The sequence below is a fragment of the Burkholderia semiarida genome (genome assembly GCF_029268935.1).
GTDB classification, from domain to species: domain Bacteria; phylum Pseudomonadota; class Gammaproteobacteria; order Burkholderiales; family Burkholderiaceae; genus Burkholderia; species Burkholderia semiarida.
Genome location: NZ_JAHLCL010000007.1, coordinates 2080676 through 2137641 on the forward strand (window position 1 = coordinate 2080676; position 56966 = coordinate 2137641).

The window sequence follows — 56966 nt, forward strand, 5'->3', positions numbered from 1 at the left end:
CTCTCGTGCCTCGACGTCAGCTTGTATCGCGGCTGCTTGACGCGGTTCCCAAGCCTGAAGCTGAGTTTGCGCCTGGTGCAGTCGTTCTTGAGCGTTTTTGAGATTCGTCTCGCGCAGGCCGAGAGCCTCCTCGTCTCGCCCCATAGTCTGGAGCTGATCACGCAGGGCATTCACCTGCACGGTGGCCTGCCTCAACACAGCATCTTGCGCCGCCTTCTTTTCGGAGAGCCCCTTGGCCTCATCCAATCGCGCTTGGGCCAACGCCAACTGCTCTCGCAAGGCTACCCAAGGGCGCGAAGCATCGTCGCTGTCGTGATCCCGGCGCAAGCCCGCGAGCCGGTCGACGCTGGCACGATAGGTTTCGACGTCCTTGCGCAAAACTTCCAGCTCAGCCTCGAGCGCTGATCGACGGTTGAGAGCCTCCGAAAAGATGCCGCGTGCAGCCCCGGTGGACGGGGTAAGGAGCTCGTTGCGCTCAGCCTCAACAGTCTTAATGACGGCGTCCCCACTCGTGGCAGCCAATTCACCGAGCGTATCTCCGAGGGCGTTTCGCAGGTAGTCACCAGCGAAGCGCACCGCGTCGGAGATTTCATGCGACATTCCCTGCTTGATCCACAGGAGCCCTGGGACCCCCATGTGCTCCGGTGAACTTGCGCCTTTGCCAGCAAAGCGAAATCCGAGGAGGCCGCCCAGGTGATCTTCTGCGGCGACTCCGTCCATTGACTTGCTATCGATGACGAGCTCGCAGCGCTTCTTTCCCAAGAACGCCTTTATGAGACGGGCAGGTTTGCCGTTGAATTCGAACTCGATTTCGACTGTTGGTGTCGCTGAACTATCGCTCCAAGGTCGCAGTGAATCCACTGCACTGGACCGGTGCCGCTCGAAAAATGCCGCACGAATGGCCTCGGCGACGGTGGACTTGCCAGACTCGTTAGGTGCAACGAACAAGTTCAAACCGTCGGCTAGGCCGCTAAGTTCCAGCGGTGCACGGAATCGCTTGAAGTTCTCGATTCGCAAACGCTTGAGCTTCATGCGCCAGCTCCCGCGCGAGGCCCTTGGGCGTCAAGGACTCGGGCCAGAGCAAGAATCGCGTCTCGCGCAAGCTCGGGATCACTGCCATTTTGCTGGGCCAGCAACTCCTGCAGCACCTCGCCGACAAACCCGTCGGCGCGCAGGGTCTGTATGTCTTCTTCTGTTGGCTCGAGCCTCAACGCTGCATCATCCCAGACCATGGCACGCGTCCTTGCTCGCGCCGCGTCCAGCGCGGCAGTGAGCTTGCGATGCCCGGCCAAATTGCAGGTACCAGATACACGCACCTGCAATACATCGTCGCTGTCCGCAGTGTTCAAAGCGTTCACAAGCCCGTCAACGTCCGAGTCAACCGCCATGTGCACTTCTAGCTGGCGCCAACTGAACCGCCCTGTCCGCACCGGCTCGACAACGGGTGTGATGCCTTCCGCCGCGATGGAAACGTAAAGCGCTTGACCCGAGTCGTTCGCCTTGAACCGATCAGTCTCTGGTGTGCCCGCATACCAGGTCCTGTCGTCGACACGCTTCGTCCCGTGCCAATCGCCTAGGGCGAGGTACGCCAGCCCAGAGTCTTGTGCCCTGCCAGCGGCAATCGGATTCGCCGAGTCTATGTCGCTAGGGAGAATTCCCTGCACGCACCCGTGCGCAAGGCCGATCCGCGGCAATCCATCGCCAGCGGGTGCCGTGCTGAACCAGTCGGTGAGGTCGTTGTGGGTGTGGCGTTGAGTGAGCGGTGCTGGCAGCAGGGTGAATTTTCCCGCCACGACGACAGGCTTCAGGTCCAAGCAAAGGAGGGCGTTACTTGGAATGGCATCTATGCGACGGGCACGGGTCCAGACGGACTCGGTCAACGCAGCATCGTGGTTACCCGGGATAAGTACCCACGTACCTGCAAAGTTGCGCATTGCATTAAACAGCCGTCGGATAGTCTTGTCGGATACTGTCTGCGCGTCGAACACGTCGCCAGCGACCAAGACGGCGTCGACGCCGCGCTCGGTAGCGATAGCCGCCAACCGTTCCACCGCCACGAAGCGCGCCTCGAACAATGCTGCAGCATCGTCAGGCTCGAACTGCGAAAAAACCCGACCGATCTGCCAGTCGGCCGTATGCAGAATCGAAATCAAGATGCCCCTCCCTCGGTTCTTCCGTTCTTCCGTTCTTCCGTTTTTCGGGATATGTGCTCCGCGACGATAAGCCAGCAGTCACGCTAAATGCGATTCAGTGTAACAAAATGTAAGCCATTGCACGGAGGTTATCAGAAGCCACATGGCACGGAAAGCGAAGGCGGACCGCGTACGGCTTTCACTCATTTAGCTTTCTGAACGTCAGCAACGCGCCAGCACGATCGGGGCGATCAAAATCGGCAGTGCGGACCGGAGCGTCGCGTCGCTCGTCTTGCCTGCAGCGTGCTCCCCCCCGTTGCCTCAGCGATTCCCATTTACGTTCGCGCCTCGCCTCCAATGTCGATCATCGCGGCCCCTGGCGTTAATCATCTACGCCATTGCCGCTGCCTCCACCGGTAGAGGTAGTCCTGGGAAACGGTTTTCTTCCCCCACAAAACCGCAGAATGGCGTGCGCGAACAAGCGACCTCGGTCAACCGATATCTACGACGAAGCCACCCGGACTTGCAATGCGGACAAAGATGCCGCACTACGCCGCTCAATCGTTCGAAACTCACGACGCCCCGCACTGGGTACCGCTCCAATTCATGTACAAACAAGCTCGGACGCGTGCCGATGCACAACAAGGTCACTTGACGCTTGGCGCGTGTAAGCCCCACATAGAACAGTCGACGCTCCTCTTCGTGCTGGTTCTTCTGCGCCGGCAGCAGGAGTTCGATCAAGGGTTCGGGGACTCCATCACGGGGATAGCCGCCCCGGCCCGCGTCAAGCCCTACCATGACGACGAAATCCGCACCAAGCCCCTTCGATCCGTGGAGAGAATGGTGCGAAAGTAGCAAACCACGTGGCTCGAATCGCGTCACCAGGTCGTCCAGCACGGCTTGTGTCAGTCCTTCGGGAAGATGCCTTTCCTGTCGATTGCGCGTCAGAATAAAGACCGTGGCCGTCTTACCACTGGCTGCGTTGGCCTCTGCCATACGCTCCAACTCCCGCTCTAACACATCCACGCGCGCAACAGCCGAGTCCGCGTGCTCAACGACTCGCACCACCGACTCCTTCGCGGGATTATGCGCCTCCACGGGCTTGTCAATAAGCGTCCCGGAAGTGCCGCGCATGACAAACCAGCGCGCTACGTCCGCGATGCCTTGTGCACAGCGGAACGTCTTCTTCAGCATGGAAGGTGCCGTCCATCTGGGCCGTATTGGCGAAGTCGCTGCGTTCGCAAGCGCCCTCGCGAGACCATCGTAGGTACAGCGGAAGATTCCGACGTCCGAACCAGCGAAGCGGTTAATCGATTGCCAGTCGTCACCGACACAGAACAGCACCGAGTCTTTGGCGTGCTGATCAAGCAATCCCTGTACGAACTGCGCTCGCAGGCGCGAGATATCTTGAAATTCGTCCACAAGAATCAGCTTGTACGAGGTCAAAGGCTTAGCGGCAGCGCGTAGGGCTGTCGCCGCCTCGCTAATCATACCGGCGTAGTCGATGAGCGGTCTTCCACTTTGACGCTCCGCCTCCTCCATCCGAACATTTAGCTCGCGAAGTAACTGGCGCATCCAGCGCAGAAAAGACGCCGCGCGTGCTTGATTAGCGACATCGAGCTGACCCGCGCGAACCTCGATGTCTTCAAAACTCAGGCCGGAATCCCGGAACTTCGACACAAACTCGGAAATAAGATCGGTAATCGAATCCTCCTGCACCAATTCGCGCAACGCCCGCGCGCGGCGATTCTGGTCCTCGGCAGGAATCGCGATGCCCCTCGCGGTCAATTCCCGCTCGAGATTGGCAAAAAGACTGCCGTCGGCAAATTGCGCGCTACGCGTCTCGAAAAAGCGAGAAACAGTCCCCTTCTCTCCCCGAAGAATACGCCCGAGCACCTCCCGCTTGTGCCTTGCCCGCTCCTCGTAGGGCAAACCCAGGAATGCGGGAGCACGTCCTTTCGCGTCCAGCCCAAAGTGCTCGTGAAATATTCGCTTGCGCGGATCATGGGGGTTGGTATACGAAAAGTCCGGCCGATAGAAACGAACTCGTTCACGCTCCGGTAAGTCACGGTTAATTTCATCGGTGACCCAAGGCGGTGCTGCTTGCTCGTACTGGAAGTCGACACCGCGCAAATGCAACCAATTGACAATTCGTGCCTCTTCGCTAGAGCGAACGTAGATATTAGGCGCAAAGGTCGGCACAGTGGCCTCGAACGGCTTTGCGTTTCGCCGTGCGTTGCGTGCGATCCGTTTGCACATCGCTTCATAACGGGATTCGCGTTCGGCCAGCGTAGTTTCATCGAACGGCTCAAGCTCGGGGACAGGGAAGCGAAAGGTAGTTGCCCAGCTCAAGAGGGCATCGGCAAACCCAGAGCTATCGTTGTCGTGTACAAGATCGAGCAGTACCGATCGCAACAGCCGCTTTCCCGCAGAGCTCGCAAAGTCAATCACTCGCGGCCGACTCGACTTACCGCGCTCGCGCTGCTGCCGCATCCATAGCTTCAGGCCGAGCGAATGGAAAGTACGTGCCTCGACACGAATCGGGCGATTTAGCTCGCGACCAACATTTTCCTCGATCCGTTCACGAAGCTCCTTGGCTGCTGCTTTGTTATACGCGAGCACCAAAATCTCGTCATCTGCAAAGTGGCCCGCCTTGAGCGCATACCCCACTTTGCTGACCATGACGGATGTCTTCCCCGACCCGGCTGCCGCGACGGTGACGTTAGCATCGTCGAAGCGCAATGAAGCGTCCACCTGCTCCCCCGTCAAAGGGGTAGCTTCGATGCGCGAAAAGTACGCGGCCTGCGCTTTTGACTCACGTAAAACGAATTGCTCGTTGTGGTCTGCGCGCACTACGTGCGGCTTCGTGAAGAACTGTTTGATCAGTTCGAAGCGCCGCCTCAATGCCTCATTGACAGGCGCTGAAGCAAGGAAGGGATGGGTGCTCCACGTGTTGAATCGATCACGGAATGCCTGCGAATCCAAGTCGGTATAAAGCGCAATAAGTTGCTCTACCTCGCTGTAGCGCACATAGCGCGATGCCGCAAAGAGCGCATTCCGCTTAAGCTCAAACTCGGCAAACGCATCATCGATCCGAATCTGCTCGTTAGTCAGGGCCGCTTCGATTGCATCGACAACGGTCTTACGCAATTCCAGTACGCGTAATCTCGGGGCAATATAAACACTCGGAAATAACTGGAGCTTGGAGTACTGCACGGTCAGGTCTAACCTCGCAAGCCCCAGCCAGCGAAGCCAGAACGGCCCACTACCTATCTCGGCGGAAACGACCTTCTGCGAGGAAATTGATTCAGATTGCACGCCAGCGATGTGGTACGGGTGCGAGAGCTGCACGTCTAGTTCTGTTGGGCGGCGACCACACAATAGCGCGTGCCACCAATTTTCCGTAAAGCGTTGGGAACTGATAGGATTTTCTTTTTTCAACTTCGATTCCTGTCGTAAAGCTTACTGATTTAATCGAATTCTTATTTGTGAAAGCGCGCGATTAATCGGGCCCCTTCCCCCTGCGGAGCAAATCGCCAGTCGCCTGCGCAATCGGCCCATTTGGCTGTTATCGCTCACATATCAGCCCTCAATGCCGGCCTAGCCAGCGCAAAACAATGCCTGAATACAACAAAGACGCAACTGTCAAATCTGACAGGCACCGACCTCGGCGTCAGCTCCGTTCCACGTCCGCGCGCCCCTCCTGCATCGCACTGATCCCAAATTTTTTCGGACCTATATCACCTCCGCGAGCACGGCCAGTTATGGCCGCTCCGTCGGTGCAATGCCGTACCGACGAACCTGCCTCAGGAGTCCGGTGATGCTCTCCCCTCTCGATTTTCTCATCGCCTTCGCACTCGCATTCCTCGGCGGTGCGCTGGTGGCCGCGTGCCACTGCCGGTACGTCGGCAAGATCCGGCGCGACGCTTATGCCCATGCATGCGAGGCCCCCATCCATGCGTGAGCTCCCCCCGGTCTTTTCCTATGACGACGAGGGTGACAATGAGGACCCGGCGTGGCATCAGTCGCGACAGCGTCAAGATCACATCCTGCGACCGCAAGCTGGCGCCGACTTCGATCGCCAGGCACTCGCGGGTGAATTCATCGATCACGCAAAGCATCTTCAACGCCCGCCCGTCCACCAACTGGTCGTGCACAAAGTCGTAGCTCCATACCGAATTGGGTTGCGTCGCACCGGGCAGACGAATGTCGCTGCCACAACGGCGACGGCGAGGCCGCCGCCGCGGAATGTTGAGCTGCAAGGCCCGCCACATTCGCCGCACGCGCGATTCGCTCAGCGCCAGCCACGCCGACATACGTCGGTAGCCGAAGCGCGGCACTTCCTGAGCCGCAGCAATCAGTCGCTCGCCCAGGCTCCGATCCTTCTCCGGTTGCTTGAGCGTATAGGTTGCCACCCGGCGACTCAGCCCCAGATAGCAACATGCCTTGCGTTGAGATAGCCCCCGCCGAGTCAGGACTTCCAGCGCGTCGCGCCGGCCCGTTGGGGTACTCATTTTTTTCGGCCGAATTCCTTCAGGCCGTCGATGACCAGCAATTGCTCTGCGATCAAACGCTTGAGCCGCTCGTTCTCCGATTCCAGATCCTTGAGCCGACGGGCATCGGCCACATCCATGCCGCCGAACTTGTTGCGCCAACGATAGAACGTCTGTTCCGAGATGTTGTGGCGCTTGCACAGATCCTTCACCGGCTCGTCCCGGCTCTCGGCCTCGCGCAAGATTCGAATGACCTGCTCGTCGGTAAATCGCTTCTTCATCGAGTTCTCCTTGCCTCTAGGATAAAAGAGAACTCACTTGCCGAATGGCTAGAAGAAACGTCTCAGGTCACTCTGTTTTCGAACATCGCGCAGTCAAGTCAGCCGGGGACCGTTGTCCAGCGGCCATCTGCATCAGGTGCCAAAATTAGCAAAGCCCGCTTCTTTCGAAAATGGAAGGCTCTGGCAATATTTCTGCGTGGTCGATCTCGCGAAACTCCTTATCAATACAGCAGCGCTTGAATTTCTTCCCGCTTCGACAGTAACAGGGTTCATTTCTCCCGGGCAGCGTATATTCAGAATTTGGCACCAGTTTCTTACCCCAAGCTATGCCCCCGAAATTTGACACCGAAAGATGCTTTTGATTGAACGCATCGCGAAGATATTGAACACCGCTAAACCCAGGTGCGTTGTCTTGAATTGAGACCACACAACGTTTGTCAACCGGATTTTCGACGAGAGCCACATGATCAATTTCAAGTATATTTTTTGCAATGCCATACGCCATCTGCCCTCGATATAGCTCACCCTTTCGATGATTGCATTCAAATGAGTCAATATCACTGCAACATATACTGCACTCAAATCGCTCAACAACGAAACCGCAACTGGCAAAAATTTTGTAGGGGTAGAGTGACTCTAGCGCAAACAACTGCTCGACCAAAGAGGTCAAGGTAAAACCAGAAAGCCTACGAATTACGCGAAGCGAGTCGCTAGCGTCTTGCAATGCCTGCCATGATTCCGAATAGCGTCCCTCTGAAATTTTCCGCCAAATCCGGCCATATGAACGAAAGAACGTTACATACGTCTCCAGAATGAATAGGTCATTCAAAACCTCATCCGGACTACTCGCGTGAATTTCGCGCACTGCCTTCAGTTGATCAAGTAGACCATCAAGGGCGGCCGACGAGTCCACGCCGACCTCCAAATCGATTTTGGCGAGATGAGCTTTAATTACGTCGCGCATTCCAGCCAGTATGGCTAGACCCTCGTTACTATTGAGTAGTTTCATCGAAGAAATTATCCAAATCGAAACGTTTGATAGCTTTGCTTAACGAATCTTCATCACCTGAGAATTCGAATCTCTTTGTAGTACCATCCCGCTTATTCTGATACATGACAGACAAGTGAACCTTCGGCCGATCCTGTGGTAATTTTCCTTTGAGCTTGTCATATAGGTAATTAGAGACCAGATTCAGCAATACTGGCATCGCGACGTCGCTCGATAGGTATATCAACGGAAGCCAAACATCGACACTATGAAGAGTAATCCTTGGCGATGAGGTCGGCAGCGAAATCGGGAGCTCAGGACGCTGTTGCTTGAGCCATTTTGCGAAATCGGCGCCGTCGGCCTTCAGGCCGAGCGAAGTGTTGCCATAGGGTTCCGGGACGAGGCCGATACCACCGTGGCCCGAACTGAAGTACTCCAGATACGTTGCGTCATCTGTGACGGTATGAACGGAGAGCTCGTCATTAGATTGAATTTGATTTTTTAGCAAGTCTCGCCCCAAAAATTAAATTGTGGTGAATTGATAGGCACCCAAATTTTCGGGTGCCGGCGGCCCCGCGTCAATCATCTATCACGGTGGCCGGATACGGCGCGATCAGCCTTCGTCGGTCAAGACATTCCCGCGATTGGGCGGCGCACGCAAGGGTCCAAATATGCCCGTGCTACGAGCGCACGAGTCTGTCCAGCTTGGTTACTAATTCCTCTGAGCGCAGGTGTGTATAGCGCTTCAACATCTGCATCGACTTGTGTCCGCTGATAGCGGCGACCTCTTGGTCGCTGAAGCCCGCTTCTACGAGCCTGCTAACCGCTTCGTGGCGCAAGTCGTGAAAATGGAGATCGGCAAAGCCGAGCTCGCGAACGATACCGGCCCAAAGCTTCTGGAACACATACGGCTTGCGCCGACCATCCCGACCGGGCTCGCCAAAAAAGATAAGATCCGTGTCGATAGGGCGTATTGGATTGTCCAGCGCTGCGCGCAGAATTTCGGCCGCGGCACGAGTTAATGGAACAGTCCGCGCCGTACCATTCTTGGTGTCGCGCAAAGTGACGATTCTCCGATCAACATCGATCTGCGAGCGTCGCAGCCCGGTAATTTCCGATGAGCGCATGCCCGTCTCGACCGCTAGCCGCACGACCCAACCGAGCATTGGGTTGCTATGAGCGCCAACAGCATCGAACAGTCGCTGCTGTTCCTCCGGCGACAAACGACGATTCCGCCCAGCTCCGGGGCTCGGCTTTCGGATGTTGGCGACAGGATTGAACGTGAGCCCGATTCCCCACTCCTGAATCGCGACTCGAAACAGATGACCGAGCATCGCGAGTTCGATGCGCACGGTATTGTTAGATTTGCCTGCCACTAAGCGCTCGTCACGGTACTTCGCGACGAGGTCGGCGCTAACAGCCGCCATTGAGTACTTGCCGAAGAAGGCTTCGAGGTGGCTCCGTGTGAATTTCTCACTGCGCTGCGTGGTCGCCTTTTTGGTGACGGACACCTCTTCCATGTACCGCTTCAACGCGGCCGACACCGTGAGCTTTTCGGAGGGCGCGCGAGACAGATAGACACCCCGAACCATCTCATCTTCGGTCCGACGAGCCCAATCCTCGGCATCGCGTTTGGTGCGGAAAGTCTTGGCCGTAGTCGGCCAGCCGATCTTGCGAATGACCGCCTTCCACGTGCCGGAACGCGTCTTGACGATGGTTGCCATGTACCTGTTCTGAGAGCTGACTGTACCGAAAATGTACTTTTCAACGCCCAGAAAGCACAAGGGGTTACGTGAAAATCACGTAACCCCTTGATTCTATTGGTGCCGGCTGCAGGACTCGAACCCGCCACCTGATGATTACAAATCAACTGCTCTACCAGATGAGCTAAGCCGGCGTAGCGCGAGATTCTACCTCATTTCACGATCTTGAGGCGAGGTCTGCTGCCGCCTTTCGAGCCGTCGCCGTCGGTTTTCGGCGGTTCGTCGGCGCCTTCGGACGGTTCCTCGTTCGCGCCGCTGTCGGCGACGGGCGCCAACGGCGATACGGACTCGTCACGCGGCGCATCATCGGCCGACGCGGCGTCATCGTCGAACGCGCCCGAATCCTCGCCTTCGCCCGCGACCGCATCGACCTGGAACGCCATGCCCTGCCCGTTCTCGCGCGCATAGATCGCGAGCACGTTGGCCACCGGAATCTCGATCTTGTGCGCCTTCCCGGAGAACCGGGCCGTGAACTCGATCCACTCGTTGCCCATCTGCAACTGGCTCGTCGCCTCGAAGCTGATGTTGAGCACGATCTCGCCGTCACGCACGAACTGACGCGGCACGCGCGTCGAGTTGTCGACCCTCACCGCGATATGCGGCGTGTAACCGTTATCGGTGCACCACTCGTACAACGCGCGCAGCAGATACGGCTTCGTTGAAATCTCTTGCATCACAATCCTCGAACCCGGAGCGGGCGCGCGGCACGCCGCGCCACCGCTCCGTCATGCCTTCATTGCAACATTAGCGACGCATGACCTTTTCGGACGGCGTCAGTGCTTCGATGTAGGCCGGACGGCTGAAGATCCGTTCGGCATACTTCATCAGCGGCGCGGCGTTCTTCGACAGCTCGATGCCGTAGTGATCCAGGCGCCACAGCAGCGGCGCGATCGCGACGTCGAGCATCGAGAACTCTTCGCCGAGCATGTACTTGTTCTTCACGAAGATCGGCGCGAGCTGCGTCAGGCGATCGCGGATCGCGAGGCGTGCCTTCTCGTGGTTCTTCTCCGCCGCCTTGCCCTTCTCGTTCTCGAGCGTGCTGACGTGGACGAACAGTTCCTTCTCGAAGTTGAGCAGGAACAGGCGCGCGCGGGCGCGCTGCACCGGGTCGGCCGGCATCAGTTGCGGATGCGGGAAGCGCTCGTCGATGTACTCGTTGATGATGTTCGATTCGTACAGGATCAGGTCGCGCTCGACGAGGATCGGCACCTGACCGTACGGGTTCATCACCGAAATGTCTTCCGGCTTGTTGAACAGGTCGACGTCGCGGATTTCGAAGTCCATGCCCTTCTCGAACAGCACCAGCCGGCAACGCTGGGAGAACGGGCAAGTTGTGCCGGAATACAGAACCATCATATTTGCGTTTCCTCAAAAAAGCCGAGGGCCGGCACGCGGCGCAACCCCTTTCACGGGTTCCGCCTTGCGCCGGCCCCACGCCGGTCAGGCGTGTTTACTTGATATCTTTCCAGTACGCGGCATTCAGCCGCCAGGCCAGGAAAGTCAGGACACCGAGAAAGATCAGCACCCACACGCCAAGGCGCTTGCGGGTCTGCTGGGCCGGCTCGGACATCCATGTCATATAGGCCACCAGGTCGGCCACCGCAGCGTCATAGTCAGGCGACGAAAGCGTGCCCGGCGTGACCTGCTGGAAGCCGACGAGCACGTGGGCCTTCTCGCCCGTCTCCTCGTCCGTCTTGTCTTCGAATTTGGCTACGCGCTGCCCCTGCAACTGCCACAACACATGGGGCATGCCAACGTTCTCGAACACCGCGTTGTTCCAGCCGGTCGGCCGCGTATCGTCGCGGTAGAAGCTGCGCAGATACGTGTACAGCCAATCGCGGCCGCGTGCACGCTCCTCGACCGACAGGTCGGGCGGCGTGGTGCCGAGCCAGTTCTTCGCGTCGTCGGGCCGCATCGCGACGGACATCGTGTTCCCGACCTTGTCGGTCGTGAACAGGAGATTCTTTTCGATCTCCTTCTGGGATATGCCCAGATCCGTCAGACGGTTGTAGCGCATCAGGTTCGCGCTGTGGCAGTTCAGGCAATAGTTTACAAACAATTGCGCGCCGTGCTGAAGCGAAACGAGATTTTCCGTGTTATCGGGCGCCCGGTCGAGCGGAAAATTACCCTCCGCCCGCACGGCCGGCGCCGCCACCAGCGCACACGCGGTCGCCCCGATCAGCGCGAGTGTCGAAAGCAGTTTCTTCATGTCGTTCTCTCCTCGCTCACGTTAATGGGGCTTGAAGCGCACCCGTTCCGGCGGCTGCTTGAACGTGCCAAGCGGCGTCCAGACGGGCATGCCGAGGAAGAACGCGAAATAGATCAACGCACAGGCCTGCGCGATCAGCGTCGCCGCCGGCGATGGCGGCCGCGTGCCGAGGAACGCGAGGGTCAGGAACGCCGCGACGAAGATCCCGAGGAACACCTTGTGGAACAGCGGCCGGTAGCGGATCGACTTCACCGGGCTGCGGTCGAGCCACGGCAGGAAGAACAGCGTGATCACCGCCGCGCCCATCACGACGACGCCCCAGAACTTCGACTCCGTCAGGTACATGAACACGACGATCGCGGCGGCCAGCACCGGCAGCCCCACCTTCCACTTGCCGCGCGCGCGGATCAGCGCGAGCACGCCGAGCAGCGCGATCACGATCATCAGCACGATCTTGAACGGGTCGGTGGTCGCGCGCAGCATCGCGTAGAACGCGGTGAAGTACCAGACCGGCGCGATCTCCGGCGGCGTCTGCAGCGGGTTCGCCGGGACGAAGTTGTTCGCCTCGAGGAAGTAGCCGCCCATCTCCGGCGAGAAGAACACGATCAGCGCGAACACCATCAGGAACACGCACACGCCGAGGAAATCGTGCACCGAGTAGTACGGGTGGAACGGGATGCCGTCGAGCGGGATGCCGTTCTCGTCCTTCTTCGCCTTGATCTCGATGCCGTCCGGGTTGTTCGATCCGACTTCGTGCAGCGCCACGAGGTGCGCGATCACGAGGCCGACCAGCACGAGCGGAATCGCGATCACGTGGAATGCGAAGAAGCGGTTCAGCGTGACGTCGGACACGACGTAGTCGCCGCGAATCCACAGCGACAGGTCCGGGCCGACGAACGGAATCGCCGAGAACAGGTTCACGATCACCTGCGCGCCCCAGAACGACATCTGGCCCCACGGCAGCAGGTAGCCGAAGAATGCCTCGGCCATCAGGCACAGGAAGATCGCGCAGCCGAAGATCCAGACGAGCTCGCGCGGCTTGCGGTACGAGCCGTACAGCAGCCCGCGGAACATGTGCAGGTACACGACCACGAAGAACATCGATGCACCGGTGGAGTGCATGTAGCGGATCAGCCAGCCCCACGGCACCTCGCGCATGATGTACTCGACCGACGCGAACGCGAGCATCGAGTCGGGCTTGTAGTTCATCGTCAGGAAGATGCCCGTGACGATCTGGTTGACGAGCACCAGCAGCGCGAGGGAGCCGAAGAAGTACCAGAAGTTGAAGTTCTTCGGCGCGTAGTACTCGGATACGTGCTTCTTCCAGGTGGACGTGAACGGGAAGCGCTGGTCGATCCAGCCGGTGAAACCTGTCGTGGAGACTTCGTTGTTGTCGGCGGCCATCACGCTTCTCCTTTCTCGTCCTTGCCGATCACGAGGGTCGTCGCCGACGTGAACATGTAGGGCGGGATGTCGAGATTCTGAGGCGCCGGCTTGTTCTTGAACACGCGGCCGGCGAGGTCGTAGGTCGAACCATGGCACGGGCACAGGAAACCGCCCGGCCAGTCGTCCGGCAGGTTCGGCTGCGGACCCGGCGTGAAGCGTTGGCTAGGCGTGCAGCCGAGGTGCGTACACACGGCCATCACGACGAGAATGTTCTTGCGATCGGCCCGCGACCGATATTCGTTCGCGCAATACGCGGGCAACGGCATCGAATACGGGGATTTCGTGGCCGGATCGGCCACTTCCTTGTCGGCCTTGACGACGTCGGCCAGCATCGAATCGGTGCGATTCAGGATCCAGACGGGTTTGCCGCGCCACGGCACGGTGACCATTTCGCCCGGCTTCAGACCGCTGATGTCGACCTCGACCGGCGCACCGGCCGCTTTTGCTTTCGCGGACGGCGCAAGCGACGCCGCGAAAGGTATGACGGTGGCGACGCCTCCTACGCCACCTGCTACGGATGTCGCAATCAGCCAGGTACGGCGGCCGCTGTCGACGCGTTTCTCTTCCTTGTCTCGCATCACACGCCCCACTTCTGAGTTGGATTTTCCGTCACGACTTTCCATTCCGCCGCTAGTTTGCTCGAATGGAGTCGTCATTTACAAGGCCCGGAGATGAAAATCCCTTCGAAGTGTTTGATAGTTAAGGGTTATCCCCCACTATCGGAGCAATTAAATCATTTCGCTTTTAAGTGGATGCTACATTGTGGAATTTCGATGCACCGCCGCAAATCCGGCGCTCAGACCGGATTATGAATATCGATAAAAAGGTGTTCGAGATCGAATTCCTCGGACAAGTGGCGCCCCAGCGCCTGGATTCCGTAGCGTTCGGTCGCATGGTGCCCCGCCGCAACGAACGCGACACCGCTTTCCGCCGCCGCGTGCGTGGTCGACTCGGACACCTCGCCGGTCAGGAACACGTCCGCACCGGCGTCGATCGCCGCATCGAAATAGCTCTGCGCGGCGCCCGTGCACCACGCGATGCGGCGCAACTGCGTGTCCGGATCGCCGAGCACGAGCGGCGTGCGGCCGAGCGTGTGCTCGACCTTCGCGACGAAGTGCTCGAGCGTGACGGGCATCGGCAGCGTCGCCATCCAGCCGAGATCGCCTTCGCCGAAACGCTGCTCGCCGATCAGCCCGAGCTTCTCGCCGAGCTGCGCGTTGTTGCCGAATTCGGGGTGCGCGTCGAGCGGCAGGTGAAACGCGAACAGGTTCAGGTCGTTCGCGAGCAGCAGTTTCAGGCGCTGATACTTGCGGCCGGTGATCTGCGGCGCCTCGTTGCGCCAGAAATAGCCGTGATGGACGAGCACGGCATCCGCGCCCCATTCGAGCGCGGCTTCGAGGAGCGCGACCGACGCCGTCACGCCGGTGGCGATCTTCTCGATCTTGCGGCGCCCCTCGACCTGCAGGCCGTTCGGGCAATAGTCCTTGAAGCGCGCGGTTTCAAGGGTATTGTTCAAGTACAATTCGAGTTCGATCCGATCCATATAAACCTCTAATCCATTCAGATGCTTAGACGCTTCTGGCTGTTCTTCGCGCAGGCGGTGACCGTACTGCTCGCGCTGATGTTCATCGTCGTGACGCTCAAGCCGCAATGGCTGCAACGGCAAGGACAGCTCGGCAAGCAGCTCGCCACGCCGATCGTCGCGCTGCGCGAAGTCGCGCCGGGCATCGGCGGCGCACCGGCAACCACGTCGTATGCCGAAGCCGCGCAGAAGGCGATGCCGGCCGTCGTCAACGTGTTCTCCAGCAAGGACGGCTCGCTGCCGCCCGACCCGCGCGCGAAGGATCCGCTGTTCCGTTACTTCTTCGGCGACCGCAACGCCCGCAAGCAGCAGGACGAGCCGGCCGCCAACCTCGGCTCGGGCGTCATCGTGAGCCCTGAAGGTTACATTCTAACGAACCAGCACGTCGTGGACGGCGCCGACCAGATCGAAGTCGCGCTCGCCGACGGCCGCACGGCCACCGCGAAGGTGATCGGCAGCGATCCCGAAACCGATCTCGCGGTGCTGAAGATCAACATGACGAACCTGCCGACGATCACGCTCGGGCGCTCCGACCAGTCGCGCGTCGGCGACGTCGTGCTCGCGATCGGCAACCCGTTCGGGGTCGGCCAGACGGTCACGATGGGCATCATCAGCGCGCTCGGCCGCAACCACCTCGGCATCAACACGTTCGAGAACTTCATCCAGACCGACGCGCCGATCAACCCCGGCAACTCCGGCGGCGCGCTGGTCGACGTGAACGGCAACCTGCTCGGCATCAACACGGCGATCTACTCACGCTCCGGCGGCTCGCTCGGCATCGGTTTCGCGATTCCGGTCTCGACCGCGCGCACGGTGCTCGAAAGCATCATCACGACGGGCTCGGTCACGCGCGGCTGGATCGGCGTCGAGCCGCAGGACGTCACGCCGGAAATCGCCGAGTCGTTCGGGCTCCAGCAGAAATCGGGCGCGATCGTCGCGGGCGTGCTGCAGGGCGGCCCGGCCGACAAGGCCGGCATCCGGCCGGGCGACATCCTGGTGAGCGTCAACGGCGAGGACATCACCGACACGACGAAGCTGCTGAACGTCGTCGCGCAGATCAAGCCGGGCACGCCCACCAAGGTGCACGTCGTGCGCAAGGGCAAGCAGTTCGACGTGAACGTCGTGATCGGCAAGCGCCCGCCGCCGCCGAAACAGGCACTCGACGAGCAGGACAGCGACAGCGAATGACGGTCGGCGGGCGGCACGCCGCCTGCCGGTCATGACGCGATGCGGAATTGAAAAAGGGCAGCCGGGCCTGAACTGCACCCCAAAAGTTGGACACCCGTCCAACCTTTGGGGTGTTTTTCATGACGAAGTACAACGAGCAGTTCAAGCAACGCATCGTTGGCTCAAGTTGAAAGGGCTGAGTCCCGTGCAATACAGGACTCAGCCCTTGGGCGCCTAGCCTTTAACTGTCCAACTTTGCGGGGTCAGTTCAGCCGGCTGCCCTTTTACCTTGCTTCAAACGATGCCTGGTGCCGGGAAGATGGCTATGCCACGCACCGGCCGGCGGCCAACCGCGGTACCGGGCCCACGCCGACCTGGCCGCAGCGCCACGCGGCGGCGCGCCGTCAACTCGCGGCTTCGCCGTTGCCTGCCTCGCCCTCTTCCACCGGCTTCTTCGGTACGAAGAACCGCGCGGCCAGCAGCCCGATCTCGAACAGCACGATCAGCGGCAGCGCGAGCATCAGTTGCGAGAACACGTCCGGCGGCGTGACGACCGCCGCGACCACGAATGCGCCGACGATCACGTACGGCCGCATCTCCTTCAGCTTCTTCAGGGACAGCACGCCCATCCGGACGAGCAGCACGACGACGATCGGCACCTCGAACGTGACCCCGAAAGCGATGAACATCCCCAGCACGAAGCTCAGGTAGTTGTCGATGTCGGTCGTCATCTCGGCCCCGAGCGGCGCGTTGTAGTGCGCCATCACGCGGAAGATCGTCGGAAACACGAGGAAGTACGCGAACGCCATCCCGCACAGGAACAGGAAGTAGCTGCTGCCGACGAGCGGCGCGACGAGCTTCTTCTCGTGCTGGTACAGCCCCGGCGCGACGAACGCCCAGATCTGGTACAGCACGATCGGCAGCGCGATCACGAGCGCGACGAGCATCGTGACCTTCATCGGCACGAAGAACGAGCCGGTGACGTCGGTGACGATCATCTTGCCGTCTTTCGGCAGGTTGTCCATCAGCGGCCGCGCGAGCAGCTTGAAGATGTCCGGCGCCCAGTAGACGAGCCCGACGAACACGACGATCACGGCCAGCCCCGCGCGAATGATGCGATCGCGAAGCTCGACGAGATGGGAAATGAAGGTTTCTTCCGGGGCGTCGCCCGGGTTCTGCTGGGGGTCGCTCACACCGGCCCTCGGTAGGATTGACGAGCGAGCATGCGCTCGACTCAGAAGAAGCGCGTCGGCCGGCGCAGGCTGGCCGGCTGGTGGCGCGCGACACGCGCGGCGCCTGACTGCACGTGCGTGCGGCGGGTGGTCGCGCGCTTGTACCAGACAGGTGTCGCCGCCTGCTTGATGCGCCAGTTGCGACGCTTCGGCGCAAGCGCGGTCGAACTGCCTCGCCACGACGGCGCCGCGGGCGTGTCGGAACCCGCGGAACCGACGGAACCGGCGTCGCCGGACGCCCCGTCAAGACCGCCGACCGCGGAATGCCACGTGTCGTTCAGTTCCTTCTCGTGCTCGCGCAGGTTGTCGTGAATCGTCGTCTCGACATTGCGCGCGGCCGATTCGAAATCGGTCTTCATCGTCCGCAGCGCGTCGAGTTCGATTTCGCGCGAGACCTCGGCCTTCACGTCGTTGATGTACCGCTGCGCGCGGCCGAACAGCGCGCCTGCCGTACGCGCGACGCGCGGCAGGCGCTCGGGGCCGAGCACCACGAGCGCGACGACGCCGATCAGCGCCATCTTCGAAAGACCGAGATCCAGCATCGAGAATGCCTGTCAGCGTGCCGGCGTTACGCCTTGTTCGAATCGGAACGCGTCGTTTCCTTCGCGTTGACGTCGACCGCGCCCGAACGCGGCAGCTGCTGCGCATCCGCCGGCGTTTCGCCTTCCTTCATGCCGTCCTTGAAACCCTTGACGGCGCTGCCGAGGTCGTTGCCGATGTTGCGCAGCTTCTTCGTCCCGAAAACCAGCGCGACGATCAGCAGCACGATCAGCCAGTGCCAAATGCTCAATCCACCCATGATGAAACCTCTCCTCAACCACGCCGCCATGCGGCGCAAATCGCCGGCGACGCGCCGGCTTCGACTATCGGATGCGGGGAAACGCCCCGCGTCGTCAACCCATTCGCTGCCACGGGCGCGGGCCGGCCAGGATATGCGCGTGCAGGTGGTAGACCTCCTGCCCGCCGCCCGGGCCCGTGTTGATCACCGTGCGAAAACCCGTTTCGCCGCCCGTATACGCGACGCCGAGCTGGTCGGCCAGACGCGCGACGAGCAGCATCAGCCGGCCGAGCATCGGCGCATCGGCCTCACCTGCCGCCGACAGCGTCGGCAGGTGCCGGCGCGGAATCACGAGCACGTGCGTGTCGGCCGCCGGGCGGATGTCGCGGAACGCGACGAATTCATCGTCCTCGTGCACCTTCGTGCTCGGGATCTCGCCTGCCGCGATCTTGCAGAACAGGCAATTCGGATCGTGACTCATGTTGCTCCTGCAAACGCCCGCCCGCGGCCGGTCAGAACCACGCCTGCGGATCGAGCGTCTTGTTGTCGTTCAGGTACAGCCAACCCTTGATGATACGGTACAGCGTCCAGATCCACGTGACAAACATCACCGCGAATCCGATCACCACGAAGGCCAGCGCGAACCCGATCACGTAGGCGATCAGCGCGCGCCAGAACGTGCGGATCTGCCACTCGAAGTGATCGGCGTACGGCGTGCCGGCCACATCGCCGCGCTTCACGTAGTTGATGATGATCGCAATGATGCCCGTCACGCCGCCCGTCAGCCAGTGAAATGCATAGAGGCCGTAGAGCACGTGCGTGAGCGTGCGCAGCCCGTTCAGGCGTTCGGCGTCCGCTGCGCCCGGCACCGCCGGCGTCGGAAACTGGTTCGACGTATCGTTCATGATGCTACCCCCGTTGGATGACAATTCTTACAGCTTACCGCACTGTTGCCACCGCGGCGGGCCTGCCCGTCACCCGCCGTTTTCCTCGCGCTCGCGACGCTTGCGCAGCGCTTTTTCCTCGATGCCCGACAAGCCTTCGCGGCGCTCGAGTTCGGCGATCACGTCGGCCGGGCTCAGGTCGAAATGCGACAGCATCACGAGGCAGTGGAACCACAGGTCGGCCACCTCGCCGACGAGCGCGCCCGGCGCGCCGCCCTGGCGCACGTCCTTCGCGGCGAGCACGACTTCCGTCGCCTCTTCGCCGATTTTCTTCAGCACCGCGTCGTCGCCCTTGTGGAACAGGCGCGACACGTACGATTGATCGGGATCGCCGCCCTTGCGGCTATCGATCACGGCCGCGAGGCGCAGCAGCGTGTCTTCGGTCGATTGCGTCATTTGTAGATGTGTTCGGGGTCTTTCAGCACCGGCTCGACCGCGACCCAGTCGCCGCTGTCCACCGTACCTTCGAATTTCTGGAAGAAGCACGAATGCCGGCCGGTGTGGCACGCGATGCCCGACACCTGCTCGACCTTCAGCAGCACGACGTCCTCGTCGCAGTCGAGCCGCACCTCGTGCACGTGCTGCACGTGGCCCGACTCCTCGCCCTTGAACCACAGGCGCTTGCGCGAACGCGAATAGTAGACCGCGCGCCGGGTCTCGACCGTCTTCGCGAGCGCCTCGCGGTTCATCCATGCGAACATCAGCACGTCGTTCGTCGACGCTTCCTGCGCGATCACCGGCACGAGGCCGTTGTCGTCCCAGCGGACCTTGTCGAGCCACGCGGGCAGGGATTTCGTTTCGGTATTCATCACAGCCTCACCGGGATGCCCTGATCGGCCATGAAGCGCTTCGCCTCGCCGACCGTGTGCTCGCCGTAGTGGAAGATGCTCGCGGCCAGCACCGCGTCGGCGCGGCCGTCCTTGATGCCGTCCGCGAGATCCTGCAGGCAGCCGACGCCGCCCGATGCGATCACCGGCACCGGCACCGCGTCCGACACGCCGCGCGTGAGCGCGAGGTCGAAGCCCGACTTCGTGCCGTCGCGGTCCATGCTCGTGAGCAGGATCTCGCCCGCGCCGAGCTCGGCCATCTTGCGCGCCCATTCGATCGCGTCGAGGCCCGTGTTCTTGCGGCCGCCGTGCGTGAACACTTCCCAGCGCGGCGTCTCGCCGTCGGCCGATACGCGCTTCGCGTCGATCGCGACGACGATGCACTGCGAGCCGTACTTGTCGGCCGCGTCGCGCACGAGCTGCGGATTCGCGACCGCCGACGAGTTCATGCTGACCTTGTCCGCGCCCGCGTTCAGCAGGCGCCGCACGTCCTCGACGGCGCGCACGCCGCCGCCGACGGTCAGCGGAATGAATACCTGCGACGCGACGGCTTCGATGATCGGCAGGATCAGGTCGCGCTGGTCGGAGGTCGCGGTGATGTCGAGGAAGGTGAGTTCGTCGGCACCCTGGTCGTCGTAGCGGCGGGCGATTTCGACGGGGTCGCCGGCGTCGCGCAGCTCGACGAAGTTGACGCCCTTGACGACACGCCCGGCGGTCACGTCCAGGCAGGGGATGATGCGTTTAGCTAGAGCCATGATGTTGCGCCAAATGCCGCGCTGGGACGGCCGGTTACGGAAGCCTCGCGCGAGGCTTCCGGCGGGGCTGCCCGCGGGCAGCCCCGGCGAACGGGACGACCGCGGTTACGCGTTGTCGAGTTCGCCGTTCAGTTCGTCCGCGCGCTTTTGCGCGGCCGCGAAATCGAGATCGCCGGAGTAGATCGCCCGGCCGCAGATCACGCCTTCGACGCCGTGCTCTTCCACTTCGCACAGGCTCTCGATGTCCGTGAGGTTCGACAGGCCGCCGCTCGCGATCACCGGGATGCCGACCGCCTGCGCGAGCTTCACGGTCGCGTCGATGTTGATGCCCTGCAGCATCCCGTCGCGGCCGATGTCCGTGTAGACGATCGATTCGACGCCGTAGTCCTCGAACTTCTTCGCGAGATCGATCACCTCGTGGCCCGTCAGCTTGCTCCAGCCGTCGGTCGCGACCTTGCCGTCCTTCGCGTCCAGCCCGACGATGATGTTGCCGGAGAACGCGGTGCACGCGTCCTGCAGGAAGCCCGGATTCTTCACGGCCGCGGTGCCGATGATCACGTAGGACAGGCCGGCGTCGAGATACTTCTCGATCGTCTCGAGGCTGCGGATGCCGCCGCCGAGCTGTACGGGGATTTCGTCGCCGACTTCGTCGAGGATCGCTTCGATCGCGTCGAGATTCTTCGGCTTGCCGGCGAATGCGCCGTTCAGGTCGACGAGATGGAGCCGCCGTGCGCCGAGGTCGACCCACTTGCGGGCCATCGCCGCCGGGTCCTCGGAGAAAATCGTGGCCTGGTCCATATCGCCCTGTTTCAGGCGCACACACTGACCGTCTTTGAGATCGATGGCCGGAATCAGCAACATAGCAATCGGGTGTCGTCGTGGAAAATGAAAAGAATCCGGCGCGTACCGGCCAAACCGGTGCCGCGCCGTCTCGCTAGTTTAGTACAACTCTTTCGGCGCTTAAGCGCGCGTGCCACGTGCGACAGGCCGTTCGGCCAGGTCGACTGTGGCTCGCGCACCACGTTTTACGGTTTCCAGTGCACGAAGTTGCGATACAGACGCAACCCGACCTCCGCGCTTTTCTCCGGGTGGAATTGGGTCGCGAAGAGGTTGTCCCGCGCGACCGCGGACGTAAACGGCGCACCGTAAGCCGTTTCGCCTACCGTGTGCGCCGGGTTGTCCGGCGTCACGTAGTAGCTGTGCACGAAGTAGAAATACGCGTCGTCGGGCACGCCGTCCCACAGCGGGTGCGGCTGCGCCTGGCGCACGCGGTTCCAGCCCATCTGCGGCACCTTGAAGCGCGAGCCGTCGTCCTGCAGCCGGCCGTCCAGCTCGAAACGCACGACCTTGCCGGGCAACAGGCCCAGGCCCTTCGTGTCGCCTTCCGCGCTCCAGTCGAACAGCATCTGCTCGCCGACGCACACGCCGAGCAGCGGCTTCGTGCGCGATGCGTCGATCACCGCTTCCTGCAGCCCCGATTCGCCGAGGCAACGCATGCAGTCGGGCATCGCGCCCTGGCCGGGCAGCACGACGCGGTCGGCCGCGCGAATCGCGGCCGGCGTGTCGACGATCGCCACGTCGGCGGCCGGTTCGGCCTTCTTGAGCGCCTGCGCGACCGAGCGCAGGTTGCCCATCCCATAATCCACAATCGCAATCGAAGTTTTCATCTCAGTGCAGGCAGTAGCGCCCTCAGTCCATCGACGATGAATTCCACCGCCAGCGCCGACAGCATCAGACCCATCAGCCGCGTGGCGATGTTGATGCCGGTGCGGCCGATCCAGTTCGCGATCGGCTCGGCGAGCCGCATCGCGACGAAACACAGAACAGCCAGGACCGCGCCGATCGCGACCAGCCCGGCCCGCTCATACCAGTGATGCGCGTTCGCCGCATAGATGATCACCGTGCTGATCGAGCCGGGGCCCGTGAGCAGCGGAATCGCCAGCGGCACGACCGCGATGTTGTCCTTCAGCTCGGCTTCGTGGCGCTCCTCCGGCGTGGATCGCGTGTTGCCGATCTGCGCGTTCAGCATGTTGATCGCCATCAGCAGCATGATGATCCCGCCGCCCACCTCGAGCGACCCGACCGAAATGCCGAAGAAGTTGATGATCTGCTGCCCGAGCAGCGCGGTCACCGTCATCACGCAGAACACCGACACCGATGCGATCCGGATCGTGCGCCGCCGCTCGCCGTCCGTCTGCTGCGCCGTCAGGCTCAGGAAGAACGGCACCGCGCCGACCGGATTGATCAGCGCGAGCAGCGAAATGAACGATTTGAGCAGATCCATCGCAAGCCGGCGCGCCGCGCCGAAGCCGTGAGGTTGTCCTTGGCGTCGTCCGTCCGGAGGTTCAGAGGCTGCCTTTGGTCGACGGAATCTGCCCCGCCGCGCGCTCGTCGAGCTCCACCGCCGCGCGCAGCGCGCGGCCGAAGGCCTTGAACACCGTCTCGAGCTGATGGTGCGCGTTGATCCCGCGCAGGTTGTCGATGTGCAGCGTGACGCCCGCGTGGTTCACGAACCCGCGGAAGAATTCGATCGACAGGTCGACGTCGAACGTGCCGATCCGCGCGCGCGTGAACGGCACGTGGAATTCGAGGCCCGGCCGGCCGGAGAAGTCGATCACGACGCGCGACAGCGCCTCGTCGAGCGGCACGTACGAGTGGCCGTAGCGGCGGATGCCCTTGCGGTCGCCGATCGCCTTCGCGACGGCCTGACCGAGCGTGATGCCGACATCCTCGACCGTGTGGTGATCGTCGATATGCGTGTCGCCGTGCGCTTCGACCTCGAGATCGACCAGACCGTGTCGCGCGATCTGGTCGAGCATATGGTCGAGAAACGGCACACCGGTGGCCAGCTTCTGCTGGCCGGTGCCGTCGAGATCGAGCTTCACACGGATCTGCGTTTCGCTGGTATTGCGAACGACTTCCGCCACACGCATGGCAATTCCTTGATTGAGTCTGATGTAAATGGGGATTGATCGTCGCGCGCCGCCGCGCCCTGGGCTCAACCGGGCAGCGCGAGTTTCAAGGCGGCCAGGAGGCGAGCGTTTTCGTCGGGAGAACCGACGGTCAGCCGCACGCATTCGGCCAGTAACGGATGCATTTTACTCACGTTTTTGACCAGCACCCGCTCGGTGAGCAGCGCATCGAACACGGCAGCCGCGTCCGGCACGCGCACCAGCAGGAAATTGCCGGCGCTCGGGAACACCGTCGCGCCCGGCAGCGCGGCCACCGCCTGCGCGAGGCGCGCGCGTTCCGCGCGCAATTCGGCCGCCTGCGCGTCGAGCACGTCGAGGTGGTCGAGCAGGAAATCGGCGGTCGCCTGGGTCAGCACGTTGATGTTGTACGGCGGCCGCACCTTGTCGAATTCGTTCAGCCACGCGGGCGACCCGACGAGATAGCCGAGGCGGATGCCCGCGAGGCCGAGCTTCGACACCGTGCGCATCACGACGACGTTGTCGAACTCGGCGGCGCGCGGCAGCCACGAGCGCTCGGCGAACGGCTGGTACGCCTCGTCGATCACGATCAGGCTGTGCCGCGCGGCCGCGACGATCCGTTCGACGTCGGCATCGTCGTACAGCGTGCCGGTCGGGTTGTTCGGATACGCGAGATAGACGATCGCCGGCCGGTGCTCGGCGATCGCCGCGAGCAGCGCGTCGGCGTCGAGCGTCAGGTCGGCCTTCAGCGGCACGCCGACGAATTCGAGCTGCGCGAACTTCGCCGACAGTTCGTACATCACGAAGCCCGGCACCGGTGCGAGCACCTTCGCACCCGGCTTCGCGCACGCGACCGAGATCATGCTGATGATTTCGTCGGAGCCGTTGCCGAGCAGCACGTCGCAGCCGGCCGGCACGCCCATCGCATGGCGCAGCTTGTCGAGCAGCGCGGCCGGGCGCGGCGCCGGATAGCGGTTCAGCGCGACCTGCGCGAGCCGCTCGCCGAGCGCCGCGGCGAGCGGTTCGGGCAGCGGATACGGGTTCTCCATCGCGTCGAGCTTCACGAACCCGCTCGCGTCCGGCACCGGATAGCTGGTCATCGCGAGCACGTCGCGGCGGATGATGTCTTGTGGCGTCGTCATGGTTTCAAGCCGGCGTGCATCGCGCCGGCGTCAAATGGTCGGCAAGGCGGCGGCTGCCGCCCTGCACTGGTCCCCTGCCCCGATCCGGGGCGGCCGGCGCGGCGCATCGGCGCCTGCCCGGCCCCGCGCACCCTGCGCGCTCAGCCCTTCATCCGGAACTCGGCGCTCCTCGCGTGCGCCTGCAGCCCTTCGCCGTACGCGAGCTCGGACGCGATCTCGCCGAGCGTCTGCGCGCCTTCCGCGCTGACCTCGATCAGGCTCGAACGCTTGATGAAGTCGTACACGCCGAGCGGCGACGAGAAGCGCGCGGTGCGCGACGTCGGCAGCACGTGGTTCGGGCCCGCGCAGTAGTCGCCGAGGCTCTCGCTCGTGTAGCGGCCGAGGAAGATCGCGCCCGCGTGGCGGATCTGCTGGCCCCATTGCTGCGGCTCCAGCGCCGAGATTTCGAGGTGTTCCGGCGCGATGTCGTTCGCGATCCGGCACGCCTCGGCCATGTCGCGCACCTTGATCAGCGCGCCGCGGCCTTCGAGCGACGCACGGATCACGTCCTGGCGCGGCATGGTCGGCAGCAGCTCGTCGATCGCCTTCTCGACGCGCTCGAGGAACGCGCCGTCCGGGCACAGCAGGATCGATTGCGCGAGTTCGTCGTGCTCGGCCTGCGAGAACAGGTCCATCGCGACCCAGTTCGGATCGGTCGTCCCGTCGCACAGCACGAGGATTTCCGACGGCCCGGCGATCATGTCGATGCCGACCGTGCCGAACACGCGGCGCTTCGCCGACGCGACGTACGCGTTGCCGGGGCCGCAGATCTTGTCGACGGCCGGCACCGTCTGCGTGCCGTACGCGAGCGCGCCGACCGCCTGCGCGCCGCCGATCGTGAACACGCGATCGACGCCGCCGAGCAGCGCCGCGGCCAGCACGAGGTCGTTCTTCACGCCGTCCGGCGTCGGCACGACCATCACGATTTCGCCGACCCCGGCGACGCGCGCGGGAATCGCGTTCATCAGCACCGACGACGGATACGCGGCCTTGCCGCCCGGCACGTACAGGCCGACGCGGTCGAGCGGCGTGACCTTCTGGCCGAGCACCGTGCCGTCGCTTTCCGTGTACTGCCAGCTATGCGTGCCGCACTCGATCTTCTGCTTCTCGTGGTACGCGCGCACGCGGGCGGCGGCGGCTTCCAGCGCCGCGCGCGCCTTCGGCGCGAGGCCGTCGAGCGCCGTCTGCAGCGCGTCCTGCGGCAGTTCGAGCGCGCCGACGCTCGTCGCGCTCAGCCGGTCGAAGCGGTTCGTGTACTCGAGCACCGCGGCGTCGCCGCGCGACTTCACGTCGGCGAGGATCTTCGCGACCGATTGCTCGATCGCTTCGTCTTCGCTCGCCTCGAACGCGAGCACGGCGCGCAGCGCGGCGCCGAAGCCTTCGTTCGTCGAATCGAGCTTGCGGATGGTGATGGACATGGGAGTTCCGTTACGGTGATGCGCTCAACCGCCATTCTGCGACGCGCGTTCGAACGCGTCGAGGATCGGCTTGAGCGCCGCGCGCTTCAACTTCAGCGCGGCCTGGTTCACGACGAGGCGCGACGAGATCGCCATGATCTCCTCGACCTCGACCAGATTGTTCGCCTTCAGCGTGCCGCCCGAGCTGACGAGGTCGACGATCGCGTCGGCCAGGCCGACCAGCGGCGCGAGCTCCATCGAGCCGTACAGCTTGATCAGGTCGACGTGCACGCCCTTCGCGGCAAAGTGTTCGCGCGCCGTTTCGACGTATTTGGTCGCGACCCGCAGGCGCGCGCCCTGGCGCACCGCGTTCGCGTAGTCGAAGCCGGCCGGCACGGCCACCGACATCCGGCAGCGCGCAATGTTCAGATCGATCGGCTGGTACAGGCCCGAGCCGCCGTGCTCGACCAGCACGTCCTTGCCGGCCACGCCGAAATCGGCCGCGCCGTATTCCACGTAGGTCGGCACGTCGCTCGCGCGGACGATGATCACGCGCAGGTTCGGATCGGTCGTCGGCAGGATCAGCTTGCGCGACGTTTCCGGGTCCTCGGCCACCTGCACGCCGGCGGCGGCCAGCAGCGGCAGGGTTTCCTCGAAAATCCGGCCCTTCGACAGGGCGAGGGTCAGCGGCGCGCTCATGCTTGGCTCCCGGAAAGGCGGCGCACGTTCGCGCCGACGGCGGTCAGTTTGGCTTCCATGCGGTCGTAGCCGCGGTCCAGGTGATAGATGCGGTCGACGAGCGTTTCGCCGTCGGCGCGCAGCCCGGCGATCACGAGGCTCGCCGATGCACGCAGGTCGGTCGCCATCACGTTCGCGCCCGACAGCTTGTCGACGCCCGTCACGAGCGCCGTGTTGCCGTCGATCGTGATGTTCGCGCCGAGCCGGTTCAGCTCCTGCACGTGCATGAAGCGGTTCTCGAAAATGGTTTCGACGACCTGCGCGGTGCCCGTCGCGACCGTATTGAGGGCCATGAACTGCGCCTGCATGTCGGTCGGGAAGGCCGGGTATTCCGACGTGCGGATCGTCACCGCCTGCGGGCGGCGGTCCATCTTCACGCGCAGCCAGCTGTCGCCTTCCTCGATCGACACGCCGGCTTCGCGCAGCTTGTCGATCACCGCGTCGAGGATGTGCGGGCGCACGCCCGTCAGCATCACGTCGCCGCCGGCGGCCGCGACCGCGCACAGGAACGTGCCGGCCTCGATACGGTCGGGGATCACCGCGTGGCGGGCGCCGTGCAGCCGCTCGACGCCCTGGATCACGAGGCGGTCGGTGCCGATGCCGTCGATTTTCGCGCCCATCGCGACCAGCAAGTGTGCGAGATCGCTCACTTCCGGCTCGCGCGCGGCGTTTTCGATCACCGTCTCGCCGTCGGCGAGCGTCGCGGCCATCAGCAGGTTTTCCGTCCCCGTCACCGTGATCATGTCGGTCACGATGCGCGCGCCCTTCAGGCGCTTCGCGCGCGCTTCGATGAAGCCGTGCTCGATGCTGATATCCGCGCCCATCGCCTGCAGGCCCTTGATGTGCTGGTCGACCGGCCGCGCGCCGATCGCGCAGCCGCCCGGCAGCGACACCTTCGCCTCGCCGAAGCGCGCGAGCAGCGGCCCGAGCACGAGGATCGACGCGCGCATCGTCTTCACGAGTTCGTACGGCGCGACGAGGTTGTCGACGCGCGACGCGTCGAGCTGCACGCGGCAGCCGTCGGTCTCGCTCTTCACGCCCATCTGGTTCAGCACCTTCAGCGTCGTGCGCACGTCCTTCAGGTTCGGCACGTTGTCGAGCTCGACCGGCTCGGCGCTGAGCAGGCCCGCGCACAGGATCGGCAGCGCGGCGTTCTTCGCGCCCGACACGACGATCTCGCCGGACAGGCGGTTGCCGCCTTCGATCGCGAGTTTGTCCATCCCCTGTCCCTGCGATTCCCCGTTGGCGGCCGGGTGTGCCGTGGCGACGCTCTGGACGGCGTCGCGCTCGTTGACGGTGACTTGCACTCAGTGATTTCCGTTTATGCGTTCTGCCATTCGGCGGGCGTCAGCGTCTTCATGCTGAGCGCGTGAATTTCCTGCTTCATGCGATCGCCGAGCGCCGCATAGACGAGCTGGTGCCGCTGGATCGGCCGCTTGCCTTCGAAGGCCGCCGACACGATCGTCGCGAAGAAATGCTGGCCGTCGCCTTCGACTTCCAGATGCGTGCAGGCGAGACCGCCGGCGATGTATTGCTTGACCTGTTCGGGAGTCGGCAACATGGTGTAAGGCTCCTGTCGGCGCGCGCCGCCCGTGGGGCGGCCGCGGCCTGTCGATATCAATGACGCAGTTTGTAGCCGGTCGCGAGCAGCCGCATCGCGATCAGCGCGAGCAGCACGAAGAAACCGGTGACGATCGCGAGGCTCGCGAACGGGTTGATGTCGGACGCGCCGAAGAACCCGAAACGGAAGCCGTCGATCATGTAGAAAAACGGGTTGAGACGCGACACTTCGCGCCACACGGGCGGCAGCGAATGCGTCGAATAGAACACGCCGGACAGGAACGTCAGCGGCATGATCAGGAAGTTCTGGAACGCGGCGAGCTGGTCGAACTTCTCGGCCCAGATCCCGGCGATCAGGCCGAGCGTGCCGAGGATCGCCGAGCCGAGCAGCGCGAATGCCATGATGAACAGCGGCGCCGCGAAGTGCATCGGGATAAACCAGATCGTCACGACGAACACGCCGGTGCCGACCGCGAGCCCGCGCACGACGGACGCGAGCACGTACGCGCCGAAGATGTCGCGGTACGACAGCGGCGGCAGCAGCATGAACACGAGGTTGCCGGTGATCTTCGACTGGATCAGCGACGACGAGCTGTTCGCGAACGCGTTCTGCAGCACGCTCATCATCACGAGGCCCGGCACGAGAAAGCTCACGTATTCGACGCCCGGATACACCTCGACGCGGCCCGACAGCGCATGGCCGAAGATCGTCAGGTACAGCAGCGCCGTCACGATCGGCGCGAGCACCGTCTGGAACGACACCTTCCAGAAACGCAGCAGTTCCTTGTAGAACAGCGTCCGAAACCCGCTTCCCGGCACGCGCCGGGCCGCCCCTTCGAGCGGCAGCGAACGCAGTTCGCGTGGGGAGTGTTGATTCATGCCAGACCCTCGATCACCTCGGCCCCGTTCATCACCTGGACGAACACATCCTCGAGGTCGGCCTTGCGGACCTCGATCTCGTCGAACGTGCAGCCGGCCGCGCGGCATTGCGCGAGGATGCGCTCGACCTCGTCATAGCTCGCGAGGCGCAGCAGGTGCTCGCCCGGCGCGCGCGCGGCCGGATCGGTCTCCAGCCCGCGCAGCTCGGCCGGCAGCGCGCCCGTCGCGAGCCGCAGGTACAGCTGCAGCCCCGCGAAGCGGCGCAGCAGCGCATCGGTGCGGTCGAGCGCGACGACCTCGCCCCGGCGCAGCATCGCGATACGGTCGCACAGCGACTCGGCTTCCTCGAGGTAATGGGTGGTCAGCACGATCGTGTGACCCTCGCGGTTCAGGCGCGAGATGAATTTCCACAGGGTCTGGCGCAATTCGACGTCGACGCCGGCGGTCGGCTCGTCGAGCACGATCACGGGCGGCCGGTGCACGAGCGCCTGCGCGACGAGCACGCGGCGCTTCATCCCGCCCGACAGCGCACGCATGTTCGCGTCGGCTTTCTCGGTGAGATCGAGATTGGCCATCACTTCGTCGATCCAGTCGTCGTTGCGGCGCAGCCCGAAATAGCCGGACTGGATCCGCAGCGTCTCGCGGACGGTGAAGAACGGGTCGAAAACGAGTTCCTGCGGAACGACGCCGAGGGCGCGGCGCGCGTTGCGGAAGTCCTGGACGACGTCGTGACCGCGCACCGAGATACTGCCTTCGTCGGCCCGGGCGAGCCCGGCGAGGATACTGATGAGCGTGGTCTTGCCTGCGCCGTTGGGGCCGAGCAGACCGAAAAACTCGCCTTCCTCGACCGACAGGCTGACGCCCTTGAGCGCCTGAAGCGACTTGTAGCGCTTCTTGACGTGACGGATTTCTATGGCTGACATGACTGTGCGCGGCGCAACGGCCGCGACGCCTATTCTGTGCTTGCTGCGAAAGAAAATGGGGGCCGGACGCCGATTGGCTGCCCCGCAAAACGCTTGATTATAGGGCAAACCGGCTGGGGGAGCCGGCGCCGACGGCGCGCGGCCTGAAGCGTGCGCGCGCCGGCTGGCGCGGCAGGCTTCGGTCGGACAGGGTCAATGTCGCCCGGCGCCTTCGATGAGCGCGTCGACGCCGTAGGCGCGCGCGAGGCTGGCGAGCTTCGGAGGGAGATTGAGGATGTCGAGGGCCGCGCCGCGCGCCTTGGCGGCACGTTGCCATGCGAGCAGCACGGCGAGCGCGGACGAGTCGAACTGCGCGAGCGCCGCGCAATCGACGGCGGTCGCGCCCGCGCCGATGTGCGCAAGACCGTCCGCGAGCGCGGACTTCGCGCTCGCGACGGTCAGCGAGGAGCCGGCTTCGAAGCCGCTCACGACGCCTGCTTGCCCGCGGCAAGCTCCTGGTTGCGCTGCGTCAGGAACTTGATCAGGCCGTCCACGCCGCTTTGCTGGATCTTCTCGTTGAACTGTTGCTGGTACGTCTGGATCAGCCATGCGCCGAGCACGTTCAGGTCGTACACCTTCCAGCCGTTCGCCGTCTTGTACAGGCGGTAATCGATCTGGACCGGCTGGCCGTTGTTCATCGCGACCGTCTTGACCACCACGTCGGTATCGGCCGGATCGGCGCGGAACGGCGGGTACTGGATCTGCTGGTCGGGCTTCAGTTGCGCGAGTGCGCCCGAATACGTGCGGATCAGCAGCAGCTTGAACTGCTCCTGAACCTGCTGCTGCTGCTCGGCCGTCGCCGTGCGCCAGTTGCGGCCCATCGCGAGCTGCGTCGTGCGGCGGAAATCGGTGTACGGCAGGATGTCCTTGTTGACGATCGAGATGATGCGGTTGGTGTCGCCCTGCTTGATCGTCTGCTGCTTGACTTCGTCGAGGACCTGCTGCGTCGCCGTCTTGATCAGCGCTTGCGGGTTCGACTGGTCGACTTGCGCGTGAGCTGCGCCGCCGAACGAGAACAGCGCCGCGAAAACGGGGATCAGGAACAGTTTTTTCATCATAGTGGCCTGCATGAATGAGTCGATGCGAAGGTTGGAGCAGGTAGCTTACGCGCAAGTTCGCCTACGCTACCGACTGAATCGTTTCCGGCTGTAACGAATGTAAGCCCGTCAGTGCAGCCGGATGCTCGGGAACCGGAGCCCGCCCGGCGACGGCGGCGCCACCTGCATCGCCGGTACGTTCGTCTCGCTGGCCGGGTTCGGCGCTTCGGCCGTGCCCGAGGCCGGCGCGGCGACCGCCGCGCCCGATGCGCCCGCCGGCGCCGCCCCGCCCACCGCCGCCGCGCCCGCCGTACCGGCCGCGCCGGCTGCCGCCGGTGCCGCGCCGTCTTCCGGCAAGTCGTACTTCGGCAGCGCGTCGTTGCTCGACGTCGCGGCGGCCTCGCCGCGCGCGTTGCTGATCAGCATCTGGCGGCGCTGCAGATACGCATTGCGCACGAACGAATACTTGTCGAGCGCCGCGGCATCCAGCACGTCGCCCGCGCCGAGCAGGTTCGCGCGCGTGTTGACGAGGTTCACGCCGAACAGGCCCCAGCTCAGGCCGTCCGGCTTCACGTAGGTGAGCGGGTTGCCGACGTAGTCGACGCCGAGGCCGGCCGTGTCGCGCAGCGTGCTCGGGCCGAGCAGCGGCAGCACGAGGTACGGGCCCGACGGCATGCCGTAGCGGCCCATCGTGATCCCGAAGTCGGCCGTGTGCTTCGGCAGCTTCGCGATCGTCGCGACGTCGAACAGGCCGCCGACGCCGAACACCGTGTTGATCACGACGCGCATGATGTCGCCGACGCCGTCGGCGATCCGCAGCTGCACGATGTTGTTCGCCGCGATGTAGACGTCGCCGATGTTCGAGAAGAAGTTCGTCACGCTGTCACGCACCGGCTGCGGCACCACGTACTGGTAACCCTTCGCGACCGGCTTCAGCGCGTACGTGTCGACCGTGTCGTTGAACTTGTACATCGTCCGGTTGAAGCCTTCGAGCGGATCGCCCTTGGTCGGCGTCTGCACGGTCGCGCAGCCGCTCAACGCGGCGACTGCCGCAACCGCCAGCGCGGCGTGCCTGATGCGGATCGTGTGCATGGTCATTACCCTCTTGTCTTTCTCTCGTGTGGTTATTGGGCTGCAGCGCCGGACACCGCGGACGCCGGCACCGCCACCGGCGCGGCGGGCGCCGCCGGTGCCCCGGCTGCCGGCTTCGCGCCGCCCGCGTCGGCGGCCTTGCTGTACAGGAACTGGCCGATCAGGTTCTCGAGCACGATCGCCGATTGCGTCATCGTGATCGTATCGCCGGCCTTCAGCATTTCGGTGTCGCCGCCCGGATCGAGGCCGATATATTGCTCGCCGAGCAGGCCGGACGTCAGGATCTTCGCCGACGAATCCTTCGGGAATTGATACTGACCGTCGACGTCGATCGTGACGACCGCCTGGTAGGTGTTGGTATCGAACCCGATCGACTTCACGCGGCCGACCACGACGCCCGCGCTTTTCACGGCCGCGCGCGGCTTCAGGCCGCCGATGTTGTCGAATTTCATTCTCACCGAGTAGGTCGGCTGAAACGACAGCGAGCTCATGTTGCCGACCTTCAGTGCCAGGAACAGCACCGCGAGGAAGCCCACCACCACGAACAGGCCGACCCAGAAGTCGAGAGCAGTCTTTTTCATCGTCATCCCAAAATTTGGCTTGGCTGAGGCTTAGCTGAACATCAGCGCGGTCAGCAGGAAATCGAGGCCGAGTACGGCGAGCGACGCGAACACGACCGTCTTGGTGGTCGCGCGCGACACGCCTTCGGGCGTGGGCTTCGCTTCATACCCTTGAAACAGTGCAATGAAGGTCACGGCGAACCCGAACACGATGCTCTTGATCACGCCGTTGCCGACGTCGGCCCACACCTGGACCCCGCCCTGCATCTGCGACCAGAACGCGCCCGGATCGACGCCGATCAGCACGACGCCGACGAAATAGCCGCCGAGCACGCCGACCGCGTTGAAGATCGCGGCCAGCAGCGGCATCGCGATGATGCCGGCCCACATGCGCGGCGCGATCACGTTCTTGATCGGGTCGACCGCCATCATCTCGAGCGCGGTAAGTTGCTCGCCGGCCTTCATCAGGCCGATCTCGGCCGTGAGCGACGTGCCCGCGCGGCCCGCGAACAGCAGCGCGGTGACGACCGGCCCGAGCTCGCGCACGAGCGACAGCGCGACCAGCAGGCCGAGCGCCTGCTCGGAACCGTAGCGGTTCAGCGTGTAATACCCCTGCAGGCCGAGCACGAAGCCGACGAACAGCCCCGACACGGCGATGATCACGAACGAATAGTTGCCGAGGAAGTGGATCTGCTTCGTGACGAGCCGCGGCCGGCGCAGCAGCGGGAAGAATTCCAGCACGAGGCGCACGAACAGGCGCGTGCCGTAGCCCGCCCGCTCGAGGCCGCCGATGACGTAACGTCCGATCGCGCTGATCATGCGCGCCCTCCGCCGAGCCCGAAATCCGCTGCCAGCGGCGGGCTCGTGTAATGAAATTTGAACGGGCCGTCCGGCGCGCCGTCGATGAACTGCCGCACGCTCGGATCGGTCGACGCGCGCAGCTCGTCGGGCGTGCCCTGCGCGAGCACGCCGCCATTGGCCAGAAAATACACGTAGTCGGCGATCGCGAACGATTCCGGCACGTCGTGCGTGACGAGGATCGACGTCGCGCCGAGCGCCTGGTTCAGCGTGCGGATCAGGTTCGCGGTGATGCCGAGCGAGATCGGATCGAGGCCCGCGAACGGCTCGTCGTACATGATGAGCTGCGGATCGAGCGCGATCGCGCGCGCCAGCGCGATGCGGCGCGCCATCCCGCCCGACACCTCGGACGGCATCAGGTCGCGCGCGCCGCGCAGCCCGACCGCGTTGAGCTTCATCAGCACGAGGTCGCGGATCAGGTCTTCGGGCAGGTCGGTATGCTCGCGCAGCGCGAACGCGACGTTCTCGAACACCGACATGTCGGTAAACAGCGCGCCGAACTGGAACAGCATGCCCATCTTGCGGCGCAGCGCGTACAGGCCGTCGCGCGTTTGCGCGCCGACGTCGGCGCCGTCGAACAGCACCTGGCCGCGGCGCGCACGCACGAGGCCGCCGATCAGGCGCAGCACGGTGGTCTTGCCGCAACCCGAGCCGCCCATGACCGCGACGACCTGCCCGCGCCCGAAGCGCAGGTTCAGGTTGGACAGGACGAGGCGGTCGCCATAGCCGAAGTCGACGTCGCGAAGTTCCAGCAGGGTCTCGGTAGGAGTGGGGCTCACGGAGCTGACAGTCCTTTTACGCAGAACGCCGAATTATAGGGCCTGCATTGGAATGATGTCGTGACGCCGTTCCGGGCCCTGCGGTCAATGATTGTCAAATTGTCCGGCAAAGCACTGCTGCAGTGCAATAAGCGCCGTCCGATAATCGGCCGCGCCCGTGACCGCGCTGACCACCGCGACACTGCCGACGCCTGTGCCCAGCACGGCCGCCAGCGTGTCGAGCCCGACCCCGCCGATCGCGACGAGCGGCGCGCGCGCCCGGGCGAAGCGCGCGTAGCGGGCAATCCGCGCGAGGCCCTGCGGCGGCGCGGCGACGGCCTTCGTCGCGGTCGCGTACACGGGGCCGAGCGCGAGATAGCTCGGCCGCGCGTGCAGCGCGCGCAACATCTCGTAATAACCGTGGCTCGAAAGTCCGAGCCGCACGCCCGCGCGCGCGATCGCGGCCAGGTCGGCCGTTTCGAGGTCCTCCTGGCCGAGATGGACGCCGTACGCGCCTTCTTCTACCGCGATCTGCCAGTGATCGTTGATGAACACGCGCGCATCGGGATAGCGGCGCCCCGCCGCGACCGCGCGCGCGATTTCCCGGCGCAGCGCGTCCGGCGCCGCATCCTTCACGCGCAATTGCACGGTTCGCGCGCCGCCGTCGAGCACGCGCTCGACCCATGCGGCGCTCGGCACGACCGGATAGAGGCCGAGCCGCGCGGGGCACGGCGCGAACGCCGGCTCCGGCGCAGGCGGCAGCCCGCCGACACGCGGGAATCGCGCGGCATCGACCGGCCATGCGTCGGCGGCGCGCGTCTCGTCGCCGTCACGCCACGCCAGCGCGAGCACCAGCGCGTCGACCGGCGCGAAGCCGCAATCGAGGAACGCGGCGAGCGCCGCGATCCAGTCGTCCGCGAGCGGATGCGCGGCGTCGAGCGCGTAGCGCACGCCGGCCGCATGCAGCACGGCGCCGCCCTCGTCGAATTCGATCGCCACCGCGTCCGGCGACGCAGGCCGCGACACGGCCGACGCACGCGCCTGCGCGGCACGGTCGCCCGCCGACACGATCAGCACGTCGCCGTCGGCCGGCACGTCGGGCGCCGCCACGCAGAGCCGCCACGGCGCCGCGCCGTCCGGCCAGTCGCCGAGCCGCGCGCGAATCCGCTCGGCCGCTTCGGCCAGTTCGTCGGCCGGCGGCCAGAACGCATTGGCGAAGCGCGCGCTCATGCGCCGCCCCCGTCCTGGTGCCAGAACGGCATCCCGACGACCGGCGTGCTCGCGTGCGCGGTCTCGCGCGCATCCATCGGGCCGGCGAGATACGCGGCGCGGCCGGCCTCGACGCCCTGCGCGAACGCGCGCGCCATGATTTCCGGGTGCGTGGCCTGCGACACGGCCGTATTCAGCAGCACGCCGTCGAAGCCCCACTCCATCACCTGACACGCGTGCGACGGCACGCCGAGCCCCGCGTCGACGATCAGCGGCACGTCCGGCAGCCGTTCGCGCAGCACGCGCAGACCGTACGGATTCACGACGCCCTTGCCGGTGCCGATCGGCGCGCCCCACGGCATCAGCGCCTCGCAGCCGACGTCGAGCAGGCGCCGGCCGATCACGAGATCCTCGGTGCAGTACGGCAGCACCTTGAAGCCGTCCTTGACCAGTTGCGCCGCGGCTTCGATCAGCCCGACCGGGTCGGGCTGCAGCGTGTAGTCGTCGCCGATCAGTTCGAGCTTGATCCAGTCGGTATCGAATACCTCGCGCGCCATGTGCGCGGTGGTCACCGCTTCGGCGACGGTCTGGCAGCCGGCCGTGTTCGGCAGCAGCGGCACCGCGTGGCGCTTGAGCAGGTCGAAGAAGCCGGCTTCGGCCGTGCCGCCCGTCATCTGCCGGCGCAGCGCGACCGTCACCATTCCGGGGCGCGACGCGGCGATCGAATCGGACAGCGACTGCAGCGACGGATAGCGCGACGTGCCGAGCAGCACGCGGCTTGCGAAGGTTACGCCGTACAGCGTGAGCGCGTCGGCGGAGGTGGGGGACGTCATGTCGTTTTCCTGGAAGAGCGGGGACGAACCGGCGGCGCTCAGCCGCCCGCGACGGGGTGCACGACGTCGAGCTTGTCGCCCGCCGCGAGCGCGCGCGCCGCATGCTGCGTGCGCGCGACGAAGTTGCCGTTCAGCGCGACCGCGTACGGCGGACGCGCGCCGTACGCGGCCAATGCGTCGGCCACCGTCGCGCCGTCGGGCAGCGTCAGAGTCTGTTGATTGATCTGGATATCCATGAGGCTCGGTCGGATTCGGTCGGCGGCGCGCGTCAGGCCGGCTGGCGCGCGTCGTTACGGTGATGAAGCAGGGTCGGCCAGCGGGCGGCGGCGCGCCACGCGGCGAACGCGTCGGGATCGCCGAGCGCGCCGCCGAGCGCGGCCTGCGCGAACGCGACGGCCGCCTGCGCGACTTCCGGCGCGATCATGAAGCCATGCCGGTACAGGCCGTTGACGGCGAGCGTCGACGCGCCGTCCCAGATCACGGCCGGGCGATGATCGGGCAGCGTCGGCCGGCATTGCGCGTTGAGTTCGAGGATGCGTGCCTCGCCGAACGCCGGATGCACGGAAAACGCCGCGCTCAGCAGTTCGAGCGCGGAACGCACGCTGACGGGCGACATGTCCTCGCCCTCCACCTCGGTCGCGCCGATCACATAGAGATCGTCCTGCTTCGGCGCGACGTACAGCGGATAGCGCGGATGCAGCAGCCGCACGGGCCGCGTGAGCCCGATGCCGGGCGCATGCACGCGCGCGACCTCGCCGCGGATGCCGCGCAGCGCCGGCAGCGCGGGTTTCGCGCCGAGCCCCCGGCAATCGATCGTGAAATGCGCGGCGGGCGGACTCGTGTCGTCGACCGACGCGCGCCAGTGCGTTTCGACGCCGCGCTGCGCGAGGCCCGCCGCCAGCGCGCGCAGCGCCTGACGGTTGTCGAGCTGGCCTTCGCGCGGCAGCAGCAGCCCGCGTGCGAAGCGGCCCGCGAGCGCGGGTTCGGCCGCGTCGACCTGCGCACCGGCCAGCGTCACGAAGCCGCCGTCGAACAGCTCGGCCGGCGCGTTCGCACGCACGCGCCGCTCGAACAGCGGCGCCTCCGCGCGGTCGGCCTGATGCCAGACGACGAGCGTGCCGTGATGCTGGAAGAAGACGGGTTCGGGCAGTTCCGCTAGCCACTGCGGCCAGCGCGCGAGCGACGCGGCGCCGAGCTCGGTGATCAGCAGCTCCGCGCTCGCGGCTTCCGCGAGCGGCGCGAGCATCGCGGCCGCGACCCACGCGGCCGACTGCTCGCCGTCCGGGCCGCCGCGCTCGTAGAGCGCGACGCGATGGCCATCGCCGGCGAGCCGCCATGCGATCAGGCGGCCGACGAGGCCGCCGCCGAGCACCGCGAAATCGGGCCGTGCGTCCCGGACGTTCATCGCCCGCCCTCCGCGCGCTCACGCGCGACGAACGTCGACGCGTGCGCGCCGCCGCATGCGAACGCACGCGACATCGGGCCGGGAACCGGGCAAAAGACTGAAGATTGTGCGGTCATCATTCCTTCCGTAACGCGCAATGCGCGTACCCAAAAGGACGAAACCGGCAGCAAAGGCCGGCCGGGCGGGACTCGGGCGCTGACCATGTGGGATGGCGGCCAGCGCGGCCCGGCGGGATCAGAAACTTCCCTCGCCGGTATTACCCGGATCGGGTGCGAAGGGTCTTTCTCAGCCTCGCCGCGCTGCCCGGAACATCCGCCGGCCGCGTCACGAAGCACCCCTGTTTCGTCGTCGGCCATTAGACCATAAAAGCGGAAAGCGCCGCAAACTGTCCCCGTTGCGGCAAATTCGCCGGCGTGTTGCGCCGCTCTGGCACAATGCCCGCAGGCCGGCCGCGCGAGCGGCCGGTTGCCGCGTCACCGCCGGTTTTTAAGTGCCGTTTAAGACGCACGGGCGACCATCCGGACGCCCGCCGTCACTCGGCGCCGCGCCCCGGCATGCCGTATCGCGGCGCGCGCCCCGGTTTCGCCCGGCCCGCGCGCCGGCTCATCATCAGGAAGCACATGACCCAATCGATCGATCCCGTCCGCTCCGCCTCCGACGCGCCGCAGGACGAGCGCCCGGTATCCGCATGGAGCCTCATCAAGCCCTACTGGGTGTCGTCCGAATGGAAAATCGCGTGGGGGCTGCTGGTCACGATCATCACAATGAACTTCGCGAGCGTATGGCTAAGCGTGCGCTTCAACGGATGGTACGGACGATTCACGAACACATTGCAGGCAAAGGATGCACAGCACTTTCCACATCTGATGCTGGAATTCTGTGCCATCGCGTTTGGCGCCATTATTCTGTTCGTGTTCCGCCGCTATCTGACCCAGATGCTTTCGTTCCGCTGGCGGCAATGGCTCACTAACCGATTCCTCGATGAATGGTTGAATGACCGTGCGTTCTATCGGATCGAGCGGGACCGATTGACCGACAACCCCGACCAGCGCATCACCGATGACCTTCAAGCGTTCGCAACCACTTCGCTCTCGCTGTCGCTTGATCTGTTGTCGACTGTTGCATCGCTTGCGTCATTCACCGTGATCCTGTGGACCCTGGCCGGTCCGCTGACCGTTCCGATCGGTGGTACGTCTATCGTCATTCCGGGCTACATGGTGTGGGTCGCTGCAATATATGCGCTAGTTGGCTCTTACCTAATGCATCGGGCCGGCCATCCGCTTGTGTCGATCAACTACCAGCAACAGCGTGTCGAAGCCGACTTTCGCTTCGGTATGATTCGCGTACGAGAAAACGCCGAACAGATCGCGTTCTATGACGGCGCCGATTTCGAAGGCAATAATGCGCGACAACTTTTCGGTCGAATCCGTGACAACTGGTGGCGACTGATGAAGTACACAATGCGGCTGAACTTCGTGTTGAATTTCTACAGCCAAGTCGCGAATATCTTTCCGTTGATCGCAGCGGCCCCCGCATACTTCGCAGGTGCCTTCTCGTTCGGAACACTGATGCAGATTTCGCAGGCCTTCGGTAGTGTCAGCGACTCGTTTTCGTGGTTCATCAATAGTTACGGCTCGCTCGTCGAATGGCGCGCCACCGTCAACCGTCTGCGCGAATTCAAGCGCGTGATGGGCACGTCGCACCTGAAGGAAAGCCTGTCGCCCGCGACCGAGCACGGCGGCATCAACCTGCACTACATCGACGCCGCGAAGCTGTCCACGTCGTCGCTCAAGCTCGCGCTGCCGAACGGCAACGCGCTCGCCAACATCGGCGACGTCACGATCGAGCCCGGCTCGCGCTGGCTCGTGGTCGGCAAGTCCGGTTCCGGCAAGAGCACGTTCATGCGCGCGCTCGCGGGCCTGTGGCCGTTCGGCGACGGCGCGATCGACGCGCCGGTCGGCGCGCGGATGATGTTCGTGCCGCAAACGAGCTACTTGCCGATCGGCACGCTTAAAGCCGCGCTCACCTACCCGGCGACGCCCGACACGTTCAGCGACGAAGCGTGCCGCGACGCGCTGCGCGCGTGCCGCCTCGAGGATTACGTCGAGCGCCTCGACGAAACCGCGCACTGGACCCGCGTGCTGTCGCCGGGCGAGCAGCAGCGTCTGGCCGGCGCGCGCGTGCTGCTGCACAAGCCCGACTTCCTGTTCCTCGACGAAGCGACCAGCGCGCTCGACGCCGACAACGAGGCGCGCCTCTATCACCTGTTCGCCGAACGGCTGCCGAAGGCCGCGATCGTCAGCATCGCGCACCGCGAGTCGCTCGCCGCGTTCCACGTCGGCACGATCAACGTCGAGCGCGTGAACGACGACGACAAGGTCGCCGCGTGAGCGCACGCGCCGCGCCCATCGCACGGATCGCGCTGATCACCGGCGCAGGTTCGGGGATCGGCGCGGCGCTCGCGCGGCGGCTCGCGGCGCCTGGCGTCGCGCTGGCGCTGCATGCGCGCGGCGCGGACGATGCGGCACGCGCGCGGCTCGCCGACGTCGCCCATGCGTGCACGGCGGCCGGCGCGGAATGCCTGACGCTGACCGGCGATCTCGGCGAGCCGGGTGTTGCCGCCGCGCTCGTCGACGCAGCCGCCACCCGCTTCGGCGGGCTCGATCAACTCGTCGCGAACGCCGGTTTCGCCGCACGGCAATCCTTTTCCGATCTTTCCGCGGGCGCGCTCGCGTCCGCCTTCGCGGCGATGCCCGGCGCATTCTCCGCGCTCGCGGGCCGCGCGCGGCCGCTGCTCGAAGCGTCGGCCGCACCGCGGATCGTCGCGGTCAGTTCGTTCGTCGCGCACCGCTACCGCGCCGATGCGCCGTTCGCGGCTACCGCCGCCGCGAAAGCGGCGCTCGAATCGCTGGTGCGCACCGCGGCCGCCGAATTCGCCGCGCACGGCATCACCGTCAACGCGGTCGCGCCGGGTTTCACGCGCAAGGATCACGGGCCGAGCGCCGGCAACGCCGCCGCGTGGGCGCAGGCCGAACAGGCGACGCCGCTCGGCCGGATCGCCGAGCCCGGCGACGTCGCCGCGCTGATCGCGTTCCTGCTGTCGGACGCGGCGCGGCAGATCACCGGCCAGGTCATCCACGTCGATGGCGGCCTGACGCTCTGACGCGTCGCCCTTCCCTCCGCCCTTTCCGCACGAACCCGAAGCCGCCTTTTTGGCGGGCAGGATCGCGCCCGTAAAATAGCCGCGACGCGGCAGCGCGGGACCAGACGAGGCGACAGGGAGCGGCAAGCATGCAGGCATTCCAGTGGTTCAACGAACTATCGACGCGCGAACGCCGGACGCTGTATGCCGGCTTCGGCGGCTATGCGGTCGATGCGTTCGACTTCATGATCTATTCGTTCCTGATTCCGACGCTGATCGCGACCTGGGGCATGACGAAGAGTGAGGCCGGGATGATCGCGACGAGCTCGCTGATCTCGTCGGCGATCGGCGGCTGGGTCGCCGGCATCCTCGCCGACCGCTACGGCCGCGTACGCGTGCTGCAGTGGACGATCGCGACGTTCGCGCTGTTCACGTGCCTGTCCGGCTTCACGCATTCGTTCTGGCAGCTCCTTGCGACGCGCACGCTGCAGGGTTTCGGTTTCGGCGGCGAATGGTCGGTCGTGACGATCATGATGGCCGAGACGATCCGCTCGCCCGAGCATCGCGCGAAGGCCGTCGGCACCGTGCAGAGCAGCTGGTCGTTCGGCTGGGGCGCGGCCGCGATCCTCTACTGGGCGTTCTTCGCGCTGCTGCCCGAGCAGGTCGCGTGGCGCGCGTGCTTCTGGATCGGCATCGTGCCCGCGCTGTGGATTCTCTACATCCGCCGCAACGTCAGCGATCCCGACATCTACACGGCCACGCGCCGCGCGCGCGACGAAGGCCGCGTGTCGGGCCATTTCCTCGAGATCTTCTCGCCGCCGCACCTGCGTGCGACGCTGCTCGGCAGCGCGCTGTGCACCGGCATGCTCGGCGGCTACTACGCGATCACGACGTGGCTGCCCACCTATCTCAAAACCGTGCGCCACCTGTCGGTATTCAACACGAGCGGCTATCTGGTCGTGCTGATCGTCGGTTCGTTCGTCGGCTACGTGGTCGGCGCGATCCTGTCCGACCGGCTCGGCCGCCGCGCGTCGTTCATCCTGTTCGCGGTCGGCTCGTTCTCGCTCGGCATGGCGTACACGATGCTGCCGATCACCGATACCGCGATGCTGCTGCTCGGCTTCCCGCTCGGCATCGTCGTGCAGGGCATCTTCGCGGGCGTCGGCGCGTATCTGTCGGAGCTGTATCCGGGCGCGATCCGCGGCTCGGGCCAGGGCTTCTGCTACAACCTCGGCCGCGGGCTGGGCTCGTTCTTCCCGATCCTCGTCGGCGCGCTGTCGCAGTCGATGTCGCTCGTGAAGGCGATCGGCCTCGTCGCGGGCGGCGGCTACCTGCTCGTGATCGTCGCGGCGCTCGTGCTGCCCGAAACGCGCGGCAAGTCGCTCGCCGACGATCCGGCCGTCGCGTCGTGAGCCCCCGTTTCGTTCCGGACACCGCATGCACGCGATCGTTCTCGGCGCCGGCGTGATCGGCGTCACCACCGCCTGGCACCTGCGCGAAGCAGGCTGCGACGTCACCGTGATCGAACGCGAGGCCGACGTCGCGCAAGCGACGAGCCTCGGCAACGCAGGCGTGATCGCGCCCGGCTACGTGACGCCGTGGGCCGCGCCCGGGATGCCCGGCAAGATCCTCAAATATCTGTTCAAGCCCGCGTCGCCGCTGATCTTCCGGCCGACGCTCGATGCCGCGCAGTGGCGCTGGATCGCGCGCTGGCTGCGCGAATGCGAATTCGAGCGGTTTCGCGTGAACAAGCAGCGGATGCAGCGCATCGCGTATTACAGCCGCGCGTGCCTGCATGCGTTTCGCGAACGTCATCCATTCGACTACGGCGCGAGCCGCGGCTACCTGCAACTGCTGCGCGGCGCGTTCGACGTCGAGATGGCGCAGCCCGCGCTGAAGGTGCTGCGCGATGCCGGAATCGCGTTTCGCGAACTGGATGCCGCCGGCTGCACCGCGATCGAACCGGGCCTGCGCTGGGCGCGGCAGCCGCCCGTCGGCGGTATCTACCTGCCCGACGACGAAGCGGGCGACTGCGCGCGCTTCACGCGCGAATTGCGGGCGCTGTGCGAAGCGAACGGCGTGACGTTCCGGTTTCGCACCGCGATTCGCGCGCTCGATGTCGCGAGCGGCAAGGTGCGCGGCGTGCGGGTCGACTCGCTCGGCCCAGGCGCCGCCGCCCGGCGCGATGCGCTGCTCGCCGCCGACGCGATCGTCGTCGCGCTCGGCGTCGACAGCGCGGGCCTGCTGCGGCCGCACGGCATCGACGTGCCGCTGTATCCGGTGAAGGGCTACTCGGCCACGCTCGCGGTCGTCGACGATGAAAAGGCACCGTGCGCCGCGCTGATGGACGAATCGCTGAAGACCGCGATCACGCGCTTCGGCCCGACGCTGCGCGTCGCCGGCACCGCGGAGCTCGGCAACCGCCGGGCGGCATTGCGGCAGCAGGCGCTCGACACGCTGATGAAGGTGCTCGACGACTGGTTCCCGCACGCGGCCGATCGCGCGTCGGCGCGTTTCTGGGTCGGCCGCCGGCCGATGACGCCCGATGGCCCGCCGCTGCTCGGCGCGAGCGGGATCGACGGCCTCTGGCTCAACGTCGGCCACGGCTCGACGGGCTGGGCGATGTCGATGGGGTCGGGAAAGGTGGTGGCGGATCTCGTCACTGGACGGACGCCGGAGATCGATCTGGCCGGGCTGACGCTCGCGCGCTACGACGGGTAGTGCAGCCGGCCGGTCGTACCGTCGAAGCGATGCACGGTCGCGACCAGCGGCATGGCGCGCGGCCGTCGGCGCGGGTCGCTACCGCGGCGGCGTCCGGCCTTCGGCCGCGGCGATCGGCGCCCCGCTACCGGCACTCCCGGCCGATCAGGAGTCGATCGAGATCGAGCGAGGCCAGCTACATCACGACTGTTACGTCACCGGGCGCGAAAGAACTCGGATGCTTCCGCTCGGTAAAACCAGCGCAATGATGTCGGGCGACCGACTGATTCGGCAGCAATCCTCAAACAGCGCTTACCGCCGCAGGTTGAATCCCCGGCGGGCATACGTCTCCTGAACAAATACCCCCTTCGCCTTAGACCGCCTCGTAACTGTTGGACACATTGCCCGCCAACAGGACATGTCGAGAAAAGCATCCCCGCATTTCGATTTTTCTCGCCTCTTGTCGGAACGCTACGCAATGGGAACAGGGCAGCCAGCTGGCCCTGCATTTTCAGCGCTCCGTGGCCCAGAGCCGGCATACGGGGGATTTCGAGACAAGGCGGAGCCGTCGCATGCCTCCATGAATCTCGTTTCATACCAGTCCGCAGGATCAATCCAGACGACTTCGTCACGAAGACGTGCAAGAGAAATTCCTTGCCGACCGCAGAAAAAAATATAACCGTCTTACGTTCAGACCTGCCAATCAATCATCGAAATCACCACTGCACGGGGCATGAAATGACGACACGCAATCCTTGGAAACAGATAAACCAATCCGCCAAAGAACAACAACAGCCTTGGATGCGACGACGTTTTCTGGTTGCGTCAACAGTGCTCCCATTTGGCACGCTGCTGAAGCACGCGACGGCCGTGGCTCAGAACAATGTGCTTCCGCCCATCACGATCACAGCACCACAGCCACCGGATTTCAATTTCGGTGATTTCGGCGTCAAGGTAAACGACATTCCGGGCGCCAATCCCGGAGCCGGAATTCCAGCACCGACGGTTTGCTTCAACCAGTATTGCACATCAAATTTCATGTTGCTTTTTGCAAACACGGGAAACATGATCCGCGCCACCGATATGTTCCTCAAACACCTTGAGATATTTGGCAAAAACGACACGGCATTCTGGCGAAATCAACTGACACTGGTAGGCGGCTTCACTCCGTGGCTGGCCCTTGGTGGCTACAAGCATTTACCCGGCGCCAACCCATATGGATTTAGCTTCGAGCCTGGGCAATACGCCAACATCACTGCATTATTTGGCATATACATTGGCCAGTCACACGGCATCCCTCCGACGAGCACATTTTCATCGTATGGAAACCCATTGATGTTCGTCGAAGCAATCAATCACTGGATACACGGAGACGGAACCCAACAAACCATCAATATTGAATCTCTCAACTTGAAAATGGGCATTGCCGATTTCAGAGAAATAACGAAAGCCGTTGAGAATCCCGGGTACGGCCCCGGCACCTACTCGTTCGACACAGCTTTCAGCACCAACATCTTCAATCACGGAACAAAGGACCTCTGGAGCGCCTCGGTCTTTGGGCGAGTATCCGGCAGAATACGTGGCACGCTTGTGATGCTTGAGGACAATACATATCGGTTTGACGGCTACTACTCGCTCAATCCCGATCGGTTCGATGCGGATCCTTCCAACCGGCCATTCCTCCAGGAGGCTGCGACGACGTTTCTCGCCAAGCTCGGCGCCGTCTTGGGACACAAGGACTATCAAATCAATTTCTTCGGTGAAAAACATCTCTCGTTCTCAGGCCAACGGCCGGTGAAGAATGCAGGCACACGCCCACCTCAGGCAGTCCATAGACCGTCGTTCGGTGGACTAATGCGCCCGCCTCGCTAGCATGCCACCGGGCGGCTCCGGAAATGTGGCTGCCCAACTCAATCTCCCACGTTCTTTACGTCCCATCGGGCATTTCATGATTTCCAAAGCCATGCGAGGCGTTCTTAGGCTAGTTCTTTGGCTGGTTGGCGCAGTAATCTGCGCCTATACGCTGCTGTTCATCGTCGTCGCGACTTCCCGATATGAGAGAACCGAAGGTAGTTGCCCCGACATGTCCCTCGACGCGCTACGGAAAAATGTCCAGGCCCGTCTTCTCGACGAGCATGGAATACCGCCGGGCAGCATCCAATTCGACGGCGCGCCGGAGTATCACGCATGGAAGCTGGGTGTGTGGGAATTCCCGCTGCGCGTCGAGGGAACCCGATATACCGCGATGATCGATTGCAACGGGCAGCTTGCAAGCTACGGGCGAACCATCGATCCGTTAGGCGCCCCAACCGGGCAAGCCTATGATCGCCCACCGCTTCAGAAATAAAAAAACCGGGCGCCCTCTCGGACGCCCGGCTTTCATCGAAACCCGCTCGCGCTTCGACTCAGCGCGGCAGTTCCGAATGCCCCATCAGGTACGCATCGACCGAGCGCGCGCACTGGCGGCCTTCGCGGATCGCCCACACCACGAGCGACTGGCCGCGACGCATGTCGCCTGCCGCGAACACCTTGTCGACCGACGTGTAGTACGAACGATCGCCTTCGGTCGCCGCGCGCGCATTGCCGCGCGCATCCTTCGCGACGCCGAACGCGTCGAGCACCGGCGCCGCCGGCTGCGTGAAGCCCATCGCGAGCAGCACGAGGTCGGCCTTCATCTCGAACTCGGAACCCGGCACTTCCTGCATCTTGCCGTCCTTCCACTCGACGCGCACCGCGATCAGCTTCTCGACCTTGCCGTTCTTGCCTTCGAGACGCTTCGTCGCGACCGCCCAGTCGCGCTCGCAGCCTTCCTCGTGCGACGACGACGTGCGGAGCTTGATCGGCCAGTACGGCCACACGAGCGGCTTGTTTTCCTCTTCCGGCGGCTGCGGCAGCAGCTCGAACTGCGTGACCTGCTTCGCGCCGTGACGGTTCGACGTGCCGACGCAGTCCGAACCCGTATCGCCGCCGCCGATCACGATCACGTGCTTGCCCTTCGCCAGCAGCTGGTCGGGGAGCTTGTCGCCCGCGTTCACGCGGTTCTGCTGCGGCAGGAAGTCCATCGCGAAATGCACGCCCGCGAGCTCGCGGCCCGGCACCGGCAGGTCGCGCGGCGTTTCCGAACCGCCGGCGATCACGACCGCGTCGAATTCTTCCTTCAGCGTGTCCGGCGAAATGGTTTCCTTAGCGAGGCTGCCGATCGACTCGGGCAGCGGATCCTTGCCGATGAACACGCTGGTGCGGAACGTCACGCCTTCCGCCTCCATCTGACGCATGCGGCGGTCGATCAGCCACTTCTCGAGCTTGAAGTCGGGAATCCCGTAACGCAGCAGGCCGCCGATGCGATCGTTCTTCTCGAACACCGTCACGTCGTGACCGGCACGCGCGAGCTGCTGCGCGGCGGCGAGGCCCGCGGGGCCCGAACCGACGACCGCCACCTTCTTGCCCGTCTTGTGCGCGGCCGGCTGCGGCTTCACCCAGCCTTCCGCCCAGGCCTTGTCGATGATCGCGTGCTCGATCGACTTGATGCCGACCGGGTCGTCGTTGATCCCGAGCGTGCACGCGGCTTCGCACGGCGCCGGGCAGATGCGGCCCGTGAACTCCGGGAAGTTGTTGGTCGAGTGCAGGACTTCGATCGCCTGCTGCCAGTCCTGGCGGTAAACGAGATCGTTGAAGTCCGGGATGATGTTGTTGACCGGGCAGCCGTTGTTGCAGAACGGGATGCCGCAATCCATGCAGCGCGCGCCCTGGACCTTCGCGTCCGCGTCGGTCAGTGCCGCGACGAATTCCTTGTAGTGCTTCACGCGCGTGAGCGGTGCTTCGTACGCCTCGTGGCGGCGTTCGAACTCCAGAAAACCGGTTGCCTTGCCCATAAGGTGCTCTTCTGTTCGGTGTATCGGGTGGGGGAGCCGCGCGCGGCCGTCAGGCGCGCGCGGCATTCGCTATGTCGTTCGTCGCTCAGGCGGCCAGCACTTCCTTCGCCGCCTTCTTCGCACCGATCTCGCCCAGCGCGCGCTTGTATTCGTGCGGGAACACCTTCACGAACTGGCGGCGCGCCGCGTCCCAGTTTTCCAGCAGCGACTTCGCGCGCGGCGAACCCGTGAACTGGAAATGACGCTCGACGAGCCCCTTGAGCAGCGCTTCGTCGGTCGTGCCTGCGTGCCAGAGCGCGCGGTCGACCGTGCGCTCCTGCTCGGCCTGCTGCAGCACCGGCTCGAGCGCGACCATCGACTTGTTGCACTTCGCCGCGAACGTGCCCTCCGGATCGTAGATGTACGCGAGGCCGCCCGACATGCCGGCCGCGAAGTTGCGCCCCGTCTCGCCGAGCACGACGACCGTGCCGCCCGTCATGTATTCGCAGCCGTGGTCGCCCGTGCCTTCGACGACCGCCGTCGCGCCCGAGTTGCGCACGCAGAAGCGCTCGCCCGCCACGCCGCGGAAGAAGGCTTCGCCTTCGATCGCGCCGTACATCACCGTGTTGCCGCAGATGATGTTTTCCTCGGACTTGCCGCGGAAGTCGTTGGTCGGACGGATGATGATCCGGCCGCCCGACAGGCCCTTGCCGACGTAGTCGTTGCCGTCGCCGACGAGGTCGAGTGTCACGCCCTTCGCGAGGAACGCGCCGAAGCTCTGGCCGGCCGTGCCCTTCAGCTGGATGTGCACCGCGTCGTCGGCCAGGCCGTCGTGGCCGTGCTGCTTCGCGATCACGCCCGACAACATCGCGCCGACCGTCCGGTTCACGTTGCGCACCGGCTGGATGAACGACACGTGCTCGCCGTTCTCGATCGCGGCCTTCGCCTTCTCGATCAGCACGTGGTCGAGCGCGCGTTCGAGGCCGTGATCCTGCACGTCGACGTGGCGGCGCGCGACGTCCTCGCACTCTTCCGGCTGGTAGAACACGCGCGAGAAGTCGAGGCCCTTCGCCTTCCAGTGCTCGATGCCCTTGCGCGTATCGAGCAGGTCGGCGCGGCCGATCAGGTCGTCGAACTTCGCGATGCCGAGCTGCGCCATGATCTCGCGCACTTCCTCGGCGACGAAGAAGAAGTAGTTCACGACGTGCTCGGGCTGGCCCTTGAACTTCGCACGCAGCACCGGGTCCTGCGTCGCGACGCCGACCGGGCACGTGTTCAGGTGGCACTTGCGCATCATGATGCAGCCCTCGACGACGAGCGGCGCCGTCGCGAAGCCGAATTCGTCCGCGCCGAGCAGCGCGCCGATCACGACGTCGCGGCCCGTCTTCATCTGGCCGTCGGCCTGCACGCGGATGCGGCCGCGCAGGCGGTTCAGCACCAGCGTCTGCTGCGTTTCGGCGAGGCCGAGTTCCCACGGCGTGCCCGCATGCTTGACCGACGACAGCGGCGATGCGCCCGTGCCGCCGTCATGACCGGCGATCACGACGTGATCGGCCTTCGCCTTCGCGACGCCGGCCGCGACCGTGCCCACGCCCACTTCCGACACGAGCTTCACGGAGATGCTCGCGCTCGGGTTCACGTTCTTCAGGTCGTGGATCAGTTGCGCCAGATCCTCGATCGAGTAGATGTCGTGGTGCGGCGGCGGCGAGATCAGGCCGACACCCGGCACCGAGTAACGCAGCTTGCCGATGTATTCGGACACCTTGTGGCCCGGCAGCTGGCCGCCTTCGCCCGGCTTCGCGCCCTGCGCCATCTTGATCTGGATCTGGTCGGCCGATGCGAGGTACTCGGCGGTGACGCCGAAGCGGCCCGACGCGACCTGCTTGATCTTCGAGCGCAGCGAATCGCCGTCCTTCAGCGCAATGTCGCTGACGATCTCGTCGCCGATCACCGACTTCAGCGTCTCGCCCGCCTTGATCGGAATGCCGCGCAGTTCGTTGCGATAGCGCTTTTCGTCCTCGCCGCCTTCGCCGGTGTTCGACTTGCCGCCGATCCGGTTCATCGCGACCGCGAGCGTCGCGTGCGCTTCGGTGCTGATCGAACCGAGCGACATCGCGCCCGTCGCGAAGCGCTTGACGATCTCCTTCGCCGGCTCGACGTTTTCGATCGGGATCGCCCTGGTCGGCTCGACCTTGAACTCGAACAGGCCGCGGAACGTCATGTGACGCTTGGTCTGGTCGTTGATCAGGTGCGCGTATTCCTTGTACGTCTGATACGAGTTGCTGCGCGTCGCGTGCTGCAGCTTCGCGATCGAATCCGGCGTCCACATGTGGTCTTCGCCGCGCACGCGGTACGCGTACTCGCCGCCCGCGTCGAGCATGTCGCGCAGCACCGGGTTGTCGCCGAATGCGTCGCGGTGCAGGCGGATCGCCTCTTCCGCGACTTCGAACAGGCCGATGCCGCCGACCTTCGACGCCGTGCCCTTGAAGTACTTCTCGACGAGGTCGCTCGACAGGCCGAGTGCTTCGAAGATCTGCGCGCCCGTGTACGACATGTACGTCGAGATACCCATCTTCGACATCACCTTCTGCAGGCCCTTGCCGACCGCCTTCGTGAAGTTGTAGACGGCCTTCTCCGGCGACAGGTCGCCCGGCAGCCCCTCGGCCATCTTCGCGAGCGTTTCCATCGCGAGGTACGGGTGCACGGCTTCCGCGCCGTAGCCCGCGAGCAGCGCGAAGTGGTGCGTTTCACGTGCGGAGCCCGTCTCGACGACGAGGCCCGTGCTCGTGCGCAGCCCTTGCTGGACGAGGTGCGTGTGGATCGCCGACGTGGCGAGCAGCGCCGGAATCGCGACGTGCTCGGCATCCGTCTTGCGGTCCGACACGATCAGGATGTTGTAGCCCGACTTCACCGCGTCGACGGCTTCCGCGCACAGCGACGCGAGGCGCGCCTCGATGCCTTCCTTGCCCCACGCAACCGGATAGCAGATGTTCAGCTCGTATGCGCTGAACTTGCCGCCCGTGTACTGGTCGATCGCGCGGATCTTCGCGATGTCCTTGAAGTCGAGCACCGGCTGCGACACTTCGAGCCGCATCGGCGGGTTGATGTTGTTCGTGTCGAGCAGGTTCGGCTTCGGGCCGATGAACGACACGAGCGACATCACCATGTTCTCGCGGATCGGGTCGATCGGCGGGTTCGTCACCTGCGCGAACAGCTGCTTGAAGTAGTGATAGAGCGTCTTGTTCTTGTTCGACATCACCGCGAGCGGCGAGTCGTTGCCCATCGAACCGACAGCTTCCTCACCCTGCTGCGCCATCGGCGCCATCAGGAACTTCAGGTCTTCCTGCGTGTAGCCGAACGCCTGCTGGCGGTCGAGCAGCGCGGCGCCCTGCGTGCGGCCGGCCGCGACTTCCTCGGCCTTCGGCTCGATCTCGTCGAGCTTGATGCGCACGGCGTCGATCCAGCTCTTGTACGGCTTCGCGTTCGCGAGGTTGTCCTTCAGTTCCTTGTCGTCGATGATGCGGCCGTGTTCCATGTCGATCAGGAACATCTTGCCCGGCTGCAGGCGCCACTTCTTGACGATCTTCGATTCGGGGATCGGCAGCGTGCCGGCTTCCGACGCCATGATGACGAGGTCGTCGTCGGTCACGATGTAGCGCGCCGGGCGCAGGCCGTTACGGTCGAGCGTCGCGCCGATCTGGCGGCCGTCGGTGAACGCGATCGCGGCCGGGCCGTCCCACGGCTCCATCATCGCGGCGTGATATTCGTAGAACGCGCGGCGGTTCTCGTCCATCAGCGTGTGCTGTTCCCACGCTTCCGGGATCATCATCATCACCGCGTGCACGAGCGGGTAGCCGGCCATCACCAGCAGCTCGAGACAGTTGTCGAACGATGCGGTGTCCGACTGGCCCGGATAGATCAGCGGCCACAGCTTCGGCAGATCGTCGGCCAGCACGTGCGACGCGATCGCGCCGGTACGCGCGTTCAGCCAGTTCACGTTGCCCTTCACGGTGTTGATCTCGCCGTTGTGCGCGATCATCCGGTACGGGTGAGCGAGTTCCCACGCCGGGAACGTGTTGGTCGAGAAGCGCTGGTGCACGAGCGCGAGCGCGGACACGACGCGCTCGTCCTGCAGGTCGCGGTAGTACACGCCGACCTGGCCGGCCAGCAGCAGGCCCTTGTACACGACCGTGCGCGCCGACATCGACGGCACGAAGTATTCCTTGCCGTGCTTGAGTTTCAGCGCCTGGATGCGGTGGCTCGCCGTCTTGCGGATCACGTACAGCTTCCGCTCGAGCGCGTCCGTCACCATGATGTCCTTGCCGCGCCCGATGAAGATCTGGCGGATCAGCGGCTCGCTCGCCTTGACCGTCGGCGAGATCGGCATCGCATGGTCGACCGGCACGTCGCGCCAGCCGAGCACGACCTGGCCTTCGGCCTTCACCGTGCGCTCGAGCTCCTGCTCGCACGCAAGACGCGACGCGTTTTCCTTCGGCAGGAAGATCATCCCGACCCCGTATTCGCCGGCCGGCGGCAGGTCGACGCCCTGTTTCGCCATTTCCTCGCGATAGAACGCATCCGGAATCTGGATCAGGATGCCCGCGCCGTCGCCCATCAGCGGATCGGCGCCGACCGCGCCGCGGTGATCGAGGTTCTCGAGGATCTTCAGGCCCTGCTGGATGATCTCGTGGCTCTTCTTGCCTTTGATGTGAGCGACGAAACCGACGCCGCAGGCGTCGTGTTCGTTTTGCGGGTCGTACAGACCTTGTGCGGCGGGCACCGCGGCGAGCGGCTGCTGGTGGTCGTTCATGGGGACACCGTCGTAAAGGGGGCCTGGAGGCCGTTGAACCGTTTTCTTGTTGCCGTCGATCCCGCTTCCCGAGGGAGACGGCGCGGCCGACAGTGGTTGGGCAAGCTTCGCCCGGGCCACCGGAATTCGGAATATACGCGACGAATCAAGGGAATAGCAACAAAAATCGCTTGATCGAACCCCAATTAAACCAATGCCTCGATCCGGTGCCGTTTTATTGGGGACGTATCGTTTTAGTGCAAAAAGAAGCGGCGCCCGCAGCGCCGCTCCTGGCCCGCCTTTCCGGCATTACTGCTGGATCGGCGGCGTGTTCTCGCGCACCTTTCTGGGGCGTCCGCGCGGCAACGGCGAGACGCGCCGGTTGGCGGTGCGCGCCGCCCACTCGCGGTAATTCTCGCCGCCGAGCACCCAGCCCTTCAGCGTCGCCTGCTGCAACTGGTCGGCCTGCCGCTCGTCGAGCGGCTGCTCGCACAGCTCCTTGTACGCGCGCTGGCGGTCGAACGGCGTGTTGCCGAGCGCCCAGTAGAGCGGATGGTCGGTGATCAGGCTGTCGACGGTGAGCCCGACGTGATGCCGGTAGCTCGACCAGCGATAGGCCTCGGGCGTCGCGACGAGCTGCGAACGCACCGGGCTCATCTCGACCACGCGGCTCGCGAGCAGGAAATAGCGCTCGCCTTCGATCACCGTCGCGCGATAGCGGCCTTCCCACAGGGTGCCGCGCCGCGAATAGCGCCGGTTGAAATGCGCGACGTAGCGACGGCCGACGGCCTGCATCGCCTTCGGCAGGCTGGCCTCGTCGCTCGGCGTCACGAGCAGTTGCACCTGGCGCGGCAGCAGCACGTAGGCATGCACCGACAGGTGATGATCGCGTGCGGCGGCCTTCAGGCAATCGATGAAGAGTTCGTAGTCCTGGTCGTCGACGAACGCGGGTTGCTGATCCAGGCCGCGCAGTATCACGTGCTGCGGCTGGTCGGGAACGTAGAGTCGTGCTAACCGTGCCATGCTGAATGTCCGTTTGAACGCGTTAGGAAATACCCGGAGGTCCGAAAATGCGCACCTGCGTAGAATGCCTGTCCTGTCAGGGCGCGGAAGCGTACGGTCGTGCGAATCCTAGGGTGAAAACTCTAACTTACGAGCTTGTTTGGTTTTAAACGCAGTCGTCATAATGAGCACGCCTTTGATCGGAGGAGACACAATGAAACGAAAACTGGCCATTACGGGGGCCGCAGCGCTCGCATTCACGTTAGCGGGCGGTCCGGCACACGCACAATCCGCAGGCGATTTCTACGTCAGCACCGGCTGGCTGCACCTTTCGCCGCAGGACAGCAGCGACCCGCTGTTCGTCTATGGCGTAGGCGGCACGCCCATCAACCAGTCGATTCCCAACACCGGCGCCGGCATCAACGACGCCGATACGCTCGGGCTCGCGGCTGGCTACTTCGTCACCGACCATATCTCCACCGAGCTCGTCATGGGGATACCGCCGAAGTTCGACATCACCGGCAAGGGTCAGTTCGAAAGATTCGGCGTGCTCGGCCGTGCGTACCAGTGGAGCCCCGCCGTACTGCTTCGCTACCACTTCAACGACGCCAACGCGAAGTTCCGTCCGTATGTCGGCATCGGCGCAACGTACGTCTGGTTCACCGGCGCGAAGATCACGAACGGCAGCTTCGAGAACGGCGTGCTCGGCGGCCCGACCAGCGCGACGACCAGCAACCAGTGGGCGCCCGTCTTCAACGCCGGCTTCACGTACAACTTCACGAAACACTGGTTCGCCGGCCTGTCGCTCTCGTACATCCCGGTCAGCGTGACCGCGACCTTCACGACGGCCCGCCGCACGCCGGTCGGCACGCTGACGGAAACGTCGAAGGCCCACATCTCGCTGAACCCGATCGTCACGTACCTGAACGTCGGCTATCGCTTCTAAGCGTAGTCGAATATTTGGGGAATGGTTAATCCTGCTGCAATTTGTAGCGGAATTTTCCTGGCGTAACGTCTCCACGATGCAAAACGCCCCGGCGGGCATCCCGCCGGGGCGTCGTTTTTTCGCGTCGGGCACGTTTCGGGCAAGGGTTTCACCGGACGCCGCCGCCGCCGTGGCGGTCAGACGATGTCGATGTCGTCCAGCGCATCGGGCGCGATCAGGTCGATACGGTCCGTGCAGACGGCATCGACGCCCCAGCGCGCGAGCTCGCGCGCCCGTTCGAGGTCGTTCACCGTGTAAACCAGGATGCGCAATCCGGCGCGCTTGATCGCGCGCACGAGCGGTTCGTCGAGCCGGGTGTGGTCTGCGTGCAACGATACGCAGTCGAGCGCGTCGATCACCTGCGCGCGCCAGTCGTCCGGCACGACTTCGTAGAGCATCCCGCGCGGCAGCGTGGGCGCGCTCGCGCGTGCCTGTCGCAGCGCGTCGAACGAGAACGACGACAGCAGCGGCGCCACGGCGGCATCGCGCCAGTATGCGGCCGCGTCGGCCGCCACGCGTTGCCCGGTTTCGCGCTCGCGCCCCGGGCACGGCTTGATCTCGACGTTCGCGGCCAGCCCGTGAGCGATGCAGCGCGCCGCCGCCGCCTCGAGCGTCGGCATCCGCTCGCCCGCGAAGCGCGCATCGCGCCACGCGCCCGCGTCGAGCGCGGCCAGCGCCGCATAACGCATGCCTGCCGCCGCGCCATGGCCGTTCGACGTCCGGTCGACCGTGTCGTCGTGCAGCAGGAAGGTCACGTCGTCGGCCGACAGCTTCGCGTCGAACTCGACCATCCGGTGACCGCGCCGCGCGCCCTCGTCGAGCGCGGCCAGCGTGTTCTCCGGCGCGAGCGTGCCCCCGCCGCGATGGGCGACGACGCGCGGATAGGGCCAGTCGGTACGGATCGTCATCGTCGGTCTCCGTCGGTCGAACGGTTTCAGCCGGCACGCCTGCCGGTCTCGGGATCGAAGAAATGCAGCCGGTGCGCGGGCAGCGCGGCCGCCAGCGCCGTGCCGCGCGCGGGGCGGTCCGCGTGCGGCAGGCGCACCGCGACGTCGTGATCGCCCCAGCGGCCGTGTGCGAGATTGTCCGCGCCGAGCAGTTCGCACGAATCGACCGGCAGCGTCGCGTGCGCCGCGCCCGGCTGCGGCGTCATGTGTTCGGGACGCACGCCGAGCACCCAGTCGCGCCCGGTGGCGATCTCGCTGCCGATGCCGGGCGCGCCGGCGACCGGCAAAGCCGGACCGCCGCCCGCGACGGTGAAGGTCGCGCCGTCTTCCGACAGCCGGCCATGCAGCAGGTTCATCGCGGGCGAGCCGATGAACCCCGCGACGAACACCGTCGCCGGCTTCTCGTACACGTCGACCGGCGCGCCGATCTGCTCCGCGTAGCCGCGGTTCATCACGATCACGCGCTGCGCGAGCGTCATCGCCTCGATCTGGTCGTGCGTCACGTACACGCTCGTCGTCGCGAGCCGCGCATGCAGCCGCTGGATCTCGAGCCGCATCTGCACGCGCAGCTTCGCGTCGAGGTTCGACAACGGCTCGTCGAACAGGAATACCGACGGCTCGCGCACGATCGCGCGCCCCATCGCGACGCGCTGCCGCTGGCCGCCCGACAGTTCGCGCGGCCGCCGCGCGAGCAGCGGCTCGAGCTCGAGGATCTTCGCGGCCGCGGCCACCCGCGAATCGATCGTCGCGCGCTCGATCCCGCGAATCTTCAGCCCGTAGCCCATGTTCTGCGCGACCGTCATGTGCGGGTACAGCGCATAGTTCTGGAACACCATCGCGATGTCGCGGTCCTTCGGCTCCAGCGCGTTGACGACCCGGTCGCCGATCGCGATCTCGCCGTCGGTCACGCTCTCGAGCCCCGCGATCATCCGCAGCAACGTCGACTTGCCGCAGCCCGACGGGCCGACCAGCACGATGAATTCGCCGTCGGCGATCTCCACGTCGATGCCGTGCAGCACGTGCTGCTTGCCGTCGTAGGATTTCCTGACGCCCTTCAAGCTCAGCGCAGCCATACCTGGTCCTTCTCCCGGTTACCGTCGGTCGTTCATTTCTCGGAATCGACGAGGCCGCGCACGAACCAGCGCTGCATCGCCAGCACGACGACGAGCGGCGGAACCATCGCCAGCAGCGTCGCCGCCATCACGTATTGCCATTCGGTCGCGGCGTCGCCGCTCGCGATCATCGTCTTGATGCCCACCACGGCCGTCGACAGCGACGCTTCCGTCGTGATCAGGATCGGCCACAGATACTGGTTCCAGCCGTAGATGAACGTGATCACGAACAGCGCCGCGATACTCGTCTTCGACAGCGGCAGCACGACATCCCAGAAAAAGCGCAGCGGCCCCGCGCCGTCGATGCGCGCGGCATCCATCAGCTCGTCGGGCAGCGTCATGAAGAACTGGCGGAACAGGAACGTCGCGGTCGCCGACGCGATCAGCGGCAGCGTGAGCCCCGCATAGGTGTTCGTCAGGTGCAGCGTCGACACGACCTGCA

Annotated in this window: 55 protein-coding genes, 1 tRNA gene, 1 pseudogene and 1 riboswitch (2 of these 58 running past the window's edge); of the genes and pseudogenes, 8 read left to right on the forward strand and 49 right to left on the reverse strand. The window is 64.7% G+C overall.

All coding sequences use genetic code 11. The annotated features are described in order from the left end of the window. The 14 genes and pseudogenes from KPB06_RS22600 to KPB06_RS22665 all read right to left on the reverse strand — a co-directional run. Positions 1-1032, reverse strand: partial view of an AAA family ATPase gene (locus KPB06_RS22600; RefSeq protein WP_275905649.1) — the beginning only. Its footprint begins 1605 nt before the window's first position; only the first 1032 of its 2637 coding nucleotides appear in the window; it begins with the start codon at positions 1030-1032; its stop codon lies beyond the left edge, outside the window. Next, a complete protein-coding gene (locus KPB06_RS22605; RefSeq protein ID WP_186047831.1) occupies positions 1029-2153 on the reverse strand; it encodes a metallophosphoesterase family protein in 1125 nt (374 codons plus the stop codon). Before KPB06_RS22605 ends, KPB06_RS22600 begins: the two co-directional genes overlap by 4 nt. A 369-nt stretch (positions 2154-2522) precedes the next feature. Further along, entirely contained in the window at positions 2523-5573 is a 3051-nt protein-coding gene (locus KPB06_RS22610; protein ID WP_275905648.1) for a UvrD-helicase domain-containing protein, read from the reverse strand. Positions 5574-6151: 578 nt separating this feature from the next. After that, positions 6152-6906 (reverse strand): annotated as a pseudogene (locus KPB06_RS22615) (transposase); the annotation flags it as partial. Between the two features lie 145 nt (positions 6907-7051). Beyond that, complete coding sequence (locus KPB06_RS22620; protein ID WP_275905647.1) at positions 7052-7915, reverse strand: YecA family protein; 864 nt, start codon at positions 7913-7915, stop codon at positions 7052-7054. Beyond that, on the reverse strand, positions 7899-8402 hold the full coding sequence (locus KPB06_RS22625; protein ID WP_275905646.1) for a hypothetical protein: 504 nt from the start codon (positions 8400-8402) through the stop codon (positions 7899-7901). Before KPB06_RS22625 ends, KPB06_RS22620 begins: the two co-directional genes overlap by 17 nt. Positions 8403-8574: 172 nt before the next feature. Further along, positions 8575-9618, reverse strand: a complete 1044-nt coding sequence (locus KPB06_RS22630) for a tyrosine-type recombinase/integrase (RefSeq protein WP_275905645.1) — start codon at positions 9616-9618, stop codon at positions 8575-8577. 97 nt (positions 9619-9715) lie between these two features. Next, positions 9716-9791 (reverse strand) — tRNA-Thr (locus KPB06_RS22635). Positions 9792-9809: 18 nt separating this feature from the next. Next, positions 9810-10331, reverse strand: coding sequence for a ClpXP protease specificity-enhancing factor (locus KPB06_RS22640; RefSeq protein ID WP_059640166.1), 522 nt, complete (start codon positions 10329-10331; stop codon positions 9810-9812). A 70-nt stretch (positions 10332-10401) separates the two neighbouring features. Further along, the gene (locus KPB06_RS22645; RefSeq protein ID WP_006400565.1) at positions 10402-11013 is read right to left on the reverse strand and encodes a glutathione S-transferase N-terminal domain-containing protein; all 612 of its coding nucleotides are present in this window, start codon (positions 11011-11013) and stop codon (positions 10402-10404) included. Positions 11014-11107: 94 nt separating this feature from the next. Continuing rightward, complete coding sequence (locus tag KPB06_RS22650) at positions 11108-11866, reverse strand: cytochrome c1 (protein WP_275905644.1); 759 nt, start codon at positions 11864-11866, stop codon at positions 11108-11110. A 21-nt stretch (positions 11867-11887) separates the two neighbouring features. Beyond that, entirely contained in the window at positions 11888-13270 is a 1383-nt protein-coding gene (locus tag KPB06_RS22655) for a cytochrome b (RefSeq protein WP_059640170.1), read from the reverse strand. Next, a complete protein-coding gene (gene petA / locus KPB06_RS22660; protein ID WP_006491868.1) occupies positions 13270-13890 on the reverse strand; it encodes a ubiquinol-cytochrome c reductase iron-sulfur subunit in 621 nt (206 codons plus the stop codon). The genes KPB06_RS22655 and petA overlap by 1 nt, the downstream gene beginning before the upstream one ends. 218 nt (positions 13891-14108) lie before the next feature. Beyond that, positions 14109-14855, reverse strand: coding sequence for a Nif3-like dinuclear metal center hexameric protein (locus tag KPB06_RS22665; RefSeq protein ID WP_059577234.1), 747 nt, complete (start codon positions 14853-14855; stop codon positions 14109-14111). Between the two features lie 21 nt (positions 14856-14876). On the opposite strand from KPB06_RS22665, the gene KPB06_RS22670 reads away from it, so the two are divergent. After that, complete coding sequence (locus tag KPB06_RS22670) at positions 14877-16082, forward strand: S1C family serine protease (protein WP_059577237.1); 1206 nt, start codon at positions 14877-14879, stop codon at positions 16080-16082. A gap of 383 nt (positions 16083-16465) precedes the next feature. Here KPB06_RS22670 and tatC read toward each other — a convergent pair whose 3' ends face one another. The 29 genes from tatC to KPB06_RS22815 form a co-directional block, all read right to left on the reverse strand. Next, positions 16466-17254, reverse strand: a complete 789-nt coding sequence (tatC, locus tag KPB06_RS22675) for a twin-arginine translocase subunit TatC (protein WP_059577240.1) — start codon at positions 17252-17254, stop codon at positions 16466-16468. Positions 17255-17295: 41 nt separating this feature from the next. Further along, positions 17296-17835, reverse strand: a complete 540-nt coding sequence (gene tatB, locus KPB06_RS22680) for a Sec-independent protein translocase protein TatB (RefSeq protein WP_059577243.1) — start codon at positions 17833-17835, stop codon at positions 17296-17298. A gap of 26 nt (positions 17836-17861) precedes the next feature. After that, on the reverse strand, positions 17862-18092 hold the full coding sequence (gene tatA, locus KPB06_RS22685) for a Sec-independent protein translocase subunit TatA (protein WP_006477115.1): 231 nt from the start codon (positions 18090-18092) through the stop codon (positions 17862-17864). 94 nt (positions 18093-18186) lie between these two features. After that, a complete protein-coding gene (locus KPB06_RS22690) occupies positions 18187-18552 on the reverse strand; it encodes a histidine triad nucleotide-binding protein (protein ID WP_027783360.1) in 366 nt (121 codons plus the stop codon). 31 nt (positions 18553-18583) lie between these two features. Next, positions 18584-18976 carry a DUF4870 family protein gene (locus KPB06_RS22695; RefSeq protein WP_059236499.1) on the reverse strand — a complete coding sequence of 131 codons (393 nt, stop codon included), beginning with the start codon at positions 18974-18976 and terminating at the stop codon, positions 18584-18586. A gap of 69 nt (positions 18977-19045) precedes the next feature. After that, positions 19046-19411, reverse strand: coding sequence for a phosphoribosyl-ATP diphosphatase (locus tag KPB06_RS22700; RefSeq protein ID WP_027783358.1), 366 nt, complete (start codon positions 19409-19411; stop codon positions 19046-19048). Beyond that, complete coding sequence (gene hisI / locus KPB06_RS22705) at positions 19408-19824, reverse strand: phosphoribosyl-AMP cyclohydrolase (RefSeq protein WP_059577245.1); 417 nt, start codon at positions 19822-19824, stop codon at positions 19408-19410. Before hisI ends, KPB06_RS22700 begins: the two co-directional genes overlap by 4 nt. Next, on the reverse strand, positions 19824-20597 hold the full coding sequence (hisF, locus tag KPB06_RS22710; protein ID WP_039366643.1) for an imidazole glycerol phosphate synthase subunit HisF: 774 nt from the start codon (positions 20595-20597) through the stop codon (positions 19824-19826). Before hisF ends, hisI begins: the two co-directional genes overlap by 1 nt. Before the next feature lie 105 nt (positions 20598-20702). Beyond that, on the reverse strand, positions 20703-21458 hold the full coding sequence (hisA, locus tag KPB06_RS22715) for a 1-(5-phosphoribosyl)-5-[(5-phosphoribosylamino)methylideneamino]imidazole-4-carboxamide isomerase (RefSeq protein ID WP_059577248.1): 756 nt from the start codon (positions 21456-21458) through the stop codon (positions 20703-20705). 164 nt (positions 21459-21622) lie between these two features. After that, positions 21623-22264 carry an imidazole glycerol phosphate synthase subunit HisH gene (gene hisH, locus KPB06_RS22720; RefSeq protein WP_059577249.1) on the reverse strand — a complete coding sequence of 214 codons (642 nt, stop codon included), beginning with the start codon at positions 22262-22264 and terminating at the stop codon, positions 21623-21625. Then, positions 22261-22881, reverse strand: a complete 621-nt coding sequence (locus tag KPB06_RS22725; protein ID WP_059577253.1) for a MarC family protein — start codon at positions 22879-22881, stop codon at positions 22261-22263. The genes hisH and KPB06_RS22725 overlap by 4 nt, the downstream gene beginning before the upstream one ends. Positions 22882-22942: 61 nt before the next feature. Then, complete coding sequence (gene hisB, locus KPB06_RS22730) at positions 22943-23530, reverse strand: imidazoleglycerol-phosphate dehydratase HisB (protein ID WP_006477126.1); 588 nt, start codon at positions 23528-23530, stop codon at positions 22943-22945. 65 nt (positions 23531-23595) lie between these two features. After that, the gene (hisC, locus tag KPB06_RS22735; protein ID WP_059577259.1) at positions 23596-24669 is read right to left on the reverse strand and encodes a histidinol-phosphate transaminase; all 1074 of its coding nucleotides are present in this window, start codon (positions 24667-24669) and stop codon (positions 23596-23598) included. A 140-nt stretch (positions 24670-24809) separates the two neighbouring features. Beyond that, positions 24810-26126: a histidinol dehydrogenase gene (gene hisD / locus KPB06_RS22740; protein WP_059577262.1), complete on the reverse strand. Its 1317-nt coding sequence runs from the start codon at positions 26124-26126 to the stop codon at positions 24810-24812. Between the two features lie 24 nt (positions 26127-26150). Beyond that, a complete protein-coding gene (hisG, locus tag KPB06_RS22745) occupies positions 26151-26804 on the reverse strand; it encodes an ATP phosphoribosyltransferase (RefSeq protein WP_034209773.1) in 654 nt (217 codons plus the stop codon). After that, positions 26801-28150 (reverse strand): UDP-N-acetylglucosamine 1-carboxyvinyltransferase, encoded by a 1350-nt coding sequence (gene murA, locus KPB06_RS22750; RefSeq protein ID WP_059577265.1) that lies wholly within the window; start codon positions 28148-28150, stop codon positions 26801-26803. Before murA ends, hisG begins: the two co-directional genes overlap by 4 nt. A 14-nt stretch (positions 28151-28164) precedes the next feature. After that, positions 28165-28404: a BolA family protein gene (locus KPB06_RS22755; RefSeq protein ID WP_006477131.1), complete on the reverse strand. Its 240-nt coding sequence runs from the start codon at positions 28402-28404 to the stop codon at positions 28165-28167. A 56-nt stretch (positions 28405-28460) separates the two neighbouring features. Further along, on the reverse strand, positions 28461-29282 hold the full coding sequence (locus KPB06_RS22760) for an ABC transporter permease (RefSeq protein WP_226094291.1): 822 nt from the start codon (positions 29280-29282) through the stop codon (positions 28461-28463). Next, complete coding sequence (locus KPB06_RS22765; RefSeq protein WP_011694114.1) at positions 29279-30205, reverse strand: ABC transporter ATP-binding protein; 927 nt, start codon at positions 30203-30205, stop codon at positions 29279-29281. Before KPB06_RS22765 ends, KPB06_RS22760 begins: the two co-directional genes overlap by 4 nt. Before the next feature lie 192 nt (positions 30206-30397). After that, positions 30398-30673 (reverse strand): STAS domain-containing protein, encoded by a 276-nt coding sequence (locus KPB06_RS22770; protein WP_060009414.1) that lies wholly within the window; start codon positions 30671-30673, stop codon positions 30398-30400. Beyond that, positions 30670-31299 carry an MlaC/ttg2D family ABC transporter substrate-binding protein gene (locus KPB06_RS22775; protein ID WP_059577402.1) on the reverse strand — a complete coding sequence of 210 codons (630 nt, stop codon included), beginning with the start codon at positions 31297-31299 and terminating at the stop codon, positions 30670-30672. The genes KPB06_RS22770 and KPB06_RS22775 overlap by 4 nt, the downstream gene beginning before the upstream one ends. 111 nt (positions 31300-31410) lie before the next feature. Continuing rightward, positions 31411-32373: an MlaA family lipoprotein gene (locus KPB06_RS22780; RefSeq protein ID WP_059640236.1), complete on the reverse strand. Its 963-nt coding sequence runs from the start codon at positions 32371-32373 to the stop codon at positions 31411-31413. 32 nt (positions 32374-32405) lie between these two features. After that, positions 32406-32960, reverse strand: a complete 555-nt coding sequence (gene mlaD, locus KPB06_RS22785; protein ID WP_275905642.1) for an outer membrane lipid asymmetry maintenance protein MlaD — start codon at positions 32958-32960, stop codon at positions 32406-32408. Positions 32961-32984: 24 nt separating this feature from the next. Next, a complete protein-coding gene (mlaE, locus tag KPB06_RS22790) occupies positions 32985-33752 on the reverse strand; it encodes a lipid asymmetry maintenance ABC transporter permease subunit MlaE (protein ID WP_050013133.1) in 768 nt (255 codons plus the stop codon). Further along, positions 33749-34570: an ABC transporter ATP-binding protein gene (locus KPB06_RS22795; RefSeq protein ID WP_006477138.1), complete on the reverse strand. Its 822-nt coding sequence runs from the start codon at positions 34568-34570 to the stop codon at positions 33749-33751. Before KPB06_RS22795 ends, mlaE begins: the two co-directional genes overlap by 4 nt. 84 nt (positions 34571-34654) lie before the next feature. After that, complete coding sequence (gene thiE, locus KPB06_RS22800; protein ID WP_275905641.1) at positions 34655-35779, reverse strand: thiamine phosphate synthase; 1125 nt, start codon at positions 35777-35779, stop codon at positions 34655-34657. Then, positions 35776-36591, reverse strand: coding sequence for a thiazole synthase (locus KPB06_RS22805; RefSeq protein WP_059577272.1), 816 nt, complete (start codon positions 36589-36591; stop codon positions 35776-35778). Before KPB06_RS22805 ends, thiE begins: the two co-directional genes overlap by 4 nt. 38 nt (positions 36592-36629) lie before the next feature. Continuing rightward, on the reverse strand, positions 36630-36827 hold the full coding sequence (gene thiS, locus KPB06_RS22810; RefSeq protein WP_027783340.1) for a sulfur carrier protein ThiS: 198 nt from the start codon (positions 36825-36827) through the stop codon (positions 36630-36632). Between the two features lie 32 nt (positions 36828-36859). Continuing rightward, positions 36860-37996 carry an FAD-dependent oxidoreductase gene (locus tag KPB06_RS22815; protein ID WP_059577275.1) on the reverse strand — a complete coding sequence of 379 codons (1137 nt, stop codon included), beginning with the start codon at positions 37994-37996 and terminating at the stop codon, positions 36860-36862. Between the two features lie 225 nt (positions 37997-38221). Further along, a riboswitch (TPP riboswitch) is annotated at positions 38222-38345 on the reverse strand. A 271-nt stretch (positions 38346-38616) separates the two neighbouring features. Between KPB06_RS22815 and KPB06_RS22820 the strand changes: the two genes are divergently transcribed. The 6 genes from KPB06_RS22820 (at position 38617) to KPB06_RS22845 (ending at position 46185) form a co-directional block, all read left to right on the forward strand. Then, complete coding sequence (locus KPB06_RS22820; RefSeq protein WP_059577278.1) at positions 38617-40386, forward strand: ABC transporter ATP-binding protein/permease; 1770 nt, start codon at positions 38617-38619, stop codon at positions 40384-40386. Next, positions 40383-41159 carry an SDR family oxidoreductase gene (locus KPB06_RS22825; RefSeq protein ID WP_060009405.1) on the forward strand — a complete coding sequence of 259 codons (777 nt, stop codon included), beginning with the start codon at positions 40383-40385 and terminating at the stop codon, positions 41157-41159. Before KPB06_RS22820 ends, KPB06_RS22825 begins: the two co-directional genes overlap by 4 nt. 128 nt (positions 41160-41287) lie before the next feature. Continuing rightward, on the forward strand, positions 41288-42550 hold the full coding sequence (locus KPB06_RS22830; RefSeq protein WP_060009401.1) for an MFS transporter: 1263 nt from the start codon (positions 41288-41290) through the stop codon (positions 42548-42550). Positions 42551-42575: 25 nt separating this feature from the next. Further along, complete coding sequence (locus tag KPB06_RS22835) at positions 42576-43859, forward strand: D-amino acid dehydrogenase (protein ID WP_060009398.1); 1284 nt, start codon at positions 42576-42578, stop codon at positions 43857-43859. A 633-nt stretch (positions 43860-44492) separates the two neighbouring features. After that, entirely contained in the window at positions 44493-45710 is a 1218-nt protein-coding gene (locus KPB06_RS22840) for a lipid II-degrading bacteriocin (RefSeq protein WP_275905640.1), read from the forward strand. Positions 45711-45786: 76 nt separating this feature from the next. Further along, positions 45787-46185: a hypothetical protein gene (locus KPB06_RS22845; protein ID WP_060009394.1), complete on the forward strand. Its 399-nt coding sequence runs from the start codon at positions 45787-45789 to the stop codon at positions 46183-46185. A gap of 58 nt (positions 46186-46243) precedes the next feature. On the opposite strand, the gene KPB06_RS22850 is transcribed toward KPB06_RS22845, so the two are convergent. The 3 genes from KPB06_RS22850 to KPB06_RS22860 all read right to left on the reverse strand — a co-directional run bounded on the left by KPB06_RS22850 (position 46244) and on the right by KPB06_RS22860 (position 53501). Further along, positions 46244-47710 carry a glutamate synthase subunit beta gene (locus KPB06_RS22850; RefSeq protein ID WP_059640198.1) on the reverse strand — a complete coding sequence of 489 codons (1467 nt, stop codon included), beginning with the start codon at positions 47708-47710 and terminating at the stop codon, positions 46244-46246. Between the two features lie 85 nt (positions 47711-47795). After that, positions 47796-52499: a glutamate synthase-related protein gene (locus KPB06_RS22855; protein WP_059577297.1), complete on the reverse strand. Its 4704-nt coding sequence runs from the start codon at positions 52497-52499 to the stop codon at positions 47796-47798. Positions 52500-52787: 288 nt separating this feature from the next. Next, the gene (locus tag KPB06_RS22860) at positions 52788-53501 is read right to left on the reverse strand and encodes a transposase (protein WP_027783329.1); all 714 of its coding nucleotides are present in this window, start codon (positions 53499-53501) and stop codon (positions 52788-52790) included. A 193-nt stretch (positions 53502-53694) separates the two neighbouring features. Here KPB06_RS22860 and KPB06_RS22865 point away from each other — a divergent pair, with 193 nt between their 5' ends. Then, positions 53695-54426 (forward strand): OmpW/AlkL family protein, encoded by a 732-nt coding sequence (locus KPB06_RS22865; RefSeq protein WP_059577302.1) that lies wholly within the window; start codon positions 53695-53697, stop codon positions 54424-54426. 176 nt (positions 54427-54602) lie between these two features. Here the strand turns inward: KPB06_RS22865 and ugpQ are convergent, their stop codons facing one another. The 3 genes in view from ugpQ to ugpE are tightly spaced (at most 32 nt apart) and all read right to left on the reverse strand, a layout consistent with a single transcriptional unit that may run on beyond the window. Continuing rightward, on the reverse strand, positions 54603-55373 hold the full coding sequence (gene ugpQ / locus KPB06_RS22870) for a glycerophosphodiester phosphodiesterase (RefSeq protein ID WP_275905639.1): 771 nt from the start codon (positions 55371-55373) through the stop codon (positions 54603-54605). A 26-nt stretch (positions 55374-55399) separates the two neighbouring features. Continuing rightward, on the reverse strand, positions 55400-56485 hold the full coding sequence (locus KPB06_RS22875) for a sn-glycerol-3-phosphate import ATP-binding protein UgpC (RefSeq protein WP_059640200.1): 1086 nt from the start codon (positions 56483-56485) through the stop codon (positions 55400-55402). 32 nt (positions 56486-56517) lie between these two features. After that, positions 56518-56966, reverse strand: the 3' portion of a protein-coding gene (gene ugpE / locus KPB06_RS22880) for a sn-glycerol-3-phosphate ABC transporter permease UgpE (protein ID WP_059577311.1). 397 nt of this gene lie beyond the right edge of the window; 449 of the gene's 846 nt are visible here — the last part of the coding sequence; its start codon lies beyond the right edge, outside the window; its stop codon occupies positions 56518-56520.

Coding starts and splice junctions, on each gene's coding strand:
- KPB06_RS22725 (WP_059577253.1), bottom strand. CDS start 22,881: ATGGATCTGCTCAAATCGTTCATTTCGCTGCTCGCGCTGATCAATCCG.
- KPB06_RS22670 (WP_059577237.1), top strand. CDS start 14,877: ATGCTTAGACGCTTCTGGCTGTTCTTCGCGCAGGCGGTGACCGTACTG.
- KPB06_RS22630 (WP_275905645.1), bottom strand. CDS start 9,618: ATGGCAACCATCGTCAAGACGCGTTCCGGCACGTGGAAGGCGGTCATT.
- KPB06_RS22765 (WP_011694114.1), bottom strand. CDS start 30,205: ATGTCAGCCATAGAAATCCGTCACGTCAAGAAGCGCTACAAGTCGCTT.
- KPB06_RS22760 (WP_226094291.1), bottom strand. CDS start 29,282: ATGAATCAACACTCCCCACGCGAACTGCGTTCGCTGCCGCTCGAAGGG.
- KPB06_RS22855 (WP_059577297.1), bottom strand. CDS start 52,499: ATGAACGACCACCAGCAGCCGCTCGCCGCGGTGCCCGCCGCACAAGGT.
- KPB06_RS22805 (WP_059577272.1), bottom strand. CDS start 36,591: ATGACGTCCCCCACCTCCGCCGACGCGCTCACGCTGTACGGCGTAACC.
- KPB06_RS22845 (WP_060009394.1), top strand. CDS start 45,787: ATGATTTCCAAAGCCATGCGAGGCGTTCTTAGGCTAGTTCTTTGGCTG.
- hisF (WP_039366643.1), bottom strand. CDS start 20,597: ATGGCTCTAGCTAAACGCATCATCCCCTGCCTGGACGTGACCGCCGGG.
- KPB06_RS22875 (WP_059640200.1), bottom strand. CDS start 56,485: ATGGCTGCGCTGAGCTTGAAGGGCGTCAGGAAATCCTACGACGGCAAG.
- tatA (WP_006477115.1), bottom strand. CDS start 18,092: ATGGGTGGATTGAGCATTTGGCACTGGCTGATCGTGCTGCTGATCGTC.
- hisC (WP_059577259.1), bottom strand. CDS start 24,669: ATGACGACGCCACAAGACATCATCCGCCGCGACGTGCTCGCGATGACC.
- tatB (WP_059577243.1), bottom strand. CDS start 17,835: ATGCTGGATCTCGGTCTTTCGAAGATGGCGCTGATCGGCGTCGTCGCG.
- KPB06_RS22835 (WP_060009398.1), top strand. CDS start 42,576: ATGCACGCGATCGTTCTCGGCGCCGGCGTGATCGGCGTCACCACCGCC.
- KPB06_RS22820 (WP_059577278.1), top strand. CDS start 38,617: ATGACCCAATCGATCGATCCCGTCCGCTCCGCCTCCGACGCGCCGCAG.
- KPB06_RS22665 (WP_059577234.1), bottom strand. CDS start 14,855: ATGGATCGGATCGAACTCGAATTGTACTTGAACAATACCCTTGAAACC.
- thiS (WP_027783340.1), bottom strand. CDS start 36,827: ATGGATATCCAGATCAATCAACAGACTCTGACGCTGCCCGACGGCGCG.
- KPB06_RS22645 (WP_006400565.1), bottom strand. CDS start 11,013: ATGATGGTTCTGTATTCCGGCACAACTTGCCCGTTCTCCCAGCGTTGC.
- KPB06_RS22640 (WP_059640166.1), bottom strand. CDS start 10,331: ATGCAAGAGATTTCAACGAAGCCGTATCTGCTGCGCGCGTTGTACGAG.
- mlaE (WP_050013133.1), bottom strand. CDS start 33,752: ATGATCAGCGCGATCGGACGTTACGTCATCGGCGGCCTCGAGCGGGCG.
- KPB06_RS22830 (WP_060009401.1), top strand. CDS start 41,288: ATGCAGGCATTCCAGTGGTTCAACGAACTATCGACGCGCGAACGCCGG.
- KPB06_RS22865 (WP_059577302.1), top strand. CDS start 53,695: ATGAAACGAAAACTGGCCATTACGGGGGCCGCAGCGCTCGCATTCACG.
- KPB06_RS22780 (WP_059640236.1), bottom strand. CDS start 32,373: ATGCACACGATCCGCATCAGGCACGCCGCGCTGGCGGTTGCGGCAGTC.
- KPB06_RS22775 (WP_059577402.1), bottom strand. CDS start 31,299: ATGAAAAAACTGTTCCTGATCCCCGTTTTCGCGGCGCTGTTCTCGTTC.
- KPB06_RS22620 (WP_275905647.1), bottom strand. CDS start 7,915: ATGAAACTACTCAATAGTAACGAGGGTCTAGCCATACTGGCTGGAATG.
- hisD (WP_059577262.1), bottom strand. CDS start 26,126: ATGTCCATCACCATCCGCAAGCTCGATTCGACGAACGAAGGCTTCGGC.
- KPB06_RS22850 (WP_059640198.1), bottom strand. CDS start 47,710: ATGGGCAAGGCAACCGGTTTTCTGGAGTTCGAACGCCGCCACGAGGCG.
- KPB06_RS22655 (WP_059640170.1), bottom strand. CDS start 13,270: ATGGCCGCCGACAACAACGAAGTCTCCACGACAGGTTTCACCGGCTGG.
- hisG (WP_034209773.1), bottom strand. CDS start 26,804: ATGAGCGCGCCGCTGACCCTCGCCCTGTCGAAGGGCCGGATTTTCGAG.
- hisB (WP_006477126.1), bottom strand. CDS start 23,530: ATGCGTGTGGCGGAAGTCGTTCGCAATACCAGCGAAACGCAGATCCGT.
- KPB06_RS22650 (WP_275905644.1), bottom strand. CDS start 11,866: ATGAAGAAACTGCTTTCGACACTCGCGCTGATCGGGGCGACCGCGTGT.
- KPB06_RS22695 (WP_059236499.1), bottom strand. CDS start 18,976: ATGAACGATACGTCGAACCAGTTTCCGACGCCGGCGGTGCCGGGCGCA.
- ugpQ (WP_275905639.1), bottom strand. CDS start 55,373: ATGACGATCCGTACCGACTGGCCCTATCCGCGCGTCGTCGCCCATCGC.
- KPB06_RS22860 (WP_027783329.1), bottom strand. CDS start 53,501: ATGGCACGGTTAGCACGACTCTACGTTCCCGACCAGCCGCAGCACGTG.
- hisH (WP_059577249.1), bottom strand. CDS start 22,264: ATGAAAACTTCGATTGCGATTGTGGATTATGGGATGGGCAACCTGCGC.
- mlaD (WP_275905642.1), bottom strand. CDS start 32,960: ATGACGATGAAAAAGACTGCTCTCGACTTCTGGGTCGGCCTGTTCGTG.
- KPB06_RS22815 (WP_059577275.1), bottom strand. CDS start 37,996: ATGAACGTCCGGGACGCACGGCCCGATTTCGCGGTGCTCGGCGGCGGC.
- thiE (WP_275905641.1), bottom strand. CDS start 35,779: ATGAGCGCGCGCTTCGCCAATGCGTTCTGGCCGCCGGCCGACGAACTG.
- hisI (WP_059577245.1), bottom strand. CDS start 19,824: ATGAATACCGAAACGAAATCCCTGCCCGCGTGGCTCGACAAGGTCCGC.
- KPB06_RS22690 (WP_027783360.1), bottom strand. CDS start 18,552: ATGAGTCACGATCCGAATTGCCTGTTCTGCAAGATCGCGGCAGGCGAG.
- hisA (WP_059577248.1), bottom strand. CDS start 21,458: ATGTTGCTGATTCCGGCCATCGATCTCAAAGACGGTCAGTGTGTGCGC.
- petA (WP_006491868.1), bottom strand. CDS start 13,890: ATGCGAGACAAGGAAGAGAAACGCGTCGACAGCGGCCGCCGTACCTGG.
- KPB06_RS22700 (WP_027783358.1), bottom strand. CDS start 19,411: ATGACGCAATCGACCGAAGACACGCTGCTGCGCCTCGCGGCCGTGATC.
- KPB06_RS22755 (WP_006477131.1), bottom strand. CDS start 28,404: ATGTTGCCGACTCCCGAACAGGTCAAGCAATACATCGCCGGCGGTCTC.